General features: G+C 42.0%; 60 protein-coding genes and 5 pseudogenes (2 of these 65 running past the window's edge). 20 read left to right on the forward strand and 45 right to left on the reverse strand.

Translation table 11 applies throughout. The features are described 5' to 3' along the window. Window positions 1-422, forward strand: partial view of an FAD-dependent oxidoreductase gene (locus BQ5796_RS12610; RefSeq protein ID WP_071460544.1) — the 3' portion only. The gene continues 739 nt to the left of window position 1, outside the view; 422 of the gene's 1,161 nt are visible here — the last part of the coding sequence; its start codon lies beyond the left edge, outside the window; its stop codon occupies window positions 420-422. Window positions 423-492: 70 nt separating this feature from the next. Then, window positions 493-618, forward strand: coding sequence for a hypothetical protein (locus tag BQ5796_RS18685; RefSeq protein WP_282956862.1), 126 nt, complete (start codon window positions 493-495; stop codon window positions 616-618). A 590-nt stretch (window positions 619-1,208) separates the two neighbouring features. Here BQ5796_RS18685 and BQ5796_RS12615 read toward each other — a convergent pair. Then, on the reverse strand, window positions 1,209-1,589 hold the full coding sequence (locus BQ5796_RS12615) for a hotdog fold thioesterase (RefSeq protein ID WP_071460545.1): 381 nt from the start codon (window positions 1,587-1,589) through the stop codon (window positions 1,209-1,211). Between the two features lie 108 nt (window positions 1,590-1,697). Between BQ5796_RS12615 and BQ5796_RS12620 the strand changes: the two genes are divergently transcribed. After that, entirely contained in the window at window positions 1,698-1,874 is a 177-nt protein-coding gene (locus BQ5796_RS12620; RefSeq protein WP_071460546.1) for an asparagine synthase, read from the forward strand. A 31-nt stretch (window positions 1,875-1,905) separates the two neighbouring features. Here BQ5796_RS12620 and BQ5796_RS12625 read toward each other — a convergent pair whose 3' ends face one another. Further along, window positions 1,906-2,514, reverse strand: a complete 609-nt coding sequence (locus BQ5796_RS12625) for a DedA family protein (protein ID WP_071460547.1) — start codon at window positions 2,512-2,514, stop codon at window positions 1,906-1,908. 175 nt (window positions 2,515-2,689) lie between these two features. On the opposite strand from BQ5796_RS12625, the gene BQ5796_RS12630 reads away from it, so the two are divergent. After that, window positions 2,690-3,040 carry a YuzC family spore coat inner layer protein gene (locus BQ5796_RS12630; RefSeq protein ID WP_071460548.1) on the forward strand — a complete coding sequence of 117 codons (351 nt, stop codon included), beginning with the start codon at window positions 2,690-2,692 and terminating at the stop codon, window positions 3,038-3,040. 341 nt (window positions 3,041-3,381) lie between these two features. Here BQ5796_RS12630 and BQ5796_RS12640 read toward each other — a convergent pair whose 3' ends face one another. The 3 genes from BQ5796_RS12640 to BQ5796_RS12650 form a co-directional block, all read right to left on the reverse strand. Beyond that, window positions 3,382-4,695 carry a Na+/H+ antiporter family protein gene (locus tag BQ5796_RS12640; RefSeq protein WP_071460550.1) on the reverse strand — a complete coding sequence of 438 codons (1,314 nt, stop codon included), beginning with the start codon at window positions 4,693-4,695 and terminating at the stop codon, window positions 3,382-3,384. A 162-nt stretch (window positions 4,696-4,857) separates the two neighbouring features. After that, a complete protein-coding gene (locus BQ5796_RS12645) occupies window positions 4,858-6,360 on the reverse strand; it encodes a leucyl aminopeptidase (RefSeq protein ID WP_071460551.1) in 1,503 nt (500 codons plus the stop codon). 59 nt (window positions 6,361-6,419) lie between these two features. Next, entirely contained in the window at window positions 6,420-6,800 is a 381-nt protein-coding gene (locus BQ5796_RS12650; RefSeq protein WP_071460552.1) for a DUF309 domain-containing protein, read from the reverse strand. 78 nt (window positions 6,801-6,878) lie between these two features. Here BQ5796_RS12650 and BQ5796_RS12655 point away from each other — a divergent pair, with 78 nt between their 5' ends. Together BQ5796_RS12655 and BQ5796_RS12660 are read left to right on the forward strand one after the other, a co-directional pair. After that, window positions 6,879-7,352: a divergent PAP2 family protein gene (locus BQ5796_RS12655; RefSeq protein WP_071460553.1), complete on the forward strand. Its 474-nt coding sequence runs from the start codon at window positions 6,879-6,881 to the stop codon at window positions 7,350-7,352. A 15-nt stretch (window positions 7,353-7,367) separates the two neighbouring features. Continuing rightward, window positions 7,368-8,150 (forward strand): cobalamin-binding protein, encoded by a 783-nt coding sequence (locus tag BQ5796_RS12660; RefSeq protein WP_071460554.1) that lies wholly within the window; start codon window positions 7,368-7,370, stop codon window positions 8,148-8,150. Window positions 8,151-8,177: 27 nt separating this feature from the next. On the opposite strand, the gene BQ5796_RS12665 is transcribed toward BQ5796_RS12660, so the two are convergent. The 5 genes from BQ5796_RS12665 to BQ5796_RS12680 all read right to left on the reverse strand — a co-directional run bounded on the left by BQ5796_RS12665 (window position 8,178) and on the right by BQ5796_RS12680 (window position 11,473). Further along, on the reverse strand, window positions 8,178-8,825 hold the full coding sequence (locus tag BQ5796_RS12665; RefSeq protein WP_071460555.1) for a 3D domain-containing protein: 648 nt from the start codon (window positions 8,823-8,825) through the stop codon (window positions 8,178-8,180). A gap of 170 nt (window positions 8,826-8,995) precedes the next feature. Then, the gene (locus tag BQ5796_RS12670; protein ID WP_428839320.1) at window positions 8,996-9,286 is read right to left on the reverse strand and encodes a YuiB family protein; all 291 of its coding nucleotides are present in this window, start codon (window positions 9,284-9,286) and stop codon (window positions 8,996-8,998) included. A gap of 142 nt (window positions 9,287-9,428) precedes the next feature. Beyond that, entirely contained in the window at window positions 9,429-9,530 is a 102-nt protein-coding gene (locus BQ5796_RS18435; protein ID WP_234969391.1) for a YuiA family protein, read from the reverse strand. 171 nt (window positions 9,531-9,701) lie between these two features. Continuing rightward, window positions 9,702-10,181 (reverse strand): NUDIX domain-containing protein, encoded by a 480-nt coding sequence (locus BQ5796_RS12675; RefSeq protein WP_071460557.1) that lies wholly within the window; start codon window positions 10,179-10,181, stop codon window positions 9,702-9,704. Window positions 10,182-10,246: 65 nt separating this feature from the next. After that, a complete protein-coding gene (locus BQ5796_RS12680; protein WP_071461294.1) occupies window positions 10,247-11,473 on the reverse strand; it encodes an NAD(P)/FAD-dependent oxidoreductase in 1,227 nt (408 codons plus the stop codon). Window positions 11,474-11,868: 395 nt separating this feature from the next. On the opposite strand from BQ5796_RS12680, the gene BQ5796_RS12685 reads away from it, so the two are divergent. Then, window positions 11,869-12,864 (forward strand): NAD(P)/FAD-dependent oxidoreductase, encoded by a 996-nt coding sequence (locus BQ5796_RS12685; protein WP_071460558.1) that lies wholly within the window; start codon window positions 11,869-11,871, stop codon window positions 12,862-12,864. A 451-nt stretch (window positions 12,865-13,315) separates the two neighbouring features. Here the strand turns inward: BQ5796_RS12685 and BQ5796_RS12690 are convergent, their stop codons facing one another. The 5 genes from BQ5796_RS12690 to BQ5796_RS12715 form a co-directional block, all read right to left on the reverse strand. Continuing rightward, complete coding sequence (locus tag BQ5796_RS12690) at window positions 13,316-13,510, reverse strand: hypothetical protein (RefSeq protein ID WP_071460559.1); 195 nt, start codon at window positions 13,508-13,510, stop codon at window positions 13,316-13,318. 161 nt (window positions 13,511-13,671) lie between these two features. Further along, on the reverse strand, window positions 13,672-13,866 hold the full coding sequence (locus tag BQ5796_RS12700; RefSeq protein WP_071460561.1) for a hypothetical protein: 195 nt from the start codon (window positions 13,864-13,866) through the stop codon (window positions 13,672-13,674). A 36-nt stretch (window positions 13,867-13,902) separates the two neighbouring features. After that, the gene (locus tag BQ5796_RS12705) at window positions 13,903-14,097 is read right to left on the reverse strand and encodes a hypothetical protein (RefSeq protein WP_071460562.1); all 195 of its coding nucleotides are present in this window, start codon (window positions 14,095-14,097) and stop codon (window positions 13,903-13,905) included. 228 nt (window positions 14,098-14,325) lie between these two features. After that, entirely contained in the window at window positions 14,326-14,925 is a 600-nt protein-coding gene (locus BQ5796_RS12710; RefSeq protein WP_083413112.1) for a cupin domain-containing protein, read from the reverse strand. A 497-nt stretch (window positions 14,926-15,422) separates the two neighbouring features. Further along, entirely contained in the window at window positions 15,423-15,785 is a 363-nt protein-coding gene (locus BQ5796_RS12715; RefSeq protein WP_074033963.1) for a HesB/IscA family protein, read from the reverse strand. Window positions 15,786-15,960: 175 nt separating this feature from the next. Here BQ5796_RS12715 and BQ5796_RS12720 point away from each other — a divergent pair, with 175 nt between their 5' ends. Continuing rightward, window positions 15,961-16,656 (forward strand): DUF2225 domain-containing protein, encoded by a 696-nt coding sequence (locus tag BQ5796_RS12720; protein WP_071460563.1) that lies wholly within the window; start codon window positions 15,961-15,963, stop codon window positions 16,654-16,656. A gap of 53 nt (window positions 16,657-16,709) precedes the next feature. On the opposite strand, the gene BQ5796_RS12725 is transcribed toward BQ5796_RS12720, so the two are convergent. Next, window positions 16,710-16,949 (reverse strand): YuzB family protein, encoded by a 240-nt coding sequence (locus tag BQ5796_RS12725; protein WP_071460564.1) that lies wholly within the window; start codon window positions 16,947-16,949, stop codon window positions 16,710-16,712. 240 nt (window positions 16,950-17,189) lie between these two features. Here BQ5796_RS12725 and BQ5796_RS12730 point away from each other — a divergent pair, with 240 nt between their 5' ends. Beyond that, window positions 17,190-18,254: an NAD(P)/FAD-dependent oxidoreductase gene (locus BQ5796_RS12730; protein ID WP_071460565.1), complete on the forward strand. Its 1,065-nt coding sequence runs from the start codon at window positions 17,190-17,192 to the stop codon at window positions 18,252-18,254. A gap of 583 nt (window positions 18,255-18,837) precedes the next feature. Here the strand turns inward: BQ5796_RS12730 and BQ5796_RS12735 are convergent. Next, window positions 18,838-19,164: a YuzD family protein gene (locus tag BQ5796_RS12735; protein WP_071460566.1), complete on the reverse strand. Its 327-nt coding sequence runs from the start codon at window positions 19,162-19,164 to the stop codon at window positions 18,838-18,840. A gap of 168 nt (window positions 19,165-19,332) precedes the next feature. On the opposite strand from BQ5796_RS12735, the pseudogene BQ5796_RS12740 reads away from it, so the two are divergent. Beyond that, window positions 19,333-19,554, forward strand: a pseudogene (locus BQ5796_RS12740) (NifU family protein); the annotation flags it as partial. A 63-nt stretch (window positions 19,555-19,617) separates the two neighbouring features. Here the strand turns inward: BQ5796_RS12740 and thrB are convergent. From thrB to yutH, 5 genes are all read right to left on the reverse strand, one after another. Next, window positions 19,618-20,547 (reverse strand): homoserine kinase, encoded by a 930-nt coding sequence (gene thrB, locus BQ5796_RS12745; protein WP_071460568.1) that lies wholly within the window; start codon window positions 20,545-20,547, stop codon window positions 19,618-19,620. Beyond that, window positions 20,544-21,605 carry a threonine synthase gene (thrC, locus tag BQ5796_RS12750; RefSeq protein ID WP_071460569.1) on the reverse strand — a complete coding sequence of 354 codons (1,062 nt, stop codon included), beginning with the start codon at window positions 21,603-21,605 and terminating at the stop codon, window positions 20,544-20,546. The genes thrB and thrC overlap by 4 nt, the downstream gene beginning before the upstream one ends. Further along, window positions 21,602-22,900: a homoserine dehydrogenase gene (locus BQ5796_RS12755; protein ID WP_071460570.1), complete on the reverse strand. Its 1,299-nt coding sequence runs from the start codon at window positions 22,898-22,900 to the stop codon at window positions 21,602-21,604. The genes thrC and BQ5796_RS12755 overlap by 4 nt, the downstream gene beginning before the upstream one ends. 308 nt (window positions 22,901-23,208) lie before the next feature. Beyond that, on the reverse strand, window positions 23,209-24,183 hold the full coding sequence (locus BQ5796_RS12760; protein WP_071461296.1) for a 2-hydroxyacid dehydrogenase: 975 nt from the start codon (window positions 24,181-24,183) through the stop codon (window positions 23,209-23,211). Between the two features lie 56 nt (window positions 24,184-24,239). Beyond that, the gene (yutH, locus tag BQ5796_RS12765) at window positions 24,240-25,256 is read right to left on the reverse strand and encodes a spore coat putative kinase YutH (RefSeq protein WP_071460571.1); all 1,017 of its coding nucleotides are present in this window, start codon (window positions 25,254-25,256) and stop codon (window positions 24,240-24,242) included. A gap of 165 nt (window positions 25,257-25,421) precedes the next feature. On the opposite strand from yutH, the gene BQ5796_RS12770 reads away from it, so the two are divergent. Beyond that, window positions 25,422-25,925, forward strand: a complete 504-nt coding sequence (locus tag BQ5796_RS12770) for a phosphatidylglycerophosphatase A family protein (RefSeq protein ID WP_071460572.1) — start codon at window positions 25,422-25,424, stop codon at window positions 25,923-25,925. Between the two features lie 36 nt (window positions 25,926-25,961). Here the strand turns inward: BQ5796_RS12770 and BQ5796_RS12775 are convergent, their stop codons facing one another. Together BQ5796_RS12775 and BQ5796_RS12780 are read right to left on the reverse strand one after the other, a co-directional pair. Then, a complete protein-coding gene (locus tag BQ5796_RS12775) occupies window positions 25,962-26,726 on the reverse strand; it encodes a TIGR01457 family HAD-type hydrolase (protein WP_071460573.1) in 765 nt (254 codons plus the stop codon). 61 nt (window positions 26,727-26,787) lie between these two features. Continuing rightward, window positions 26,788-27,225: a DUF86 domain-containing protein gene (locus BQ5796_RS12780; RefSeq protein WP_071460574.1), complete on the reverse strand. Its 438-nt coding sequence runs from the start codon at window positions 27,223-27,225 to the stop codon at window positions 26,788-26,790. Window positions 27,226-27,418: 193 nt separating this feature from the next. On the opposite strand from BQ5796_RS12780, the gene BQ5796_RS12785 reads away from it, so the two are divergent. Together BQ5796_RS12785 and BQ5796_RS12790 are read left to right on the forward strand one after the other, a co-directional pair. Next, complete coding sequence (locus tag BQ5796_RS12785) at window positions 27,419-27,685, forward strand: DUF3055 domain-containing protein (protein ID WP_071460575.1); 267 nt, start codon at window positions 27,419-27,421, stop codon at window positions 27,683-27,685. A gap of 75 nt (window positions 27,686-27,760) precedes the next feature. Further along, on the forward strand, window positions 27,761-28,042 hold the full coding sequence (locus BQ5796_RS12790; RefSeq protein ID WP_071460576.1) for a cytosolic protein: 282 nt from the start codon (window positions 27,761-27,763) through the stop codon (window positions 28,040-28,042). A 44-nt stretch (window positions 28,043-28,086) separates the two neighbouring features. Here BQ5796_RS12790 and BQ5796_RS12795 read toward each other — a convergent pair whose 3' ends face one another. Beyond that, window positions 28,087-28,362, reverse strand: coding sequence for a YutD family protein (locus BQ5796_RS12795; protein WP_071460577.1), 276 nt, complete (start codon window positions 28,360-28,362; stop codon window positions 28,087-28,089). 136 nt (window positions 28,363-28,498) lie between these two features. Between BQ5796_RS12795 and BQ5796_RS12800 the strand changes: the two genes are divergently transcribed. After that, on the forward strand, window positions 28,499-29,185 hold the full coding sequence (locus BQ5796_RS12800; RefSeq protein ID WP_071460578.1) for a YhcN/YlaJ family sporulation lipoprotein: 687 nt from the start codon (window positions 28,499-28,501) through the stop codon (window positions 29,183-29,185). Between the two features lie 47 nt (window positions 29,186-29,232). On the opposite strand, the gene lipA is transcribed toward BQ5796_RS12800, so the two are convergent. Then, window positions 29,233-30,165 carry a lipoyl synthase gene (gene lipA / locus BQ5796_RS12805; protein WP_428839301.1) on the reverse strand — a complete coding sequence of 311 codons (933 nt, stop codon included), beginning with the start codon at window positions 30,163-30,165 and terminating at the stop codon, window positions 29,233-29,235. 214 nt (window positions 30,166-30,379) lie between these two features. Here lipA and BQ5796_RS12810 point away from each other — a divergent pair, with 214 nt between their 5' ends. Then, window positions 30,380-31,369, forward strand: coding sequence for a M23 family metallopeptidase (locus BQ5796_RS12810; protein WP_071460579.1), 990 nt, complete (start codon window positions 30,380-30,382; stop codon window positions 31,367-31,369). A gap of 32 nt (window positions 31,370-31,401) precedes the next feature. Here BQ5796_RS12810 and BQ5796_RS17420 read toward each other — a convergent pair whose 3' ends face one another. The 6 genes from BQ5796_RS17420 to BQ5796_RS12835 all read right to left on the reverse strand — a co-directional run bounded on the left by BQ5796_RS17420 (window position 31,402) and on the right by BQ5796_RS12835 (window position 37,508). Next, window positions 31,402-31,506, reverse strand: a complete 105-nt coding sequence (locus tag BQ5796_RS17420) for a methionine/alanine import family NSS transporter small subunit (protein WP_074033965.1) — start codon at window positions 31,504-31,506, stop codon at window positions 31,402-31,404. Window position 31,507: 1 nt separating this feature from the next. Beyond that, window positions 31,508-33,016 carry a sodium-dependent transporter gene (locus BQ5796_RS12815; RefSeq protein ID WP_071460580.1) on the reverse strand — a complete coding sequence of 503 codons (1,509 nt, stop codon included), beginning with the start codon at window positions 33,014-33,016 and terminating at the stop codon, window positions 31,508-31,510. 313 nt (window positions 33,017-33,329) lie between these two features. Continuing rightward, a complete protein-coding gene (locus BQ5796_RS12820) occupies window positions 33,330-34,433 on the reverse strand; it encodes an HD-GYP domain-containing protein (protein ID WP_071460581.1) in 1,104 nt (367 codons plus the stop codon). A gap of 152 nt (window positions 34,434-34,585) precedes the next feature. Beyond that, window positions 34,586-34,888: a YunC family protein gene (locus tag BQ5796_RS12825; RefSeq protein ID WP_071460582.1), complete on the reverse strand. Its 303-nt coding sequence runs from the start codon at window positions 34,886-34,888 to the stop codon at window positions 34,586-34,588. A gap of 66 nt (window positions 34,889-34,954) precedes the next feature. Beyond that, window positions 34,955-36,304, reverse strand: coding sequence for a bifunctional metallophosphatase/5'-nucleotidase (locus BQ5796_RS12830; protein ID WP_071460583.1), 1,350 nt, complete (start codon window positions 36,302-36,304; stop codon window positions 34,955-34,957). A gap of 313 nt (window positions 36,305-36,617) precedes the next feature. Continuing rightward, complete coding sequence (locus BQ5796_RS12835) at window positions 36,618-37,508, reverse strand: LysR family transcriptional regulator (protein WP_071460584.1); 891 nt, start codon at window positions 37,506-37,508, stop codon at window positions 36,618-36,620. Between the two features lie 180 nt (window positions 37,509-37,688). On the opposite strand from BQ5796_RS12835, the gene BQ5796_RS12840 reads away from it, so the two are divergent. After that, a complete protein-coding gene (locus tag BQ5796_RS12840) occupies window positions 37,689-39,170 on the forward strand; it encodes an SLC13 family permease (protein ID WP_071460585.1) in 1,482 nt (493 codons plus the stop codon). 19 nt (window positions 39,171-39,189) lie between these two features. Beyond that, window positions 39,190-40,431 (forward strand): 2,3-bisphosphoglycerate-independent phosphoglycerate mutase, encoded by a 1,242-nt coding sequence (locus BQ5796_RS12845; RefSeq protein ID WP_071460586.1) that lies wholly within the window; start codon window positions 39,190-39,192, stop codon window positions 40,429-40,431. Between the two features lie 112 nt (window positions 40,432-40,543). Here the strand turns inward: BQ5796_RS12845 and BQ5796_RS12850 are convergent, their stop codons facing one another. Further along, window positions 40,544-41,773, reverse strand: a complete 1,230-nt coding sequence (locus tag BQ5796_RS12850; RefSeq protein WP_071460587.1) for an erythromycin esterase family protein — start codon at window positions 41,771-41,773, stop codon at window positions 40,544-40,546. A gap of 418 nt (window positions 41,774-42,191) precedes the next feature. On the opposite strand from BQ5796_RS12850, the gene BQ5796_RS12855 reads away from it, so the two are divergent. From BQ5796_RS12855 to BQ5796_RS12860, 3 genes and pseudogenes are all read left to right on the forward strand, one after another. Continuing rightward, window positions 42,192-42,866 (forward strand): hypothetical protein, encoded by a 675-nt coding sequence (locus BQ5796_RS12855; RefSeq protein ID WP_071460588.1) that lies wholly within the window; start codon window positions 42,192-42,194, stop codon window positions 42,864-42,866. Between the two features lie 13 nt (window positions 42,867-42,879). Next, a pseudogene (locus BQ5796_RS18440) lies at window positions 42,880-43,035 on the forward strand (M14 family zinc carboxypeptidase); the annotation flags it as partial. A gap of 441 nt (window positions 43,036-43,476) precedes the next feature. Further along, window positions 43,477-46,515 carry an efflux RND transporter permease subunit gene (locus tag BQ5796_RS12860; protein WP_071460589.1) on the forward strand — a complete coding sequence of 1,013 codons (3,039 nt, stop codon included), beginning with the start codon at window positions 43,477-43,479 and terminating at the stop codon, window positions 46,513-46,515. Window positions 46,516-46,663: 148 nt separating this feature from the next. Here BQ5796_RS12860 and BQ5796_RS12865 read toward each other — a convergent pair. From BQ5796_RS12865 to BQ5796_RS12915, 12 genes and pseudogenes are all read right to left on the reverse strand, one after another. Continuing rightward, window positions 46,664-47,143 (reverse strand): annotated as a pseudogene (locus tag BQ5796_RS12865) (recombinase family protein); the annotation flags it as partial. Between the two features lie 686 nt (window positions 47,144-47,829). Next, window positions 47,830-48,294 carry a hypothetical protein gene (locus BQ5796_RS12870; protein ID WP_071460590.1) on the reverse strand — a complete coding sequence of 155 codons (465 nt, stop codon included), beginning with the start codon at window positions 48,292-48,294 and terminating at the stop codon, window positions 47,830-47,832. 2 nt (window positions 48,295-48,296) lie between these two features. Next, entirely contained in the window at window positions 48,297-50,135 is a 1,839-nt protein-coding gene (locus BQ5796_RS18445; RefSeq protein ID WP_234969339.1) for a hypothetical protein, read from the reverse strand. 95 nt (window positions 50,136-50,230) lie between these two features. Continuing rightward, window positions 50,231-50,338 (reverse strand): annotated as a pseudogene (locus tag BQ5796_RS17425) (T6SS immunity protein Tdi1 domain-containing protein); the annotation flags it as partial. Between the two features lie 64 nt (window positions 50,339-50,402). Further along, on the reverse strand, window positions 50,403-51,131 hold the full coding sequence (istB, locus tag BQ5796_RS12880; protein ID WP_071458437.1) for an IS21-like element helper ATPase IstB: 729 nt from the start codon (window positions 51,129-51,131) through the stop codon (window positions 50,403-50,405). Further along, window positions 51,128-52,543, reverse strand: coding sequence for an IS21 family transposase (gene istA, locus BQ5796_RS12885; protein WP_346190295.1), 1,416 nt, complete (start codon window positions 52,541-52,543; stop codon window positions 51,128-51,130). The genes istB and istA overlap by 4 nt, the downstream gene beginning before the upstream one ends. A gap of 93 nt (window positions 52,544-52,636) precedes the next feature. Continuing rightward, on the reverse strand, window positions 52,637-53,158 hold the full coding sequence (locus BQ5796_RS12890) for a GAD-like domain-containing protein (RefSeq protein ID WP_071460592.1): 522 nt from the start codon (window positions 53,156-53,158) through the stop codon (window positions 52,637-52,639). A gap of 14 nt (window positions 53,159-53,172) precedes the next feature. Then, a complete protein-coding gene (locus tag BQ5796_RS12895) occupies window positions 53,173-53,643 on the reverse strand; it encodes a polymorphic toxin type 15 domain-containing protein (protein WP_071461299.1) in 471 nt (156 codons plus the stop codon). A 679-nt stretch (window positions 53,644-54,322) separates the two neighbouring features. Then, entirely contained in the window at window positions 54,323-54,841 is a 519-nt protein-coding gene (locus tag BQ5796_RS12900; RefSeq protein ID WP_200792916.1) for a SecY-interacting protein Syd, read from the reverse strand. Between the two features lie 23 nt (window positions 54,842-54,864). After that, a pseudogene (locus BQ5796_RS18760) lies at window positions 54,865-56,517 on the reverse strand (hypothetical protein). An 80-nt stretch (window positions 56,518-56,597) separates the two neighbouring features. Then, window positions 56,598-56,906 carry a hypothetical protein gene (locus BQ5796_RS12910; RefSeq protein ID WP_074034014.1) on the reverse strand — a complete coding sequence of 103 codons (309 nt, stop codon included), beginning with the start codon at window positions 56,904-56,906 and terminating at the stop codon, window positions 56,598-56,600. A 46-nt stretch (window positions 56,907-56,952) separates the two neighbouring features. Further along, window positions 56,953-57,053, reverse strand: the 3' end of a protein-coding gene (locus BQ5796_RS12915; protein WP_071460594.1) for a hypothetical protein. The gene runs 109 nt beyond the window's last position; only the last 101 of its 210 coding nucleotides appear in the window; its start codon lies off the right edge, out of view; the stop codon is at window positions 56,953-56,955.

Below are 57,053 nucleotides of genomic sequence, written 5' to 3' on the forward strand. Positions count from 1 at the left end.
TTCAGCAAATCCTCGAGAGAACAAAAGACAATGAAATCATTCACCATGATATTTTTGAATCGAAATCGCCTGGAATTCTTTTTTTCGGTTGTATCCTGCTGCTAGGGGATGCTGCCCACTCCCCCCTCCTTAATATGGGACAGGGGGCATCGTTGGCAATAGAGGACGCAGTGACGCTTGCTGCTTCCATAGCATCCGAGGAATCGACCAATAAGGGTTTTACACAATACTCCAAAAGTCATGCAAGGCGAGCAAGGAAGGTTTCGTCACACATTAGAAAGTTCGATTGGATTGCAAAGATGGAGCTTCCATTCCTATGTTCCATGAGAAATTGCTTTCTTAGCTTGGCCCCATCATCCTTTCATGGAAAGAGGCTTGGGGATTTGTTCGATATCACCCCATGGGATCTTTCATCAGGATAAGAAATGCCGTGTACCACGGCACGATCAGAGGACAGGTGAGCCGCTAAGTCCGTGTTAGTCGGCGGGACAAATGGGAATCGAGCGAGTTAAAAACAGCCGACCTGAAAACAAACTGGAATCTGCTGTAGATATTTTTGCGCTTACCGTTGATAACTTATCCAGGACGCTTCAGGGAGAGCTTCACAATCGTGTGTAACCGGTTCCAAAAGCACGCTTTTTCAAAAAAACAATTCCACATCACCAAAAACTCCTCGCCTAAACCTCAAAAAACAAAGCAAAATGACAATTTTTTAGGGTTTGGGAGCGCAGTGGAACGCGGATCATTTTACAAAAATTATCTAATATGGATCCTGTTGTATAGCTACTGTAGATAAATGATAGATTACCGTTGATAAACGGTGATTTACCGTTGATAAATTGTCCATTACCGTTGATAAATGAACAGTTACCGTTGATAACTTATCCAGAACGCTTCAGGGAGAGCTACACAATTGTGTGTAATCGGTCCCAAAAGCACGCTTTTTCAAAAAACAATTCCACATCACCAAAAACTCCTCGCCTAAACCTCAAAAAAAAAGCAAAATGACAATTTTTTAGGGTTTGGGAGCGGAATAGAATATCGTGGACAAACCGGCAGTATCGTGTAACACAACATCGAAAAAAACCATATTGAAAGTGCAACTAGCAAAGCACGTGATACCGATTCAAGCTTTTTCAAAAGCCCGAAATCACTCGCTTTGCGGATTCGAACTAACTTTTTCTTGACACAATGAAACCGCCCTGCGTTCACTTTTGAATAACTGCTATCGTACATCTTGAAATACAGATCAGCTTGTCTTCTTCATCTTCTATCTTAACTTCCCAGACCATTGTCTTCCTTCCGTGATGCAACACTTCTGCGGTTGCTGTCACCATTCCTTCCCTTTTGGAACGAAGGTGATTCGCATTTATTTCAAGCCCTACAACTGCTTCGGTTTCCTTGTTTGATAATTCATAAGCACCAATGCTTGCTACTGTTTCTGCAAGCGCAACCGATGCACCTCCATGCAGCAGCCCAAAAGGCTGGCGCGTCCGATGATCTACAGGCATCATCGCAGTGACAAGACCTTTTTCCACTCGAGTAATCTCAATCCCAAGCGAATGCATGAGCGTTTGGCTAAAGTCCATTATGTACCTCCATCATCAAGCGTGATAATCTGATAAATGTTAAGGAGAACGGGGATGCTAACAATGTCCTGTTGGACAAATAATGACCATAATCCGAGGTGGATAAGCATGAATAATGTACGAGAAGGTTTGATTCCTGCAGTGCTTGGAACTGCCGTAACAGCAGCAGGTTATGCGCTGTCTCAAAGCAACAGAGTCAACAACAGACTTTCAAATACTGTAGTCGGCTTCGGCCTTGCTCATATCGTCCTTGGAGCAATCGATTTATTTGAACACAGGCAGTAATTTGAGATTGGCGGGAAATATTCCCGCCAATCTACCTATCGAGCACTCTTTCCCTGTTTCTACGCCTTTTTCTGTGAATCACTACGGTTAATGTTACAAGTGAGACAAGGAGAAAAGCAGCCCCATACTCACTTCCAAGCTTTATTATATCATCCATATTGTCTCCAAATAAAAAACCTGCAGTAAAAGTAAGAGACAGCCAAGCAAGCGCTCCAGGATACGCATATAAAGCAAATGTACGATAATTGAGTCCTCCTGCTCCATAGAGAAATGGGATAACACTCCTCACCCCAGGAATAAAATAGCTGAAAGAAAGTGAGAAAGCGTGGTATTTCGCCATTATTCTAATAGATGATTCCACGGATAGAGTGAATCGCTTAGATTTTCGAAAGAAACTTAGCAAACGTTTACCCAATATCCGCCCCATCAGATAGCTTGTTGTTAGCGCAAAGATTAGGCCAGCATACGCCGTCAAAAATGCGGATAAAGGATGGAGGATTCCAGTAGATGATACAAAACCTACTCCCATGATCAGGACCTCATTAGGAAGCGGAATTCCAAAAATCCCCAACCATAACCAGATGAATAAACCGATATATCCGTTTCCTTCCATCATTTCCAAGACGAGGTCCACATTCATCCAGGTTCCTCCCTACTGCTTACTTCAGAAAAATTTTCTAAATAATTAAATATATGACTAAGAAATTCTACTCTTTCCAAATAATATCCTCTTTTTTTCATCCGAAACTCATAGCCTAATAAAGTGATCCCTTACATATATATGAGGGATACAAGTTTATGTAAGGAGGGATAGATTGAAAAGCTTCCAATTTTGGGATAATACAGCCAACCGTAAGCAAGAATACTTAGGCATGAGACCTTATCCACCAGTCGATTCTTCGAAATTTCGCCAATCTGCAGGCTTATCATTAGCATTTTTTAAGGACGCGAGGAGTCTACTTGAAAAGATTTCCGCATCACCTTCCTTCTCCACCAAAATTATGAAAGCAGCTCAGGAATCAAAAACTCAGGCAGTAGAAAGACTTATCCTGTCAACAGGAATTAGAAATAAACCAATGTTGCTTTTTAACCCTGATAATCTAATGCTTCGTTTTTTAGATGAAAAAGGGGATGCCGAAGTGATTGTCAAACTCAAGTGGCGCTAAAAAAAACAGCCCTCCCAAGAGCTGTTTTTCTTCATTAGCGGTAATATGGAAACCCACCGTAAGGATACACGGGGTATGGGGGAAACGGGGGATATACCGGGTAAGGCTGGATAAACGGTCTCGGTCCGATCAAAGCGCCGCCAACAAGTCCTCCCAGCAAGCCTCCCAAGAAAGGGGCTCCCCAAATAAACCGGCTGTCCCCACGGAATCCGGGATAAAAATTCCTCATACGACAAAACCTCCTCCTCAATCTTTCTGCCTACACTATTTCATATGCCAGGTTATTGGAAAAGGAGTGGGCATTTGTCCGATGGAATTAGATTTTTGCCTAGCTTGCTCATCTATAAAACCATTGCGGCTATCCAGCCGAATAGAATGAGGGGAATATTATAATGAGTGAATGTCGGGATGCACGTGTCCCATATATGATTATGCTGCCCATCCGCGTTTAAGCCTGAAGTTGGTCCCAGCGTGCTGTCAGATGCAGGCGAACCCGCATCCCCAAGAGCAGCTGAAGTCCCAATAATGGCAATGGTCGCCATTGGACTAAAACCAAGCTGAAGGCAAAGAGGAACAAAAATGGTAGCAATTACGGGAATGGTCGAAAAGGATGACCCGATACCTAAGGTGACTAGCAGGCCAACTATCAGCATAATAAAGGCACCTGCTGGTTTGCTGTTCCCTATCAAGTTGGAGGAAATCTGTACAAGACTATTTACATCTCCTGTTTCTTTCAAAACATCTGCAAACCCAAATGCAGCTAGCATGACAAACCCGATGGAGGCCATCATCTTCATCCCGCCGGTAAGCAAACTGTCGGTCTCTTTCCATTGTACGGCACCGCTGAAGTAAATGACTATAATTCCTGCAAGGGCCCCAAAAATCATCGACTTAAATGCGATTTGAACCGCTAATGCAGCAATGATGGCAATGACGGAAAAGAGCAATTTTCTTTTAGAAAAATCAATACTTTGCTGTTTGAACGCTTCATAATCGGTATAATTTCTTGGCTTTCGATAGCTAATAATAACTGCGATTAACAACCCTGCAATCATGCCAACTGCCGGAAGCAGCATCGCTTGAGGAATATCCTCCACTTTAACAACAAGACCGCTGTTCGCCATATTTTTCTGCAGAATTTCATGAAAAATTTTCCCGAACCCTGCTGGAAGGAACATATATGGCGTAATTAAGCCAAAAGTAATCACTGCTGCAACAAGCCTTCTGTCTAATTTAAGTTTGTTAAAAATCGCTAGCAGCGGCGGAATAAAGATTGGGATGAATGCGATATGAATAGGAATAAGGTTTTGTGAAAAAATGGCCATCAAGAGAATCAGAGAAACAATTAATATTTTAGAATAAACCTTTCCTTTTTCTTCCCCCATCCTTCCGATTACTTTTAGCATCATATCTACAAGCGCATCAGGAAGGCCTGTGCTCGACACAGCCATGGCAAACCCGCCTAATAGGGCATAGCTGAGAGCGACAGGCGCACTCCCTCCGAGCCCGTTCGTAAAAACCTCCATTGTTTCCTGTAGTCCTAATCCGCCTGTCAAACCTCCAATAATCGAAGCAACAATAAGTGAAATAACAACATTGACCCGCAATAAACTCAGTATGAGCATAGCTAGGACGGCAATAATTACTGCATTCATGATGTGACGCTGTCCCCTTTCTAAGGATGCTTTATTACGATAAATTGGTAGAGTGTTAAAATGTAATTATTAAATTATCATAGCATTATTTAATTGTCAAACCATTTTTCTGAAATAATACTCCAACAAAAAAAACCTGGCCAAAGCCAGGTAATGGGATGCTTAAATTGTCTCGAATCTTTCCACCAAAAGCGCCAAGGTTCTTGCCATGACTCCTGTAGCACCTTGTGGACCAAGGTCATGCTCCTTGCTGGTAGTTGCCGTTCCTGCAATGTCTAAATGAACCCATGGTGTTCCCTCTGCAAACTCGCCTACAAAGGCGCCGCCCATGATTGCGTGGCCTTCCCGTCCAGGCGAATTATTCAAATCAGCAATTTTACTGCCACGGACCCTCTCAATATCTTTTTCGGTAAGCGGTAGTCTCCAAATCGGCTCGCCTGCTTCATGCGATGCTTGAAGTACTTGCTCATACCAGTTTTCATTATTTGTAAGCGCTCCGCTTATCTCCGTTCCCAGTGCAACAACGACGCCCCCCGTAAGCGTCGCGACGTCGACGAGATAATCGGCTCCGTGATGTTTTGCATAGGTAATGGCATCAGCCAGTACGAGACGGCCTTCCGCATCCGTGTTCAGCACTTCAATCGTTTTCCCGTTCATGGAGGTAATCACATCGTCGGGTTTAAAGGCCCCGCCGCTGATCATATTATCCGTTGACGGAATGACCGCCACAACATTTTGCTCTGGTTTTAGTTCTCCGATAATCTCCATCGCGCCAAAAACGGCTGCGGCACCGCCCATATCTGTTTTCATCCCGACAATGCCATCCTTTGGCTTGATAGAATATCCACCTGTATCAAAAGTGATTCCTTTCCCGACAAGCCCGATGACATCCTTCCATTCCTCTTTTCCCTGGTACTTCATGACAATCATTTTCGGCGGCTCGAGCGAACCTTGGCTTACCGCGAGGAATGCACCCATTCCTAATTTCTCCATGTCTTCCCTATCAAGAATTTCCGTTTGGAACCCATACTTTTCAGCAAGTTTTATAGCGTAGGAAGCCATGCCTGATGCCGTCAACATATTCCCAGGCAGATTGACAAGCGTCCTGGAGGAATTTGTCGCTTTGCCGAAAATATAACCTACCTCCAGTGCCGCCCGAACTTCTTCCTTTTCCAGTGCAGTTGAAAAGACCGTTACATTTTCAAGCGTAACGTCAGGCTCATTTGACTTTTGCCTATACCCTTCAAACTCATATGTTGCTAGAGCAAGCGCTTCACCAAGTTCGTGTGCTGCATCAAGCGCATCAATCTTTTCTGTTGTGAAAGTATCGAGCAGGATGGCTGCTTCTTTCCACTTATCCTTTTTGGCGGTTTTGAACAGCCTGCCAAAACTTTCTTTAAGCCCTTCAGAATTAAGTTCTTTTTCTTTCCCCATTCCCAAGAAGTAGAGCCGTTTTGCTCCAATTTTTCCGAACGTATGTATTTTAGATACCGCTTTCTTTTTTGTACGAATATCCCCGCTCTTGACCAGTTCAAAGAGAGCACCTTCAAATAGTGCATCCGCTTCTCTCAGGAGACCTTCCAATTGACCTACCCGTTTCGTTATACCTATCGCAAGAACTTCAGTTGGCAAAGAAAACTCAAAACGATCCTTAACAGTAAACAACGCAAACACCTCCATAATATACCTACATTATATCCGAACATCGAGAATATTTCGATTCCCTAATCTTCATCTAGATATAAAAAAATTTCTGGCAATCTAGGGAGGCTCCCAATTGCTGAATAAGGCACAGTATCCACCTTATCTGGTATAATGGAGAGGCACTCTTCTATAAAACTAATCACTGTTTCAAGATTAAGCCCCCAATGTTTCGGCCTGTAAGGCAAAAGATATTCCTTGGCAACAGCCATCATGATTCTTGTCCCTTTTACATTGCCGTAACTGTAATGATATAGCGCTACACTTAGCTGGAGAAGCCCTTTTAAGAACAGGTTGCCTTTCTCTTCCATCCACATATCTTCAAGCAAGTCATGACAAGAATAGTACTCACCTTGATTGAAAGAGATAAAAAAATCGTAGTATTCCATCGGATATTCCGCCATTTCATCACCTCACGCCTGTACACCTACAGCATAACATGTTTCGTTTAACAGGAAAAAACACGAAGGAGGTAAAACAGAATGGAACTTTTGAGTAATTTTCCGCTTTGGGCATCCCTAGCTGCCATCTTCTTTGCCCAATTTGTAAAAGTGCCTATTACTTTTGTAGCGACGAGGAAGTGGAACTGGTCTTTGCTGACAAGTACAGGCGGAATGCCGAGTTCTCATTCAGCAGCTGTCACTGCTCTATCCACAGGTATTGCACTTGAATCTGGACTAGATTCCAATCTGTTTGCACTTGCAGCCATCTTTAGTGTCATTACGATGTTTGACGCAACAGGTGTTCGGCGCCAGGCAGGAGAGCAGGCAACGGTACTGAACCAGCTTGTCAGCGATTTCAACAGATTCGTCGAAGAAGCAAAAAACTGGCCGAATAAACCGGAGACCGAAAAGCGGAAAGAATTGAAGGAATTGCTAGGGCATAAGCCCATCGAAGTTTTCTTTGGAGGACTGACAGGAATCTTTCTTACTTTTGCCCTCCATTATTTTCTTTAAGAAAGGAATGCGTATATGAGACTAGTTTCGCTTTGCCCGAGTAATACAGAGCTTCTTGAGTATATGGGACTATCAAATCAGCTTGTTGGAATTGATGATTACTCTGACTGGCCAGAAAGTGTTCAGCACCTTCCACGCCTTGGACCTGACCTTTCCATTAACATCGATCTTGTCGAAGAACTTCAGCCTGATCTCGTATTGGCATCACTAAGTGTTCCAGGAATGGAAAAAAATATTGCTGCCTTGCAAGATCGGGGCATTCCACATATCGTCCTCAATCCTCAATCACTAGAAGATATCGAGAAGGACCTCATTCTTACGGGAAAAGCAATAGGAGAACAGCAACGAGGACAGATGGCTGCAGAGATATTCCGAAACAGGCTGAAAGAACTGCAGAAAGAAGGAGAAAGACTCATTACCGGACAGCCTCGATTGTACTGGGAATGGTGGCCGAAACCGGTATTTACGCCTGGAAGGATCAACTGGCTCTCAGAGATTTCTCTTGCGGCCGGAGCGAAAAACCTGTTTGACGAAGTGGAGCTTGCGAGCGTTAGTACGAACTGGGAAGATGTTTTATCACGCTGCCCTGATTATATTTGTATCGCATGGGTTGGTGTTAGGAAGAATAAAATTAAACGCTCGCAAATTACGAAAAGGCCCGGCTGGCAAAACCTCGAAGCGGTTCAAAAAAACAGGATATTCATTCTCGAGGAAGAGCTGTTTTGCAGACCTTCCCCCAGGCTTCTCGATGGCCTGGAAAAGCTCATTGCCCTTTTAAAAGAAGATCAGCATACATAAAAAATAGCAGGATAGCCTGCTATTTTTTTATTTCTTAATATATTGTTGCCTAAATACCTGCATTGCTTTATCTTCATTCAGCATTTTCAATTCATCTTCTGTCAATTTCCCGTTGCCCACTTTAATGATGGAGGCTTCCACCGTCTTTTTCCCCCATTGTTGGTAGACATCATCCACTGTTTCATAATAGAGGTCGATTTTGTTTCCTTTAATTGCGCCTCCCTTGTCCGCAACCACTCCATAGCCATAGCCTGGAATGAAGAGGATGGTACCGATCGGATACACACTTAAATCTGCTGCAATGGTGGAGTACAGATCTCTTTTCACCTTAACGCCTGAATAGGTAATGCCATACCCAGGATGACCAGGGTGTTTACCGGTTGACTCCACCCCTGCAGTATAACCTGTTGCGGAAATAGTAGTCTTTTTAAACTGGGACCAGTCAATAGCTGACTCTAAATCCGGCTGGGGTTTAGCTGATGTCTTGCTCGATGAAATTTTTGTAGCTGGAGACGAAACATGGCCTAGAACCTTTTTTGATATGCCCAACGTTTTTTTTCCGTGTGTATGATATGTAGATTCGTCCTTGTACAAATATGTAGCTAGGGAAATCGCGCTAACTCCCGATACGGATTGATAAGTGGACAACAATGCTGCAACAAACAGAATGGTCATAGCCGTCCGCCTTGATAATGACAGAAAGAAATTCTTCAATATTTCTCACTCCTCTCAAAGCTATTTCTTTCCCGACTGAAAAGAAAATATGCAATAAAAGAGTAAAAACAAAGCGGAAGACCTATTTTTTTCCCTAAATAAAGAAAAAACAGCCCCCGTTTCGAAGCTGCTTAAAACATTTGATATCCTTTTTTTCGAAGCTGTTTGATTGTGAATCCTGCCACAAGCGCTCCTGCAAATCCGCTTCCAAGAATCAAGATATCAGCAGGCGCCAAGTTCGAAAACTTTTGCCCTAGCTCCCCGAATGCATTGCGACTATCAGTAAAGTATTCCACAAATCGAACCTTATCGATGATGAAAATGGTTACAATAGGATAGATTACAGCCATCACCCAAGACATTCTTAGTAACATATTGAGCAAGAACCCTATACCAAAAAATAAAACAAAGAATAACAACATTGAAATAATCAGTGTAACAACAGTCAGTTCCACAAAAAACTCCTCCTATAAGCAATCATCCCTAGTGTACTGAAAGCTTAATACTCCGTCAATTATTACATCTCCATAAAAAAACCCTGTCGCAACAGGGGCTGTAAAATTCTTATTTTTCTTTTCCTGAACCGCCGCAGCAAGTGCAGGTTTCCGAACCTCCAAGTAAAAGCTGAACATATCCTTTTCCGGAACAATAAGGGCACTCTTTCATTTCATTCTTTTGATGGTTCAAGCTATCGACTCCTTTGAATTGAATTTTCTGATAATATACCAAAGATTCCATTTGAAAGGAAACCGCATTTTTGCTGAAAAAAGTGTAATGAAAACGTATACAGTTTTGATTTGCTTTTTATATCTCTTTTATTCTTAAGATTTCAGAAAATTATAAAAATAATTTGTATGCCGTGTATTCAAACTGGTCTCCTGGATTTATTCCGTTTATTTCAGGCTTCATTGTATCTGATGTGATTTCCGTTAAATGATGAAGCATAACAGAAACATCGCTTTTGCCGTAAAGAAATTTAGGGTGGATGAAACATGCTTCCGCTATCTCACTTTCTTGAATTTTAAGCTTTCCTCCAACAGGTTCCATTAAGAAGATGAGCAAATTATCGCTTACCATTTCACGGATTACGCCTGACCGTAAACCAATTAGGCCTTTAACTTGGCAAACGATACCTGTTTCTTCTAAAACCTCACGTGCTGCTGCTTCATCTGCTGTCTCTCCTTTATTCACAAAACCTGCAGGGAGAGACCACATATCTTTTAAACCACCATACGTTTTTTTCACAACAAGCCACTCTCCATTTTCCGAAACAACAAGACCCGCAGCCCCCAGCCAAACTTTGTCTCTTTTCCCCAAATTTCTCTCCGCCTTATCGTCATATTGAAAAACAGGCCGGGAAATCCCGGCCTGAATGTTTGTTATTAAAAAATATTGAACTTACCTTTTTTCATTACAAGGGAAGGTCCGCCAATCATATAAAGAGCGCGGTTGTCGACCATTTTTTTCATGAAGGAAGCCTTACCCCCTACCACTTTCTTGCCGAATACCACACCGATTGCATCGTCTTCTCCAAGGGAACAAACCGTTCCTTTAATATCCGGCTTAAAGGTCTCCATTTCATTCTTGCCGCGTGCAAGTGAAGCTAAGTTTCTCGCACACACTTCCCCTTGCTGCATCGCAATTTGAGCAGTTGGTGGGAATGGTCGATTAATTTCTTCGTTAATAATTAATGCACAATCGCCTACAACAAAAATATCATCATGGCCAGGTGCCCTTAAATCTGGCTGCACCTTGATTCGGCCGCGCATTGCTTCCAAACCTGATTTCTCAATGACAGAGCTGCCACGGACACCTGCAGCCCAAACAATGGTGCCTGCCTTGATTTCTTCTACTTCTTCATCACCCTTGCCCACAATGATGCTGTCAGGCGTTGCTTGTTTGATTGCTGTTCCAATCCTGAATTCTACACCCTTTTTCTCCAGCTGAGAAACTGCATAGTTGACGAGTTCTGGATCGAAGCCAGGGAGAACCATTGGTGCTGCTTCCACACAAATAATTTTCACTTTGTGGAAGTCAATATCATATTCACGGCACAGTTCTGGTATCCTGTTTGTCAGTTCACCGAGGAATTCTATCCCTGTAAAACCTGCTCCGCCAACCACGATAGCAAGGCGTTCATCTTTTTTCTCTGCCTCAGTATTATATGTCGCAAATTGGTACTCAATATGTTCTCTAATTTGGCGTGCTGCATTCACATTGACAATGGAGAAAGCGTATTCTTTCAAACCTTGAATGCCAAAAGTTTCAGGCTCTGCACCGAGACCTATTACAAGGTAATCGTATGCAAGTTCGCCTTTCTCAAGGATTACCCTTTTTTCAGCTGTCTTAATTTCCTCGACTGTATCTTGGATAAATTCAATTTTGTTCCGGTCGATAACATCACGGATATCATATCTGACGCGGTCATGATGAAGCGTGCCTGCAGATGCTTCGTGCAGCCATGTTGTTTCATAATGATAGTCGTTTTTGTTGACAAGTTTGATGTCTGCTTCATTTACCCCTAGGTTTTTTTGCAGTCTGGAGGCTGTCATTAGTCCGCCATATCCTGCTCCCAAAATTACGATTTTCGGCTTTCTCACAGTGATCACTTCCACCTTTTCTAATTTTTTTCTTTCCCCACTTTTTCTCATCCTCTGCGAAGCGAATACCATTTTTCAGTAATATCAAGAAAAAGAATGTGATTATCTTCACTATATGTGACAAGAAAATGTACTGTTTTTGTCACAAAATATTAACATAATTGTCTATCTATCATGATATTCTACTTCTTTGTCTTTTTCAAGCAAATAAATTTTATGCTGAAACTTCGAAATATTTAGATTAAATTGTTGTTTTTAAATAGAATTTGTCGAGTGAACTCCATGCTTCTACCACACCTTGTTAATGATTTCTGTGAGGAATAACAGTTATTCTTCCATTAGTTTATGTTATTATTAAAAATAGAGTGATTATTGATTTTTCCATTAGGTTAGGGGGATACAGTGTGAAAGAAGATCAGAAGGTTTATGACATTACGATAATTGGCGGCGGCCCCGCAGGTTTGTTCACTGCATTTTACGGTGGAATGAGACAGGCATCCGTCAAAATTATTGAGAGCCTTCCGCAGCTTGGCGGGCAGCTTAGTGCCCTTTACCCTGAGAAATATATATACGATGTTGCAGGGTTTCCTAAAGTTCGCGCACAGGAGCTTGTCGACAATCTGAAAGAGCAAATGGCCAAATTTGACCCTGTCATTGTCCTCGAACAATCCGTAGAAAAGCTCGAGAAAATGGAAGACGGCAGCTTTAAGCTGACAACTGACAAAGAAACTCATTATTCTAAAACTATCATTATTACTGCAGGTAATGGTGCATTCCAACCTCGTCGTCTCGAGCTAGAAAATGCTGCCGAGTATGAAGGCAAAAACCTTCATTACTTCATTGATGATCTCAATAAATTTGCTGGCCAAAAAGTGGCAGTCTTGGGCGGCGGCGATTCCGCGGTTGACTGGGCGCTTATGCTTGAGCCAATCGCAAGCCAGGTAACCATCGTGCATCGCCGTGATAAGTTCCGGGCACACGAGCATAGTGTAGAAAACCTGCAAAATTCAAAAGTAGATATCAAAACTCCTTATGTACCGGAAAGCATTGTCTGCGATGATGAAAAAATCTCCGGACTTATACTGAAGGAAGCAAACGGCGAAAATACAGTGACATTGGATGTAGATGCTGTCATCTGTAACTTTGGATTCGTTTCATCACTTGGACCAATTAAAGAGTGGGGACTTGAGATCGAAAAGAACTCTATTGTCGTCAACTCTCGTATGGAAACGAATATACCAGGTATCTATGCAGCAGGCGACATTTGCACATACGAAGGAAAAGTAAAGCTAATCGCTTGCGGATTTGGTGAAGCTCCTACAGCAGTAAACAACGCAAAAGCATTCATCGATCCAAAAGCGAAGCTCCAACCGCTGCACAGCTCCTCTATGTTTAAATAAGTAGAAAAGCGGAAGCGCCCCGTTCAGCGCTGTACGGCCTGGAGGGTTTCGATTGAGATATAGGAAACACGATGAGCGGAGCGAATCGATGTTGACTTATCGTAGGGAGAAAGCCGAAGGACGATAAGCGCTGGGCGCTGTAGCTAGACAGTGAAAAGCGGAAGCGCCCCGTTCAGCGCTGTACGGCCTGGAGGGTTTCGATTGAGATAAAGGAAACACGATGAGCGGAGCGAATCGATGTTGACTTATCGTAGGGAGAAAGCCGAAGGACAATAAGCGCTGGGCGCTGTAGCTAGACAGTGAAAAGCGGAAGCGCCCCGTTCAGCGCTGTACGGCCTGGAGGATTTCGATTGAGATATAGGAAACACGATGAGCGGAGCGAATCGATGTTGACTTATCGTAGGGAGGAATGAAACCCGGCAGGCATCAGCCTGCCGGGTTTTTGTGTTGGTTACCTTCTGTGTTTTTTGCAATGGCATCTTCTGTTATCATTCTCGTTGTCTTGAGCTCCAGCAACCAAAAGGTCGTTAATTACGCAACGGCGAACCGCCCTGCAGAAGTCAGCTCCATCAATATAGCCGTGGAATTTAACCTTAAAATTATTATTAGCAACACCGCCGACTTCTTCTCTTCTATATCTACCCATTTTCTCTCCCCCTTTCCATCCCTTTTTCTTCCTTACACTTTATCTTATGCATTGAAGGACAGGACGTAGAGGCGTTTGTCCCACCCTTTCTTGAAATGTGTGAATGACCAAATAAGGCCCCGGAATTCATCCGGGACCTTCCTCTTACTAGCAGCTTCTCATTACCTGCTGTGCCTGCAATGGCAATGTTCATCACGATCTTCCTCGTCGTTTGCACCAGCGACAAGAAGATCTCTAATCAAGCAGCGGCGGACAGCACGGCAGAAATCTTCTCCGTCAATATGGCCATGAAACCTCACCTTAAAGTTGTTCTCGAATGCTCCAGCAACCTCTTCTTCTCTTCTACGATAACCCATCTTTTTTCCTCCTTCTATTGTTTATTATTTTTTTCATTACCGGCTAGATCTCTTGTGATGGTGATCTTCATCACGATCTTCTTCATTTGCACCAGCAACAAGGAGATCGTTGATCAAGCAGCGGCGGACAGCACGGCAAAAGTCTTCTCCGTCAATATGGCCATGGAACCTTACTTTAAAGTTGTTGTCGAAAACTCCGGCAACCTCTTCTTCCCTCCTACGGTAACCCATTTTTTCTCCTCCTTTCTCTCTTGTTGTTCCTTACGCTGTATCCTATGCATAACTCAGTTAGAGAGAGGGGGCTGTTGTCCAAGAAGCGACGTAAATGTGCCAATGACCTGAATAAAAATAGGTTGAAAGATTTGTTGGCTTCAAGAATTAACATGAGGCAACTAAAAAAAGAGGACAGCCAACATTGTTGGATGTCCTAACATAGTCTGTATAAAGATAAGCCTTGTATCACCAAACATTCTGTGTCGCATATTCGTTCGCGGTGTTCCAGCCTATCACTCCATTGCCGTTGTTTCCTCCTTGAACATAACGCTGTCCCGCTTCTGCAGCCATGGCCTCTGCTTTTGTTCGATGAACCGTTCCAAATGGATGGTTCGGCGGGGCATAAATCGAGTAGAGTTTCAACGGAACATTCCCGGTGTTGATTAAATTATGCCACGTTCCAGCAGGTATAATAATCGCAGAATCATCTTGAACATTTCTTTGGAAGTTTAAGTTTCTCCTGCTTTTCCCCATCCTTACGATTCCCCGTCCTTGCTCGATTCGCAGAAATTGATCAAGGTTCGGATGTCTTTCCAAACCAATGTCTTCACCAGGGTTAAGGCTCATTAAGGTAACCTGCAAATGCCGTCCAGTCCACAGAGCAGTTCGGAATGTACTATTCCGCTTCGAAGCTTCATTAATATCAATAACAAACGGGTTGGGCCCAAAATCTCTTAATGAAGTATTTTGCTCTCGTTGATCGTACTTCGGATATAAAGCTGGGTTATTATAATTGGAAAAAGGTTGATAAAAATGATTCTGATACCCATATAGAGAGTTATTCATCGATACTCATTCCCTTCACAACTTATCGAAATATCCTATGCAGTAAATGGAGGGAAGGTACATATGCCGTTATGTAACGTTGGCAAGGGGGCGTATCTCGGCCTCTCCGGAAATAAGAAAAATGGTGGCCGATCGTAAATTTCTGATAAAATCCATAGAGAATAAAAAAGCTAATCCTATGGTTTTTATAGGATTAGCTTTTTTGCCATAATTGTCGCCCTGTCTACTCCTTAACAACGACTTTATTAATTTAATTAATTTTATTATTCTCTTTTTTCATCTATTCGCCGACGAAATACTAAAGTCGAGACAGTGAATATAACAAAAGCTTCTGTTGAAGCAGCAGTAACCATTTTCACCACATTTCCTGCCACTGCTATTACACCCATCGGTTGAGTTCCAGGGTCAACCGGTTCTTCCGCAAGCATTCTTTATCTGCGATCCAATAAACCCCATAACCTTCAGCTATCGAGAAGGCTTAGAATTCATAACCTATGTTAACATTCCTCTGGCGTTCCAGCTTCCGTTGCTGTACGGAACGATGAACCGCAGCCGCAGGATGCGATTGCGTTCGGGTTATCAATGGTGAACCCACCGCCCATCATGGATTGCTTATAATCGATTTTCGTTCCTTTTAATGCAGGAGCACTGTCCTTATCGATGAGAACCTTAATTCCATGCTGTTCAAATTCTCTGTCGCCTGCTTCTACCTCATGGGCAAATCCCATACCATAAGACAGGCCACTGCAGCCGCCACCTTTGATGGCAACACGCAGGAACGCTCCTTCTTCTTCATTTTGCTTCATCATATCTTTAATCTGCAAGGCTGCAGCTTCTGTAATCGTTACGATTTGATCCAAAGTTGTTCCCTCCTTCAATGGATTTCCTTCTTAATTATAGTATATACATGGTAAGAATGTTACACAACCTTCTTGAACTGGCATTCTGTAACACGATAGACAAACAAGTAAAAACAATTCTTGCTATAATAATAGGATAGAAATCTCTCCATTAGTTTTGTAAGAAGGTGTAGAAATGACAGAAATTAAACCGTTATACGATAAGCAATGCACATGCCTTTTATGTAACAAAGCATTTACCACCAAAAAACTTCGCACCCGTTTTGTCCGTCAGGTAAATATGGATACCGACTTTTGTCCAGAATATCGCGACCCGCAAAACAACCCAGCTCTTTACCATGTACATGTATGCCCATATTGCGGCTTTTCTTTTACCGAAGAGTCATCACCCTTTTTCCCTCCAGGAACAAAAGACGAACTGAAGGATAAAGTGTGCAGTCACTGGAAGCCGCACGATTATAGCGGCGAAAGAAATGTACTTCAAGGTGTTCAGACCTTAAAGCTTGGTGCCTACTGCGCCGTGCTTAAAAAAGAAAAGCATGTTCTCATTGCAGGTCTCTATCTTCGTACAGCTTGGCTGTATCGCCACAATATTCAGCTTGAGGAAGAGCGACGCTTCCTTCATCTCGCTGCACAGGAATATAGTCGTTCTTACAGCGAGGGTGACTTTATAGGAAGCAATGTTTCCGAATACAGACTGCTCTATTTAATTGGAGAGCTGTCCCACCGGTTAGGCCAACACGAAGAATCAGTCCGCTACTTTTCTAAAGTAATTGAAAAGCAAAGACAATCAACTGAACCGAATGTTATCCGTATGGCAAAAGAACGCTGGCAAGAGATTAGAAATCTCAAAACAAATACACCATCGTAATGTTAAAAGAGCCCATAATCTCTATAAAAATAAGATTACAGGCTCTTTTTCTATTAGAACATTGGGTTTTCGTCCAAATACTGATAAATCTTTTCCACAAGTTCATCCGGTGTCTCGGCACTGACAGGTTCACCGTTGACGAGTGCATACGGCGAGCGGTCACATTTTCCGCAATAACCCAGACAGCCGTATTCTATTACATCAAGGTCCGGGTCTCTTTCAAGCTGTTCTTTCGCTTTTTGTGACCCATTAGCCAGATTGCTGATGCAAAATTCAATAATTGGCTGAATCATCTTTCCCACCCCTCTACTAAAAATATCCTACCTTTTTTTTACGATAGAGTCAATTTCCCCAACCAGAACTAGCTATGTATAAGTGTTGTTATTTTGTCACATTTTCTATATAATTTTATTGATGGATAATATTCCATGACTTGTTTATTATCGTGAAATAACTACTGTCGTTAATTGAACGGCGGCCTCTGAAAAAAACGGAAACCACCGTTCCTCAATAGAAGGCGAAGGGGAATTCATATGAAAAAGCTAGTTATCCTTGGCGGTGGCTACGGGGGAATGAGAATCCTTCAAAAGGTTCTTCCCGAGTTACCTGAAGATGTATCTGTTATTCTAGTAGATCGTGTACCGTATCACTGTTTGAAAACGGAATATTACGCGCTTGCCGCAGGAACTATTTCCGACCAGCATGTCCGCGTCTCGTTTCCAGAGCATCCGAAGCTTTCCATCATTTATGATGAAGTAAAGAGTGTGGATTTGGAAAAGAATCTTGTCCTCTTGGGTGACGAAAAAGAATTATCTTATCATGATTTAATCATTGGCCTAGGGTGCGAAGATAAGTACCACAATGTTCCAGGTGCAGATCAATATACCTGCAGCATCCAGTCCATTGAAAATTCACGCTCCACGTACCAGAAGCTCAATAACCTCTCACCAGGATCAACTGTCGCGATTGTCGGTGCCGGTCTTAGCGGTGTCGAGCTTGCGAGTGAGCTTAGCGAAAGCCGAAAAGATTTGAACATTAAGCTCTTTGATAGAGGAAACCATATCCTCTCCTCATTTCCAGAACGTCTTAGCACGTATGTGGAAAACTGGTTTGATACCCATCAAGTCGAAATTATCAACAATGCAAACATCACAAGAGTAGAAGAAAACACCATATATAATCATGATGAACCTGTCGCTGCAGATGTCATTGTGTGGACAGCAGGAATTCAGGCAAGCAAGATTGTCCGCGATCTCCCTGGAGAGCATGACGGTATGGGCCGAGCTATTATTTCCGAAAGACATCACCTTCCACAATACGAAAATGTCTTCATACTAGGAGATTGTGCAAGCCTCCCTCACGCCCCAAGCGCGCAGCTTGCAGAAGGACAAGCGGAACAAATTGTCCAAGTTCTGGTATGCCGTTGGAAAGGTCAGGAACCACCTGTATCCTTCCCGCAAATCAAATTAAAAGGTATTCTTGGCTCTCTTGGCAAGAAGCACGGCTTTGGGCTCTTGGCAGACCGCGCAATCACCGGCAGGGTCGCACGCCTATTGAAATCTGGAATTCTCTGGATGTATAAGTACCATAACGGATGATATAGTGACACCTCAAGGCGAAAAAAAAGGCGGAAATTCCGTCTTTTTTTTGTTCATCCCTTTTGATCGAAGCGGAATGAGCGGGAGAACGTTGAGCCTTGGAATGGAAATCACCAGACCACCATAGTAAAAATAAACTCCCATCATTACAAAACGAAAAGGGTCCCCCTTTTTAAAAATTGTCATTTTGATTGATTTTGCGAGGAAAAAGTGCGAGTTTTTAAGGATGGAACAGTATTTTTTGAACAGGAGAGGCTCCGTAACCGGTTACAAACTCCATTTTGCTACGGTGGAATACTGCTGTAATTAGGGTATCTACGGTAACGCTCTATTTATCTACGGTAAACAGCTAGTTATCTACGGTAATACCCAATTTATCTACGGTAAACTGCAAAATATCTACAGTAGGTTCCAGAGAACTCCCATTTTATCTTTAATCTGTAAACAAGCTAACCGCATGCTCCCGGGCAAAGAGACTTGCCAACCGAATCTTTAGCAGAAACATCGTGCCCCGACTCCCCATGAAAAAAGCGGAAGCGAATCATTTTCGATTCGCTTCCGCTTTTTCAAAATACAGATAAGATTAAGCAGACTTGTATCCGTGCTTTTCCATTTCTGTATAAATGTTTTTCAGTCTTGGACTTCCTTCTCCAACAATAATCTCATCGATGACCACAACAGGATAAAACATATCCTCCTCTAGCACTCTTCGAGAGAATTCCATTTTAACCGGCTCTTTCGGCGGATTGAATATATCGACAAACGTGATCGTAAAAGGCTGGTCAGGATATTTCCTTCCTACTGCCGCCTTAAGCCATTCGTACGTTTCTGTTGATGAAGGCTGGCCAACGCAGCTCGCGCAAATCTGGTCTGCACCGTATACAACGATCTCTACCTCTCTTGTCCCCATGTTCCGATACCCCTTCGGTTTTTAATTTCATTGTACTATACTTCTCCTTACAAGCAAGAAATTTACAATGGATAAGTCGTTTTTTGGTCTTATTCAATAGATTTTTCTTATATATGTGATTATAATAAAGACTAGGAAAGGAGTCGATTTTACATGGCTGAACAAAATATTATTGAACAAGTACAGGAAGTTCTTGATAAATTGCGTCCATTTCTCCTACGTGACGGTGGAGACTGTGAACTTGTCGATGTAGAAGATGGAGTTGTAAAGCTTCGCCTTCTTGGCGCATGCGGAAGCTGCCCCAGCTCAACGATTACGTTAAAAGCAGGGATTGAACGCGCCCTCCTCGAAGAAGTTCCTGGAATTGTAGAAGTGGAGCAAGTATTCTAAGCCGCTAACAGTCAACGGTTACTCTATAAAAAACAGCGTTTCGCACGTAGCGAAACGCTGTTTTTATTTGCATGCATTTCTTTCCTCCGCCTTTACTTCTACTGTCATCAGTCCTGTACGGTCAATCGCTAGATGAAGCACTTTCAACTGCGGGAAAGCTCCTTTTAGAACATTCGCAAGCATGTTCGCTTTTCTCGGTTCAGCTAGGCAAAGAAGCGTTGGTCCAGCTCCGCTTAGCGCCATGCCGAAAGCACCTGAATGTAACGCAAGTCGTTCTACATCATCCCACCAAGGAATCAATTCTTTCCTGTAAGGTTGGTGAAACAAGTCCGAAGACATCATTCTCCCTGCAAGCTTCCAATCTTCAGTGAAGAATGCTGCTAGCAGCTGATTGGCCGCAGCACTCGATTTGACTGCAGCAGAGTACTTCATACTTGACGGGAGCACTCCCCTTGATGCTTCTGTCAAAAGCTCTTCCTCGGGAATCAAGACAACAGCCTCTACTGCAAGCTGCTTCATTGCAGTTAGCTGCACTTCCTCGTCAGTTTGACTCCCAACAACGAGCCCCCCATAAAGGGATGCTCCCACATTGTCAGGATGTCCTTCAAACTTTGTGCAGGCAGCTAGCTTCTCCTCCAGCGAGAGTCCCAGTCCGCACATCTTATCAGCCAATTCCACACCAGCAACAATGGCAGCTCCGCTTGAACCTAGTCCTCGTGCAAGCGGAATGCTTGTTTTCACCCTTAGCCTGCAAGGTGGCATTTCCCGGCCATACATAGCAGCAACTTTAGAAGCGATCAAGCATATATAATTCTTCTCATCAGCCGGAAACTTTTCAAGCGCATCGGTCTCAGGAATGACTTCCCAGCTAGAGCTTCTCTCTGCCATGACCTCTAGGTAAAGTGTTAATGCAAGCCCGATTGAATCAAAGCCCGGGCCAAGATTAGCTGAACTTGCAGGAACCCTGATTGTTAACATGTCTCCTTCTTTCATTGATGGACAACTCCCTTGATGTAGGCGCTGACCTCCGCTTCATCATCCGGGAGGGTGACCGGCCTAATTTCATGACAATCAATAGCAGTCGATGGATCCTTTAACCCGTTCCCTGTAAGTACAGCAACTACCTTTGATTGACAAGGCACCTTTCCCTGTACAAGTGCTTTATAAAGTCCTGCGATAGAAGCACAGGAAGCAGGTTCTGCAAAAATCCCTTCCAATGCTGCAAGCTGCCGGTAAGCGTCCAAAATCTCGCTATCGGATACATCGTCGATAATGCCGCCTGACTCTTCACGAGCTTCTACAGCCAAGTTCCAGCTTGCCGGATTGCCAATTCGTATTGCCGTTGCCACTGTTTCAGGTTCCTCGAATACCCGATTATGAACAATGGCCGCCGCTCCTTCGGCCTCAAAGCCAAACATCTTCGGAAGACCTGTGTTCTTCACCTTATCGTACTCCTTGAAACCTTTCCAGTAGGCGCTTATATTCCCCGCGTTTCCAACAGGTATCGCAAGGATATCCGGTGCGCTCCCAAGAGCATCACATATTTCAAACGTAGCCGTTTTCTGCCCTTCCAACCTATATGGATTGACGGAATTGACAAGTGTCACAGGTTCATTTTCACTAATGTTTCGAACCATTGTCAATGCCCTGTCAAAATTGCCCTTGATCGAAATGATTTCCGCTCCGTACATGACTGCTTGTGCTAGCTTCCCCATAGCTATTTTTCCTTCCGGTATTACGATGATGGAGCGCATACCCGCCCTTGCTGCATATGCTGCAGCAGAAGCGGAAGTATTGCCTGTCGATGCACAAATAACAGTATCACTTCCCTCTTCTTTCGCTTTTGCGACCGCCATGACCATTCCTCTGTCCTTAAAAGAACCGGTAGGGTTTGTTCCTTCTGTTTTTACGTAAAGGTCGATGCCCCACATTGCCGATATTTTGTCTAATCGGATCAGTGGAGTGTTTCCTTCATGCAGCGTCAACAGAGGTGTATCTTCTGTCATAGGCAAAAACTCGCGGTATTCTTGTAACAGCCCTTTCCAACTCATGCGCCGGCACTCTCCTCTGCTTTGTACGAACTTTTTATATCCTTAACAGCAGGCAACTTCTCCAATTGTGCCATGATAGTTTCATAGTCTCGAAGCGATGCCTTATGCGTGACGATGACAATTTCACTGCAAGCCATTTGTTTGATCGGCTGCTGAATGATTTTTTCAAAACTCACTCCATTATTGGAGAAAATGGAAGTGATTTCAGCAAGAACACCAATTTCATCTTTCACATGAATCCTTAAAAAGTATTTCGAATACATTTCTTCTGGTCCTTTCAACTTTTTCGGGAATTGGGGAATAGCTGCACTATTGCCGTTAACTCCTAATCTCATATTCTTCACGACGCCAACGAGGTCAGAAACAATCGCTGTCGCGGTTGGAAGGCTCCCTGCCCCTGGTCCATAAAACATTGTTTCTCCAACGGCCTTGCCATATACATAAACGGCGTTATACTCATTTTGCACCGATGCGAGCGGATGTTTGTTAGGAAGCAAGGTTGGCTGTACGCTTACCTCAACCTTATCTCCATCATCATGCGCAATGCCAAGGAGCTTCATCGTATAGCCAAGCTGTTTTGCGTATTGAAGATCCTCCTCGGTTACCTCTGTGATTCCTTGTACCCTGACATCCTCCAAATCAATTTTCATCGAGAAGCCGAGCGTCGCAAGAATGGCCATCTTCCTTGCGGCATCAAGCCCCTCTACATCTGAAGCCGGATTCGCTTCTGCAAAGCCGAGTTCCTGTGCACTCTTTAAAACATCCTCGTAAGCCAAGCCTTCCTGATCCATCTTTGTAAGGATATAATTTGTCGTTCCATTCACAATTCCCATCATTTTTGTGATTCGATCAGAAGCAAGGCCATCGACAAGCCCCCTTAAAATCGGAATGCCGCCAGCGACACTCGCTTCGTAAAATAGATCACAGCCATTCTCAGAAGCGGCTGTAAGAAGCTCGGAGCCATGAAGCGCCATTAGGTCTTTATTTGCCGTTACAATATGCTTTTTATTTCTGATTGCCTGCAAAACATAATTTTTCGCTGTTTCGATACCGCCCATCACCTCGATGACAACATCGATATCCGGGTTATCGATGATGTCGGCGGCATCCGTCGTCAGCAATGCTGGATTTATTTTAACAACCCTTTCCTTCGCAATATCCTGTACAAGCACTTTATCCACTTTAATTGGACAGCCAACCTGGTGCATTAACGTGTCCTGATGGTTTTCCACAATCCGGACCACACCACTGCCAACCGTACCTAAACCTAGAAGACCAATCGAAATTGCTTTCATCCCGTTTCCCCTCGCATTCTGTTCATTCTGGAAGAACAACTGTATTTGTATAGTAGACATTATAAATACTGGCAAACATATTTACAAGGGTTATTTATCCTACTAAGAGATGTAAGCGATTGCTTTTCAAAAAAGTCAAAAAAGTGGCTCGTTATAAACCCTGATGTATTGCTATTTGCATTAAAAAATCTTTTGAATGAAAAAAATCGCCGCAATTTTTGCATGCGGCGATTGAACTGTAAACAAATGTATGAATACTACCGTGATTCTTTAATCAGCATCTTCCTCCTCAACAAACCTTAAAAACATTATTCACTTTTCCATATTTCATGATTAACAATTGTTTTCGGTTTCATCCCTAGCAGTGCGCGTTCAATATTTTCAGCACAAAGAGAAATCATCCTTGACCTCGTTTCTACTGTAGCACTTCCAACATGAGGCAACACAGTAACGTTTGGCAGCTGCAACAGCGGATGATTGCAGTTGATTGGCTCTTTTTCAAACACATCAAGGCCCGCCCCGGCAATATCTCCTTCTTTAATGGCTTCGTATAACGCGCTTTCGTCCACGAGGGCTCCTCTTGAAGCATTGATAAAAATCGCTGAGTCTTTCATCTTCTTGAAAGTTCCTGCATGAAAAACGTATCTTGTTTCATTTGTGAGCGGTGCGAGGCAGACGACATAATCGGAAAGAGCGAGCAGTTCATCAAAACTGCAATAGCGGCCAATCTCCTCTTCCTCCACTTTCCTTCGGTTATGATAAAGTACTTCCATGCCAAAACCTGCCGCTCGCCTTGCAACAGCGGTTCCGATTTTCCCCATACCAAAGATGCCAAGCGTTCTGTGATGTACATCATGACCTGCAAGCAAAAATGGACTCCACGAATTCCACCTTCCCTCCCTAAGAAAAGTACTCGCCTCAGTAAGCCTGCGGGCTGAAGCAAGGAGCAATGCAAACGCTAAATCAGCAGTTGTCTCTGTGAGGACATCAGGTGTATTGCAGACAATTACTCCATTTTCCGTAGCAGCATCAACATCGATATTATCAAAGCCTACCGCCATGTTTGCGATTACCTTCAGTCTTGGAGAGGCTTCAAGCAGCTCTCTTGTTACAACATCCGTCAACACTGTAAGGATGGCATCTGCTTTTGCCGCGTGTTCGAGCAGCACCTCCTCCGGCACAGGAACCGTTTCTTTTTCCCACATTTCAACAGTAAAGTGTTCGTGTAAACCTGCAAGCAGCCTTTCCGGAAGCCTTCTCGTTACATATACATATCGTTTCATTCCACCAATCCTTTCCAAGGGATAGCTTGTGAAACCATTTTACCATAGGCTGCCCCCTATAATGGCTGCAGTATGAGCCAGCTTGGCATCGGCAGGTTCATGGTTCTCACCGGAGCTTCTGCCAGCTGAAAGAAAGCTGAAAGGAATCTTTCGTGTTCAGTTGCTTGTTTTAAGAATTTCGTCATTTTTTCTTCAAGCTCGTGCCGCTGCTGATCAGACTGCGCATCATAATAATTTTCGACCGTCTCGAAATAATGCAGCGGGAACAGGAGCCGTGCGTATAAAAGTCTCCACGAGAAAGGGGTCAAGCGCCCCACCGACTGGTATTCCAGTAAGAAAGTGCGGATTTTCTGCTGAGAAACTTGGGTATTACGAAAGTATTGGCCACGTACCCATTCGGCAAGATCTCTGCTTTGGTGGTCGAACACCCAATCGAAAGGATTTTTGATAATATGTTTTGTGCCCCACACTGTCGCTGAAAACCTTTCGTGGCAAACGGTTCCGCTGTCGCTTTCTCCCGGCTGCATATCGAGCTCCGTGTCGACAAGATATTGAATGGCGTTTTCCGCTAAACACATATAATAGGGATAAGAGTCAATGAAATCACGTTCAAAATTATTTTCAGGATCTTGAAAAAGCTTTTCATTCCATACGGCTTCCATTTGATCAACCCGCTGCTCCCATAGTTGTTTCCATTGGCCTATCCGGTTGATACTATTGACATGGAAAGGAATCATCCTTCCTCTCATATGGAACCTTGCAAGCTTTTTAGCTGTCTTCGCAGGTTTTAAAAGCGCTGGCTCCGCACAGTGCAGGACGCTGTAACGATTGTCTTCCCATTCACAGTATTCCATGTTAGTATTGGTCCGCAGAAATTCGGGAACATCCTTGTCTCCAAATTCCTTTAATTGGCTTGCTATCTGGGAAAGCTCGCTTATTTCTTGCTCTTTCAACTGGTTTGCCTTCATAATTAAGTATAGAGAGTTTTCTTTCTTGAAGGCACGGTATCCTTCCAAATCGATTTCCGTTCCTGCCTTGAGTCCGTAATGCTCTTTCAGCATCTTCTCAAACATTCCAACACCCGCTTTCAACTTGTTCTTCATCAATGTATATGACGTTGCATCAAGTTTCTTGTTAGGGAATCACTGCAGGGTGCACTGCACGGATTTCATAGAATGGAATAACTTAGGGTAAAAAAGGTTAGAAAGAGTACTAATGACAAAAGAAAGGTGAATTACATGGCTGAAAACAAAAAAGCGATACACATGACAGAAGAGACAGCACGGAAATGGCTTCTAGAAAGGGGCGTTGAGATTGAGGATATTGCCAAGCTTGTATTTTACCTTCAGGAAAAATACCATCCGGCACTCAGCATGGATGTTTGCAGGGAGAACGTAGAGCGAGTCCTCTCCAAACGGGAAGTCCAGAATGCCATTCTGACAGGCATCCAGCTCGATATCCTTGCGGAAAAAGGAATGCTTGGAGAACCCCTCCAATCCATTATTTCCACAGATGAAGGGTTGTACGGGGTAGATGAAATATTGGCATTCTCGATAGTGAACATATATGGATCCATCGGATTTACAAACTATGGTTATATTGATAAGCAAAAGCCAGGGATACTTGAGAAACTGAATGACAAATCAAGCGGTCAATGCCATACTTTCCTCGATGATCTCGTCGGAGCAATTGCAGCCGCAGCTTCAAGCCGTCTCGCGCATCGGGCAGCTAATGTAGAATAAAGAGAGGTGTACGCATAAAAAATGCGTACACCCTTTTTATACTTTCCAGTCGTCGAGCGAGTCGATAGTATGGGTTGGCATCGAATCATATCCTGCTAGAAGTTCTTTTGTCGTGACACCAGTATGGACGAGGAGCGTGTCCATCCCTGCATTCATGCCTGCAAGAATATCGGTATCGTAATAGTCCCCTACCATGAGCGTATCTTCTTTAGGTGTTCCAAGCACTTTTAACGCTTGGTTCATGATAACAGATTCCGGTTTGCCGATAAAAATGGGCCGTGTTTGCGTTGATACGGTGATAACAGATGTCAGTGAACCGTTCCCAGGCAGCAGTCCTCGCTCCGTTGGTATGGCAATGTCTCCGTTTGTGGAAATGAAGGTTGCACCATTCCGGACAGCAAGACAAGCTACGGCAAGCTTTTCATAAGAAATGGAGCGGTCAATACCGACAACAACGAAATCAGCCTGTTCTCCGCCTTCTTTGAACCCTTTTTCTGCTAGTGCTTCCCTGATGCCTTCTTCCCCAATCACATAAACAGATGCGTCTTGTTTCTTTTCATATATAAAATTGGCAGTTGCTTGGCTTGTAGTAAACACTTGATCTTCTTGTGCCGGTATATCGAAATCCCGAAGCTTCGCAGCAACTTGTGATGGTGTTCTGGAAGAATTATTCGTCACAAAGAGATAAGGAATCTCTTTTTCAACAAGTCTCTTCACGAAATCCGACGCTGCTTCGATCCTTTCTGACCCTTTGTACATCGTGCCGTCAAGATCGATTAAATATCCCTTATATTGCTTCAAATTATATTTCCTCCTTCAGCATGAAAAAAGAGGCCGCGCCTTGGTGGCCTCGAAATCGAAATTATTTCTTGAATGCAGAAACTGGTCCTAGCTCGGTTGCAAGATAATGACGGATGGATGCAGGGAATACCTCTAACGCCTCCAGCTCGTTCGTAAAAATCTTTTCCAGATTTTTATGATGAAGATCGGTGTATTCCTGGACAACGGCTTTCCGCTGGCCGATAACGACTTTTAAGCTCCTGCCTGTTTCTTCCGACACCACTTTTTCATCAATGAGTATTTCGACGATATCCTCATAGCTTCCAGGGTCGCGCATGATGAAGCCGTCAATTATCATGTTTCCTGCATCAAGCACTGATTCAATCATCGTATGGACAATTCTTTCGAGCGCTGCCTTTTCTATTTCCGTTCCCCATTGCTGCTGCTCCTTGAAAAGCACAATCTGCTTTTCGAGGAAGACGAGTGTTTCTTCAATTTTTTCCCTATCAACAAAAAACACTTCTGATACACCTCCGAAGTTCTTAAAAAGATGGTTAAAACTAATTTAACCCCTTCTGCCTGTCCAACCAATCCTTTTGTCCAGTTATATTATATACGAAAAAGCAGGGAACTTCGATAATTCTCCAAAACCCTCTTCGTCCATTCGTTTTTCTGGTATCATGGAAACATGATAGAACAAAGGGGCGAAAAAAATGACAGACCGATTTTTCCTTTATGACGACAAAGCGGACACGAAAACAAGATTCGTCAGCTTTATGGGAGAGAATCAGCGCTTTGACTTAGCGATTATGCAAACAGACCGCTACTATGGCAAACAGATTGTACTCGACATCCAGGGAAGCCGTTTCGCAATTATCGGCCATGATGACTTAGATGAAGAGGGATATATTGAGCATGCGTTTCAATTGAACGAAGCGGAAGCAGATGAACTGCGCGCCTTCCTTCGCGAAAGCATGTAAAGCCTGCTTTTCCTAACCAATAGTATTATTCGCTTAAAGGAGCAATACTATTGACATAAAGTTAGGAGGGATTAGATGGGTGACAAGAAAGACAGATATGATGATATATCTAATGCTGAAAAAAGCGATAATTACCTGACAGTAGAAGAGTTTCCAGAAGGTCCATACGGATCAGCCCAGGGCAAAGACAGACCTGTCGAGAACAAAAGCACGGAGTGGGAGGATGGCCAGCGCTATTATAGTGCCTTTAACTATGAAAAGAAATCCTTCCACCAAGATACCGAACGGCAGGAAGAAGGAGCCCATCCTGTTCATGATGACCCGGAGCAGACAAGCCAAAAACCATATCAATTATGAAACCACCGCGCACAAAAACTTGTGCGCGGTGGTTTCTTTCTAGCCTATTTTTTCAATTTTTTCACCACAAAGTAGGCACAGCCGAAATTACAGAATTCGTATATGTATTCGCTGACTGTGCTGATTCTTGTATCGAAGGTCGCCCGCTGGCTTTGATCTTCGAAAAAGCCTCTAAGCCTTAGCTGCCCATAGCCCCAGTCACCAACAATATAGTCATACTTTGTCAATATCTCGCTGTAGCGTGCACGGAATGCCTCTTCATTGAAGCCATCCCGGAAATCTTCCACTATTTCGTAACAGTGGTTATTGATGCAGATCATTCCATCACCTCTTTACTTAATGCGGTGCTTTATACCCTTATTGTTTCTCCATACTTTAAATTATAACTGATTCCCCATCAATTACTAAGCAAAAAAAGGATGCTTCTGGCTATTCTAATCTTTAGGAGGTGTTAAGATGAAGAAAGGAATACTTGTTTCAGCAGCCATTTCGGGAATATTACTCGCCGGCTGTGCCGCGGATGACTCTGCCAAAGATCGTGATGGCAATAACGGAATCTTCGAAGAAAGCGGCAACACCATTAATAAAAACGATGGTCGTGCTGATATATTAAACCGTGACGATAAAGCCATGAATGACAAAGGAAAAAACTTTGGTTATGTTCGCCATCAAAAGAGCGGAATCCTTGGCGATGACCAGCTTGATGCCGACACAGCAATTGACAGGGAAAAGACAGCAGATACTATTTCAAAGTTCTGTCTTCAAACCCCTGATGTCGATGATGTATCAACACTTGTAACCGATGAGGAAGTACTTATCGTCTATAAGACTGATTCGAAAGACAGAAACGAAACGGCGGACCAAGTGAAAAAAATGGCCATGTCTGTCATCCCCCGATGGTACCACGTTTATGTAACAGATGATCCTAGTTTGCGGAAAGATGTAGAGAATTTCGCAAGTCTCAATACGAATAGCCGCGATGTAGAAATTCTTGTCGATGGTGTCGTGAAACAAATGCTGAAATCCCCACAAGGTGAAAAAATGAGTACTGGCGAAAATGAAAATGGCGAGGCACAAGGCGAAATGAACGAAAAAATGGACAAAGACGACATTGGAGAAGAAACGAGAAAGAAACAGCAGTAAAACAAACGAGAGTCCAGCATTGATGCTGAACTCTTTTTTGTATTGAATTATGCGTTTGTCGTTCCTTGTACTCCAGCTTCCTGGCGGTGCTTTGCCGCTGCATTCACCTGTTCATCTGCATGGTAGGAAGACCGGACAAGCGGACCAGCTTCACAGTGAGAGAAGCCTTTTGAAAGAGCGATATCCTTCAGTTCCTGGAACTCATCAGGATGATAATATTTTACAACAGGCATGTGCTTTTTCGTTGGCTGAAGGTATTGGCCAAGCGTAAGGATGTCCACATTATTCTCACGCAAATCATCCATTGCTTCCAACAGCTCTTCCTTTGTCTCTCCAAGTCCCACCATTATGCTGGACTTAGTCGGGATATCAGGTTGCATCTCCTTTGCCCGCTTTAGGAATTCTAGGGAGCGCTCATATGTAGCCCTCGCCCTGACTCTTGGTGTCAGGCTCCTGACCGTCTCGATATTATGGTTCAAGATATCTGGTTTAGCATCCATCAACATCTTCAGGTTCTCGTAGACACCACCCATGTCTGACGGCAGTACTTCAATGCTTGTGAGTGGGCTTTTTCTCCGTACAGCACGCACAGTTTCTGCAAATACCGCAGCGCCACCGTCCTTCAGATCATCGCGTGCAACAGCAGTAATAACAGCATGCTTTAAGTTCATTAGCGCAACAGAGTCTGCAACCCTTTCCGGCTCTTGCCAGTCAAGCTCTGTCGGCAAACCTGTCTTTACTGCACAGAAGCGGCAAGCACGCGTACAGACATCGCCAAGAATCATAAATGTCGCTGTCCTTCTAACAGCCCAGCATTCATGGATGTTCGGGCATCTGGCTTCTTCACATACAGTATGAAGGCTTTTTTCCCGCATCATCTTTTTTAGCCCTGTGTAATTATCATTTGTATTCAACTTTATTTTGAGCCATTCCGGCTTCCTCAATGGTTGTTCTTTTATACTCACTGTCTTCAGCTCCATCCTAAGCTTCCAGCAGGAGTATCCTGCTGCTGGAAATAGTGATTTTCATGGTAATTCTATGAGGTATTAATATCGGTCTCTTCTTTGACACTTTATCATATTGAAAAAAGTACGACAAGCGTGAATGCTTGCCATTACCAGCAATTCCCCATTATGATAAAAGCATTTTCCCGCAAACTATTATAGGAATCAAAAAATAGAAGGGAGGATTCCTGTGAGGTTTCTTTTGGCATTCATTATCGTTTTTTCTCTCTTCGCTTCCAACCTTTCGGGTGTTAAGGCTGAAAGTAAACGGGAAGATCCATACAGGAAGCGTATGGAGCTGTACAGGCAAGTGGAAGCAGCAACTCAAATACCATGGTACTATATCGCGGCTGTAGACCAATACGAACGAAATATCAGGGAGGCCCGAAGAGATTTGCCAGATCCTTCTGGGGTTTCAGGAATTTATTTCAATCCGGAGGTTTGGGCAGGACCAACCAACCCTAATATCGATGACACAAACCCTGCCTCCATCCAATTTTTCAATGGAGTTGGTTATGATGGTAATATCGATGGAAAAGCTGACAGACATAATGATGCGGACGTTCTGCATGCATTTGCCCAGCAATTGCTTCAATACGGGACAAACAGTGATCATATCAGAATTGCTCTCTGGCATTACTATCATCGAGACAAAACCGTTGGGATTATCATGGGAAAAGCGAAGGTATACAAGCACTTTGGCAGGCTGGACCTCGACTCGCATGCTTTTCCCGTTCCCCTGAGAAGCAATCATAGCTATAAAAACACTTGGGGAGATGCTCGCGGCTGGGGAGGACGACGAATCCATGAAGGCACAGATATTTTCGCGGGATATGGTGTTCCAGTCAGGGCGACAGGGTACGGCATTGTGGAAATGAAAGGCTGGAATCGTTATGGGGGCTGGAGGATCGGTATTCGCGATATCAATAATAACTACCATTATTATGCGCATCTAAGCGGTTTTGCCAAAGATTTGAAGATAGGTCAAGTAGTGGAACCAGGCCAAGTAATCGGTGGCGTGGGAAGCTCAGGCTACGGACCGCCTGGCACCTCTGGAAAATTCCCACCGCATCTACACTATGGCATTTACAAAGATAATGGTGCAACCGAATGGTCATTCGATCCATACCCCCATCTCCGCCTCTGGGAAAGGCAGGAACGGATTGGAACAAAAAAGTAAGAGCGGCATTTCGCCGCTCTTTACCTTTTCTATTAGGAGTTTTTCGCCTTGCTGACAGCCATTGCAACGCTTGCTGCAAGACCTCCCCATATGATGACAATACCGACAACCATCATCGCGATTGCGCTAGTTGACATGTTAGGACGCCTCCTTTTTTGAAGGGAATTGGAGCATTTCCCTATCCCATTTCACCACCATCAGCACAAACCCTACAAGCAATGCAGTCACGGCAACACCCCACCCTGCAACAAGCAGGAATTCTGTTGGATATCCCTCGTAATTGCTCTTAATATTCGTAATGATGTTCTGGACCATCATATAGCCAAGGACAACCGGAGTAATTGCTCCAAGGAACACCCGCCACCAGCTGCCAATCATAATATCAGAAATGGTATTAGCATGCGTTTGAAGACCTTTTAGCTCCTTCACAAACCAAGCGATTACTACGACTTCCACAAGCCCTGCGAGTGCGACTCCAAACTGGTTGATGAAGTAATCCGCAGCATCCAGATAATAAAGGCCGCCTTTTGTCGCAAACAGAATGGAGAGCAGCGCGGAAGTACCACCGCCGATAAGCACTGCTTTTTTCCTAGAAAACTTAAACTTCTCTTGTGCTGCCGCTACGTACGTTTCCACAATAGAAATAAGTGATGTCAACCCAGCAAGCGTAAGACAAAGGAAGAACGCTACTCCGAACAGACCATTGAATGCTGGGAACTCACTGATGATTTGCGGGAAGACAACGAATGCCAAACCAACACCAGCAGATACTACCTCGCTGACCGGTACTCCTTGCTGTGCTGCCATAAAACCGAGTGCTGAGAAAACGCCAATACCGGCAAGAAGTTCAAAGCCAGAGTTCGCAAAGCCCGTAATGAACGCACTATTGGTCAAGTCCGTTTTCTTAGGCAAATAGCTCGAGTACGTAATCATAATGGCAAAGCCGATGGATAAGCTGAAAAAGATTTGCCCATATGCTGCCACCCAAACTTTCGGGTTGGCAACGGAAGCCCAGTCCGGCTTAAAGAAAGCATCGAGCCCCTGTGCTGCACCATCGAGCGTGATCGCCCTGAATACGATAATGAGGAACAAACCGACAAGCGTTGGAATCATAATTTTGTTTGCAAGCTCAATCCCTCGCTTTACACCCTTCAACAATACTCCAAGCGTGATAAGCCAAACTAGAACGAGTGGAATGAACACTCCTGGAACAATTCCGCCAGGCGCTCCTGCAGTTGCTGGAAGCTGAAGATAATCTCCAAAGAGGAAATCCTTTGGGTTGTCACCCCATTTTTGATTGATGGAAAAAATGGTAAAAGACATTGCCCAAGCAATAATGACAGCATAATAAGTAGAAATGACAAAGGAGATAGCTACTTGCCACCAACCAAGCCATTCGAATTTTTTATTTAGCCTTGCAAACGTTAGCGGAGCAGAACCTCTGAATTTATGGCCTAGTGAAAACTCAAGAATGAGCAGCGGAATTCCCGCAGTCAGCAATGCAAACAAATACGGGATAAAAAATGCTCCTCCTCCATTTTCATAAGCGACAGCTGGAAAACGCCAAATATTCCCTAACCCTACTGCCGAGCCGATTGCCGCTAGAATAAATCCAGCTCTCGTTCCCCACTGTGGACGATTTTCCATTCAATAAACCCCCTGTTTTCCCATCATCTTTTTTTGAAAAAAACTAAAGACTTGGAAAGTTTTATATTTTCTGACTTCTTAAGAGATAGTATATCTCGACTCATCTCCTTTGTCAAAACGTATTTGTAAAATAGTATTGGAATATGTAGAAAAGTATTTTCCATCAAGAACTAATAGCTTGAACGTGACTCGGAGAAATAGACAAAAACAAGAAAAGCCGGTTCAATTCTTAAAACGGAATTGAACCGACTCTTATTCAGGACCTCAAAAAAGTTTAAAAATCAGCATATTTTCAATGCATGATGCAGGCAATTCACTGTTCATTTTTTCCCATAGCTGTTGCATCGCAACCTGTAATAAGTATGGAGGCATGCTGCCGTAAGTCCAGTTCATATGGCTGTACCCTTCGCCCATTCTCCTGAAGAATACGCACAACTGGGCGGCCGTTTGAGCCTTTATGCTGAGACGAAACTACGCCAGAGCAGCCGTTGTTCAGTTCCACTGAAAGTCCTGCCGGATAGATGACTACCGCCCTTTTAAAAGCATCGATAACATGTGAGTCATACTTCGTCCCATATCCTGCATAGAGAACCTCAAGCCCTTCATGCGGCAGCATCGCAGCCCTATATACACGATTTGATGTAACAGCGTCAAAAACATCGGCCACGCCTAGAATTCTTCCAAATAAATGGATTTCCTGCCCCTTCAACCCTCGAGGATATCCGGTACCATCCAGTCGTTCGTGATGCTGGAAGGCGCAATGGGCGGCAAGGAGTGGCAAGCCCTCGACGTTCCGTAAAATTTCAAAGCCTTTCTCAGCATGTTCCTGGATGACCTTAAACTCGTCTTCCGTCAATCTTCCTGGTTTCATCAGGACTTCGTGAGGAATGTTCATCTTTCCAACATCATGAAGCATTGCTCCAACGCCAAGTACTTCTAGATCACGCTCAGAGAGCTTCATTTCAAGACCGATGGCAAGCGTATATAGAGTCACATTCAGAGAGTGTGTGAAAATATAGTTGTCATGTATAATAATGTCGGATAAAAGGTTCAAGAGCTCCTTGCTTCCTGTAAGTTCCTTAATGAGCGAACGGATAAGGAGTTTGAACTCTTTCGCACTGTTTTCCAGTACGATAGCAGGGGAAACGTTAAAATTTCCTTCAAGCTGTTGGAAGGTAGTTTGAATGGTATTGTATGCTGCGACTCTCAATTCTTCGGAAACTGGATTGGCTGAAATAATATCTGCAGTATCTGGATCTTCGATATAAATATAATCAATCCCGAATCCGATAAGCCTGGCAATAATGCCTGCTGTCAATGCTGCTCCCTTGTTCAGCAGAATTTGCCCATTGTCATTGTAAATAGCTTTTCCGAGTGTTGAACCGAGATTTGCCTCCGATGTCGCAATAAGTCTCATTGAAGATTCCCACTTTAACTATGTATTGTGAACTCTATCCTGCGATTGGATTCCCCATCTATTCTATCATAAGACAGTATCATTACCCGCCTAATTTCGACAAATTCTTAAACTTTCAAGCTGCATGAAAAAAACAGCCCTATTGAGCTGTTTTACAGCATTTTTACTAAAGCTGTTTTACCTTGCATACCTGCAGTAATTCCGAGACGCTCTGCTTCAATCGTTACAGATTCCAGGGGTGCGTCAAGCAGTTCTTCCAATGTACGCACTCCTACCGCGCGCCCGGCAATGATTTTCCTTCCTGCAAGCCTTTCATTCAGCAGGGCAACATCCAGCGCTCCGCACATGATATAACCTTTGTCAGCCGTTACTGCAAGCAGGTTAGTTTTGGGCAGCTTAACAGTCACACCGATAAAAGTTTGTTCTCCGACTGTAATTGGCAGCATTTCAATCACGCTTAAAGCCCTCCTTTCCATCACTAGTACCACTTTATGATTGTTGATGGAAATGGGTGAATGCAGCTACTCCAGTTTGAGGATTGCATTTCGAAGCAGATCCCTCATGAAATCCGGCAAGAAATATTGCTTCTTTGTGCATCGATATATTTCCGGAAAGAATCGTCCGAAAGTAAACATATCAGGAATTGCCACCGTATATTCTGCTTTATATTCCAGTGATCTTCCATTTATTACGAACATTCCCTCACTTTTCGTTACTCCCGAGAACACCATTTTTCCCATGACGGTTCCTCTGAATCCCAGCCCTCTGATCTGCATGCTTGTCCATTTATCTGTCATCGCTTGGAGTAACACTTCCTTCAATTCTGCACCTGTGAGAATAACAGTACATGGGTTGATAGGATGCGGACATACAGATAAAAGGTCGTATTCCGTGACGGTATTTTGGAGCCCGCCCAAGAGCAGCCCGGCATTTAGGAATGCGACATCGCCACCCGTGAATTGTTTTAATTCGTCGCACAGCAGTTCAGGTAATCCTTGTGTAGCCATAGCATCACCAGGTATGGGTTTTTCTAACGTTTTTACAGGAGTCTGGAGGAGTTGTTTTCCTGTATGATATAATATTTCCGCTTCCGTATCATCCACGCTGCTTTGTTCCGTCATATCATATAAAAAGGCTTTTTTCGCCGATGGTCTTATTTCTACCTCATTCAGCTCTATTGTAATATGGCCAATAAATTGCCCGTACTTTCCAGCACCACAAATGAGAGTATCTCCCACCATTTTTCCTTCATGAAGGATATGATGAGTATGGCCGCCAATAATCACATCAATCTCTGGGAACAGCTCGGCAATTTTCTCATCCTCATGAAGACCAAGATGGGATAGCAATAGGAAGACATCCGCTTTTCCCGCTAGTTCTCGCAAAGCCTTTTCCAATTCATCATATGGATCGGTTACTTTCCAGCCCAGAAGGTCATAGAAGTGGGTGTAATTGACGGTAAGCCCAATAGCGGCAATCCTTTTTCCAGATTTACTATGATAAATCTGATAGGGATTCGCCCATGCTGGACGTTCTCCATCTTCATTATAAAGATTGGCTGCAAGCACATGAAAGGCTCTCTCGTCATACATTTCATCAAGGTTCTCATAGGAAAGAGTGATTCCCTCATTATTTCCTATCGTAATTGCATCATAGCCTGCTTCATTCAAAAGCTGGCAGTTACCTTTCCCTCTTGTAGCATCTGAATAAGGGTGCCACCTGTCCATATGGTCGCCAATATCAAAAACAAATACATCGTCGCCTTCCTGTTCATGCCAAGCTCTCCTGTCTTGCAGCAATTGTCTGATGCTCTCCCAATGCTCAAAATGACTATGTAAATCATTGCTATGATAAATATGAATCGTTTCCATCGTCCCTCATCCCTTTTAGAACAAATCAAGCTGACTTGGTGCCAGCCCTCAGTTTATCACGTGGCGAAACCTTTTCATTATAAATGGGAATCATGGTCCCCCAACCTGTCAAACCAATAGAAACCATGATCGATCCCTCCTACCTCCACATAATATCATATCCGCAAACCATACTAGTGTCTTCCAGCTCTTCTTCTCCACTGAAAAGGATAATAATCCTTCTTTAACGGAAAAATCCACCTAATTTTCCCAATCAGGCGGATTTGGTTCGTGTACGTTTATTCTCTATTCGTTAAAAAATTACCTATGCAAGTCATACAGACTTTTCATCCAGCAATGAAATTAATTGCGTAATTGCCGGTGATAAGTGGATCCCTCGATGATGCACATAGTTTATCCCTCTGAGAAATTTTACCCCTTCTATAGGAACCTTTACTAATAGTTTATGTTTAATCTCATGCTTAATAGCTAAACTTGAGACGATGGATACACCAAGCCCATGGATCACACTTTGTTTGATAGCCTCTAAACTGCTAATTTCCATATATTCAGAAGAGCTGAACCCGTATTTTGCAAATTCCCCTTCTAAATAAGTACGGGTTGCGGATTTATTAGGTTTCAATATCATCGTTTCATGAACTAAATCCTCTAATGTACATCCTCCTTTTCGGGCAAGGTGGTGTTGGTTATTAACAATCAGTACAAGTTCATCTTGAAAAAAGGTTTTGGCTTGAAAGCGAGACTCATCTATTGGTATTCGATTAGAAAGAACCAATAATTCTACCTTGTTAGACTCCAACATATTAAGCAAATGCCTCGAATTGGTAATTTTCATATTAATTTTGATTCCTGGGAATTTCTTGTTAAAGCTGCTAAGGATAGCGGGAAGAAGGTAGACTCCAACAAAATTGCTTGCACCGAAAGATAGCGTTCCGTAAGATAAATTGTCAAACTGTTTAATGTGTTCAATCGATGTCGAAAAAAGATTAATCATTTGCTCCGCATAGGGTTTGAAGTGCTCCCCTTGTTTGGTAAGATATAGTTTTTTTCCGATTCGATCAAATAGCGGAAATCCTAAATCCCTCTCCATACTTTGAATTTGCATACTGACAGCAGGTTGTGAACAATACAGCAGTTCTGCTGCCTCTGTGAAATTTAAGCACTCCGATAGAGTAATAAAGGTTTGCAGTTTCGTTAAATTCATATTGAAACATCCCTTCTTCTTCTTGCATAAAACCATTTGCTATTTTTTCCATATATCCAGTTCTATGCTTAAGAAACTATAAGGTTTTATTATGGTAATATAAAATAAATCAAATTGTATTATAACATGAGATTAAATATACTGAAAGCGAATACAAGGCAAGCACAAGGAGGGTTTAAGATGACATTGAAAAATGTAAAAACGAGTGAAAAAGAACCGTCGGGCAAGCAGAAAGGACGTTTTGAGGCTGGCATGAAAAAATGGGGAATTCCCATCGCTATTATTGTTGTTTTTTCATTACTGTTTATGCCTGCTCCAGAAGGATTAGAGCCAGCTGCCCAAAAATCAATCGCAATCTTCGCTGGTGCATTGGTTCTTTGGATAACAACACCAATTCCAATCTACCTGACATCGTTGATTGCCATTTTATTGCTGCCATTAGTGGGAGCGGTCGAAGATCAAGAAGTAGCTTTTGGAACATTAGGATTTGACGTTATTTGGTTAATGGTTTCTGCATTTGTCTTAACCTCGGCTATGATGAAGTCTAATTTAGGTAGAAGATTCTCTCTATGGATGGTCACGAAGTTTGGAAAAACACCTACTCGAACGTTAATCGTTTTGGTCATTATTAATTTTGTTTTAGCGTTTTTCGTTCCATCGACAACAGCACGTGCAACACTTATGTTACCTATTTGCTTAATTTTATTGGAAGTCTACAAAGCTATTCCTGGAAAGAGTAGACTTGGTAAAGTGATGATGCTTCAAGGGCTTCAAGCAGATGCCCTTGCAACTTCGGGTGTCATGACTGCTACGTCAGGTAATATCATTGCAGTAGGTTTCATTAACGAGCAAGCAGGTGGAAACCTCGGTTATATGGATTGGCTTTTTGCCTCTATGCCTGCTTCTATCATCACGATGACTATCACCTTTATCATTGGGTTAAAGCTATTCTCCATTAAAGAAGAAGGTAACTTTGAAAATGTAATGGAGACGTTAAAGGGCGAGCTGGCGAAATTAGGTTCCTTCTCCGTAGCAGAGAAGAAAGCATCAGCTATTTTCATTCTGACCGTACTATTGTGGGCTACAGGAGACTATCACGATGCTTGGTTCGGTTTTGAAATTAGCACTGAGCAAACTGCGGTTATTGCGGCACTCCTCTGTTTACTTCCAAAAGTCGGAATGCTTGAGTGGAAAGATGCAAACATCAAATGGGAACTTATGATTTTCGCAGCAGGTGCCTATGCTGCAGGAAATGCATTGGATGAATCTGGTGGCGCTGTATACCTTATCGGTAAGGTAGTGGACGGTCTAGGAATTGACCAGATGAGTCATGTTATGGTAGCAATAGTAGTCATATTCCTCAGTATGTACAGCCATCTCATCTTTACGAGTAAAACGGTGAGAGTTACGATTTTGATACCAGCATTCATTGCATTGGCTAAAACATTAGGTATGGATCCTGTACCTCTTGCACTCGCAGCCGCAATGACGATGACATTTACGATTACACTTCCGCCACACTCAAAAGTGAATACCATTTATTTTTCATCGGATTACTTTACCATCGTGGATCAAGTAAAATATGCCGTTATCACTTGTTTTATTGGTGCATCCGTTATTTGTTTCGCCTATTTCACTTGGTTTGGCTTATTGGGACTATAAGGTTTAGGAGGAGAATATCTTGTTGAACAGAAAAGTTATCATGGCGATTGCCGATGGACTTGGTGATCGACCACATCCTTTGTTAGGTGGTAAAACACCATTGGAATATGCCCGAACACCAAACCTGGATCGTATCGCTTCAGAGGGAATTAATGGTATGATGGATTTGATTGCTCCTGGTATTCCAGTAGGAACAGACATGGGACATCTCATTTTATTTGGCTATCAGCCGCATCATTATCCTGGGCGAGGACCCATTGAGGCTCTTGGAATCGGAATGAACGTTAAACCTGGCGATATTATCTTCCGCTGTAATTTTGCCACAGTGAATGAAAACGGGATTGTAGTCGATCGCCGTGCCGGAAGAATACGCGAGAAAACGGATGAATTAGCACAAGCGATTAGTGGTTTAGAAGTTGAAGGCGGGGTAGAAATTGAATTTATGCCGGCAACAGAACATCGTGCCGTGCTCATTTTGCGAGGACCTGGGTTAAGCGATAAAGTGAGTGACTCAGATCCTAAAGCTCCTAATGACGGTAAACCTTATCATAAAGTAGAACCTTTGGATTCCTCTGAGGAAGCTAGGAGAACTGCCAATATTTTGAACTTGGTTCTTGAAACGGCACACTCCATATTATCATCTCACCCCGTTAACGCGGAACGTATAGCAAATGGAAAGCTGCCAGCTAATTTTATCCTTACAAGGGGAGCTGGCCAGATGGTAGACATAGTTCCTGTCGCTCAAAAGCTTAAGATAAATGTAAGCTGTATTGCAGGTGAAAGTACGGTTTTAGGCGTGGCAAAACTAGCAGGTTATAAGACTTTCACAGATAGTAGCATGACTGGAAATATTGATACTGATATTGAATTAAAAGCAAGGTTGGCTATTGAGGAAATAGCTGATAATGACTTCGTTTACGTCCATATGAAGGCACCGGATGTGAAAGGCCACGATAATGAGCCCCATGAGAAAGTAAGATCGATCGAGTTATTCGATCATATGGTTGGTCTCATTTGCCAGCAGTTACCTGAAAATGTGTATATCGCATTGGCGGCCGATCATTCGACACCTTGTGAAGTCGGGGAACATACAGGTGAACCGGTTCCAATCGCTATTGCTGGTCCGAGTATACGAAGAGATCGAATTTTGCAATACAATGAAATCGATTGTGCTGAGGGTGGACTAGGTAATATATCCGGCAGTGACTTTGTCAGAACCTTACACGGGTTATTGGGATTTGTTAAGAAGCAAGGGAATTAGGGTGTTTTCGAGTGGCGGTAACGGTTACCGCCACTTTTTAATGTAAGTTCCGAATAACATATAGGCTGCCTTTATTGGTATCCCCCAGCCCAGTCACCGTTTAAGCCAGTTTTCACTCCATTTCTTCTTCATTTACATTACGAGTGAAATAAAGAGGAGGGTGGACATCCTTAAAAAAGAGCAGTGCATCATAGTGATCATTTGGATAGATAATTTTTGGCGCCAATCCCATCAACCCGGATTCCAGCAACCACCATTTCCGGTTAAACCATATATTTTTTTCCGCTGCTTCACCGGTTAGATTCAATGGTAGAAATATGTTTTGTTTTGTGGCTTCATTTAGTAATGACTCTAAGTGATTCTTTTTTTCAGCATCTATCTCTAATTCAACCCGTAACTGGGTTGCAAATGTTCCGCTACCCGCATAAAAGCCTATTGAATAAAAATCATTGGGATAATTCTGCTGTAACCAATATCCAACTGATTTAATTCCAAATATTTTTGAAATGAATGTTTGTGTTTTTCTGATATGAAAGTTGTGGGCCCAGACAATAACTTTTTCACCCTTGTAATAGTTATTCATCAGCCATTCCAAGTTTTCGTACATTAACCTTCCCCTGAATATCCCTGAGGACAAGAATCCTTTAAGACTAACTTCCAGCCATTGTACTCTGTTCCTTATACCTTGGTGAATCACTTCGAACATCCTACTATCATTACTCCCCTGACCTTCTATTCGTTTTGAGTCGATAAGGTGCAAAATCTTGTGATATTCTTTCATTACTCCCTTCATCCTAGACTTTAAGTGCTTCGTTACTTTGAACATGATTTCTTTATCTAACTCCCAAAAAAGCAGTTCCACTTTTTTTAAGGAGTCATAAAGTTCGATATCTATATGATTCCTAATCCACTCCAGCATGTGTTCAGATATTAGGGGATATGTGGGTTGAATATCCATCCCACATATTTGCAAGTTTTCGGCCCAATTTTCAGTAAAAAATGGTTTCATTTCCTCATTATGATATATATCAAGGAAACAATTCTGTATCTTTTCCTTTGCAGAATAATTACTTAACAGAATCTTGCACATCGTCGCCTCAATTAGTCCGCTTTCGAAAACGACCACATTATATCCATGATTCTTATGTAAGTAACGGATTATATCAATTTTTGCAGAAAAATAATCTGCAACACCATGGCTGTTTTCCCCAAGAAGAATAATTCGCTTATCTTTTATATGGTGATCAATAAATGAGTAGTCTTCCTTTTCAATTATATTGCTAGCTTTTTTTTGGATTTGTTTTATCCAACTATTTCTGGTTTTCTTTCTAACAAAAAACATGAAACACCCTCATTCATATAACAAATTCAAATATGCTGGTTTTTTGGATGGCACTTTATATTCTTTAAAGACAAACTCTTTTATCAATAGTTTTCTGTTGGAGGTTCAAATGGCATTTGTTTCGACCCCCTTTTAAGAATATTACATTTATTTTAACATAGAGTTGTAAAAACATGGGGCTGTAGTGTTTCGCTCATCTAGTTTGACTATTAAAAAACAAAAAATGCTCAACGAAGTCATTTTATGCAAAGAAAAAGTCTTTTATAATAGATAAGTCAGGTAGTATCGCTATTTCTACTCAGTTGTTCCTTTTGAAAAGGGACATTTAATGTGAAAGCGAGGTCTCGATCTCAATATTAATCGACATTGGGATTAACCGTCTGACATAATATTCAGAAATATATGGAGGTGGAATGAAATTCGAAAAAAATTAGGGTGCTTACATGCCCATTATTCAAATATTGACTATTTAGAAAGTTCTTTTTCCCATTATGATATTGAATTAATACATTTTGTTGACCCCGCATTAATGTTACTTTTTACATCAGATGATAGTTTCCAGGAAACAGACGTTAAAAGTAAAGTTAAGGAGCAATTAGAATGGATTGCCCGATGTAATGTTGATGCTATTCTTATTACATGTACAAACTATATTGCAATTTTAAATGAAGACCAACCTTCAATATCAGTACCGATTATTAAAATTGATGAACCATTCTTTGATTATATTTGCAATATATATCAGCCTCAGATAATTTTATTTTCAAATCCTGCAACGGTTAATGGTACAATGGAACGTCTTAAATGTTTTGCATATAATCAGCAAAAGTCTTTGGATTTAGAGGTTATTGTAATAGAAAATTCTTTTGAATTGATCATGCAAGGATTAAAAGAAGAATATAATAATGTAATTTCCAACTACTTAAATCAGATCATTAAGGATGAAAATAAAGTTATTTCTGTAGCTCAATTATCTATGGTTGATGCTTCTCAGCAAGTTGAGAATAAAACATCTAAGACTATTATTAACCCATTATGTACCCTAGTAAATTCCGTTGTTAATCAACTAGACTTAAAAATAAAAATCAATTAGAACTACTTACCAAGCCAACCAATACCGCTTTGACTTCTCCAAGCAAATGAACCTTGCCGCCTATAATGCACTGTAGTCGATTGGCGGCAGCTCCCCGTTCAACAATATCACGCTTTATGACCAGAACGTTGACCTCCAAGGCACAGCCCTCGGCAGCTTTGCCTTGGACCTTCCTCCATCATATATCCTTACGGGCAACATCAAAAAGTTCGCAAGTTATTCGCAATTTGAAAGTTTAGAGGATTTCACCTAGCATGCGGAGCAGTGGTTAAGGGAGTGCAAAGCCACATTCACGAAGAGTGAACTTGTTGGGCTAAAGCAGCTGATTCGCTTCTCCTCAGAACTTCCCGGCGTTTGCAATTTCCGAATCAGCACGATATTGCAAACAATTGCTGATGAGCATTTCTGCTGCGGCATTTCTCGATAGGCTTAATTAAGGAGTGGGTCAACTCGGAATGGCTTACTTATTTACGAAAACTTCACCAAATTGTGATTTACTTCTATATAAAGAACGATTATAATTCATTTGGATTCAGTTAATCCTTTTTGTTACAGTTCAACTATATATTTGCAACGTACAAATTTTTCTACTTTAAAGGGGGAAATGGGAATGACGTGGCTTACAAAGTGGTCTTTCCGAAATAAGGCTGCTGTATTTCTTACGACCGTTCTGGCATTGGTTATCGGAGTTATAAGTTATTTTACATTGCCAATGGAATTCTTGCCGACTGCTGACAATCCACAGGTAACAGTCGTTGTTCTTGGTCAAGGTATGGATGTTGAGACAATGGCCGATACGGTAACGACGCCAATCGAGAAGTCCGTTGCTTCTGTAAAAGGAAAACGTGATGTATTCTCTACAACGGGAGACGGATTCTCCAAGGTGGATATTCACTTCGAAGCCGAGACAGATATGAAGCAAGCGAAGGATAATGTGCAAGAAGCATTGAATGGAGTCGAGCTTCCGGAAGCCACAAATAAACCCAATGTAGTCCAACTTAATACAGACATGATTCCAATTGCTGATATTTCAATGACATTCGAGGATGGACTCACAAAAGAAAATATTAAACTGGCAGATGAAAAAATACTTCCAGCTTTTAAGGAGATTAAGGGTGTTGGAAATGTATCCATGTTCGGGAAAGCCGTAGATGAAGTTTCGATTCATCTTGATCACGAGAAACTGAAGGAGTATAATCTTCCCGCTCAAGCGGTGCTTGGCGCCTTGAAGGACCAGAATATTGCTGCTTCCGTAGGCCAAAAAACCATTGACGGGAAAGCAAGCAATATTAAAGTGGTTGGCACACTCGACAGCCTGGATGACCTGAAGGATTTACCGGTACTATCAGGAGTGAAGCTTGGGGATGTAGCTACACTTCAAAAGGCGAATCAGGATGCAAATATTACTCGTATCAACGGGGAAGATGCCTTACTGGCCATTATAACAAAGGATAGCAATTCCAACGCAGTGGCAATCGTGAAAGAGGTGAAAAAACAAGCAAAGGATCTTTCAAAGAAATACGAGCATGCCAACGTAACTGTATTCTTTTCTACAGCTGATATGGTTGTCACCTCTGTAACCAGCATGGTGAAGGAAGTGCTGCTCGGGGCATTATTTGCGACTATTGTCATTTTATTCTTTTTACGGAACATTCGATCGACATTCATTACGATTGTCTCGATCCCGCTATCTTTATGCATGACATTGATTTTACTGGCACAATCAGGCATTACCTTAAATATTTTGACAATCGGTGGCGTGGCGGTAGCAGTCGGCCGGCTGGTAGATGATAGTATCGTAGTGATCGAGAATATATTCCGAAGAATGCAGCATGAGAAATTTTCAGTCCAGCTCGTCATAGAGGCTACAAAGGAGGTTGCCTCGGCAATCACATCTTCAACTCTTACAACTGTGGCCGTATTCCTGCCGCTTGGATTGGTTGGTGCGGGATTAAAGGATTTCTTATTGCCGTTTGCTTTAACGGTCACTTATTCTTTACTGTCCTCTTTACTTGTGGCCTTGACAGTTGTCCCAATCATGAGTGCGGGGTTGCTGAAAAATGCAAAGCTGCCTAAGCATCGTACGCCAAAGCGATATGTTTCCATGCTGCAATGGTCATTGAATCATAAATGGGTCATTTTGCTCGCATCTGCTTTTCTGTTCGTGGGGTCAATCGGGGCCTATCTTGGCATCCCTAAAGGTGCCGTGGATAGCTCGGATGCGGAACTTGTCAACGTTTCATTGGATTATCCAAATGAAACCCCAATGGAAGAAGTCCGTAAAAACACATTGAAATTAGAAGAATTTTTGATGGCCCAGGATGAACCTAAATCATTATATACACAACTGGGGAATAGTACGGATGCAGCTCAATTTGGGTCAGTAGAATCCCCAACGAAGGCTTCCTTTACCATTGTCATGAAGAAGGATGTCGATGCCCAGGAATTTATTGATATGGTAAATGAACAGAAAAATGATTATCCAAGAGCGGAATTGACAGCTAATTCAGGCTCCCTTACAGGCGGCAGTTCCACTGCGATTACAATCGATGTCGTAGGCGACCGAATGTCTGACATTGAGTCAACAGCCGCCAGCATTGAAAAAGAAATTAAAGATATTGAAGGTGTCGAGAAAGTAGAGACGAATCAAGAAGAGAAAAAACCTGTTTATACCTTTAATGTTGATTCAACAGTGGCTAAACCCGGTGAGGTCTCACAACAGCTGGGCATGCTGCTGAATCGCATTCCGGTCGGAAGTGTCACACTCGATGGAATCAATACACCGGTATTCATGGAACCTGTCCTGAACCCCGGATCGGAACAAGATCTGGAAGGAATCATGATTTCAGCCGGACAGGATTTAGTACCAATTACAACTGTTGCGAAGCTTAAGGCGGAAAATAAGTCAACACAAGTACTTCATAAAGATGGGGAGCCTTATTTACGGGTACAGGCAACCGTCGACCCAAAACAGCTATCGGACATCTCAAAAGAAATCAACAGCAAGATACATGGGACCAAACAAGAAGAAGGGATAGACGTACCTGATAATGTAGAAGTAATGGTAGGTGGTGCTTCCGTTCAGCAGGCGGATGATTTTACAGATTTATTTATCACAATGATTACATCCATCGGGATTGTCTATTTAATCATGGTCATTACGTTTAAAACTTTACGTGCGCCGCTTGCCATCCTGTTCTCCTTGCCACTGGCAGCCATTGGAGCCATTCTTGGCCTATTGGTAAGCCGGATTTCAGTTGATATTACAGCGCTTCTTGGCGCGTTGATGCTGATTGGAATCGTCGTTACAAATGCCATTGTGTTAATCGACCGTGTTAAGCAAAACGAAGAAAAGATGATCATGCGTGAGGCTATTCTGGAAGCAGCCGCTACCCGAATCCGGCCAATCTTAATGACTGCGATTGCCACCATCTGCGCGATGCTGCCATTATTATTTAAAAAAGCCGAAATGGGAAGCCTTGTATCACAAAGTCTTGCGATTGTCGTTATTGGTGGTTTAGCGGTCTCTACTCTATTGACATTGATCGTAGTTCCGGTCATTTATGAATTGTTCCACTTTAAAAAATCTAAAAAACAGAGAATCTCTCAAGTCATAGCACAACCTGGAGAGGAACATGTCTTGAGGTAAAGTTTAGAGAGGGGGAAGCCCTTGTGATATGGGTGCTTTCTCTTGTGTTTAAACATCCGATATAACTGAAAGCAATCAGGATGTGCTTTTAATCCGCGGCTATCTCCTAAAAAAGGGGATAGTCTTTTTTATGGTTCTATAATATTAGATAACCACCTTCCTTCGCCTTTTTATTTCTCCCCTTTGTTAGTTTGAGGGCAATTTCAAGCCGTTGTATTGGTCTAATAACTCCATTAAGCCATTACCAAAAAGTTGTTAGGATCTTTCTTATGGATACTGTAAAATGGCTGTTCAATGCTTTTAATGTCACATCCATATTTCTTTAACTCTCGTTGTATCAACACCTTTACAATATCTGACCGCCATAATCGGCCTGTGTTTAGCACCACCACATAATCAATTTGGACAGACGAAAGGTGAACCAACATCTCCTGTAAGCCCACCCTATCTATTTCCAATGCTTCCTCATTCAGTTTTGCACCACTAATTCCTTCATCTCTAAAAAAATGTATCAAGTTAAAACCCTGTTCTTCACAGTATGCTCTAATTTCTTCTTTTGATATTTAAAGCTATATCCATCTCTTCCCTACACTTGAGTTGAGACTCGTATATACCCAACAACGTTCAACTTTTCACCCTCCCGTTACATAAATTTTAATTTTCGTAACGCTTTTTAGCGAATAGCGAGTATTATACGACCGTCTCTTGTAAAAATACAACCCAAAATTTATATGCCAAAGCAGTATAAGAAACACTCTTATACGTTACCCATTGTTATCACCACGAGCTTTGTCATTCTCGTTAGTTTTTTAGCCAATCCATGTCATAACTACCCCTACCTTATAAAATGTCATCTCGCCTATTTATCCAACTTTTCTTACTATCCAAGTATTAAAACGATACTCCATGATGGTACAACCATCATGAGCTTTCGATTCTCAAACAAATCACATTCTTATTGTTTCACTCAAAATTTTCACTTTTTATTATTCATTATCTTTATGTATCCGTATCGTTACCACCTTTAGCATTACGAGCATTGTCATTGTCTTTAGTTTGTGGTTTTGCAGTATCATAAGTCCCCACACCATGTAAAATGTCAAATCACCCAATTCTCGTACTTTTCTTATTATTCCTATATAAAATAAAACTCCATGATGGCAGTACCTTCATGGAGTCTCTATTTTCAAACGTATCATTGCTCTTTTTGTCCAACTCAAATATTTTAATTGTATTTTAGTTCACTTGCTTTATGTGCCTATACGTAAAACCCTTTCGTATAACTAGTTTAGGCACTAGAGTGCTCTAAACACGTTACCTTTCCTCTTTGCACAAATGATTGTAATGACCAAATTCAGGAAATACATCCCAGTTTCTTTCAAGGGTATCGCTAGTTTTGCGCTCCTCGACTGAACCGGTCTTTAAATCTCTCTTTTCCATTGCTATATAGCCATCTTCTCGGAAGCCCAAAATCAAGCTACTTACTTCCGTGTCAGTTTCATCATCATATTCCCAATACATGGCTGTTCTTAAAAAAATCTTACCATCACTCATAACTTCAAAATCATAATTTAAATATTTACGAATCAGGTCATCATAAAACCCCACCGAAACCCATTCATTTGTAACATTTACAATATACTTAGGTTTCTCATCCTCTAATAATACCGCCGTATATGGTTCTTGTTTTTGATGGTATGTGTATGCAGTACGGTCATCAAGTATGTTCCAAGGCTTCTTTTTGATGTCCGACCATTCGTCACAATAATAAATTTTCATAGTCAATTATACACCTTCCCTTTAAAATCCCTAATAATAATCCTGTTTTTTGTTGCCTCATCAAGAATTGTTTGCGGAATTGGTTTATTTTGAACAGGTATTTCTAATATTAATTCACCTTTAAGTCGCCCTCCTTTGAGAGCGTTAGGATTAAAAGTACCATTTGATATTTTAGAACCCGAAGAATATTTTTTTGTGATTTCATTTAAGTAACTCTTAGCTGTCTTTTCTTGCACTTCACTAAGTTGAGTGAATTTTCTCGATACTATTTCCTTGTTGGGTGCATATGAGTCAACTACGTACTTTTTGCCCCCTACTTCTTTTGCTTCCAACTCTACCTCATTATAAGGGTAACGAGGACGATTTTCCTTATTAAAATTATTACCTGCTTCCCAACGCTCTTTAAACCAGTCTGGTACAGATTTCTTTTTAAGTGTAACATCATCCGTACCCTTAGTACTCCGATCCACAACCTTCGCAAACTGTGTGAACTGGTCGTTGATGGTTTTGGTTTTGAGGCCGTAGGTGGTGATGTTGTTGAAGCCGGTGGAGACGACTTGCTTTTCGATGCCGACTGGGATTTTCAAGCCTCCAAGGGCACGGCCGACTTGGGCTAGTTCACTTCTGGCTCTGGAAAGAGCACCTTGGACAAATTTGTTGCTGAATGGTGCCTTTACGGCCTTGGTGAATTGGCTTGCGGCGCTGCTGATTTGGCCTGAGACACGATTTTTGAATCCCGAAAATGCTTTGTTTCCGCCGATGAGATTATCTATATTTGCTTTTATATTACCAGAAAAGCCCTTGGTTTTTGAAACAGGAACCTTGCCGGCGACCTTTGCGACCTTTGCGACCTTTCCGAGTTTCCCGACAACCCCCGCGGCGGGGATAAATGATGGCGCAGCACTACCCACCAAGTAGGCAATGCCTTCTTTTTCATATGTGTCCGAGAATGACTGCCCAATCGCCTCAAATACGCCGCCTGGATCATCGATGACCTTCATGGCCGCACTTTTATATTTATCAATGGTGGCATCGGCTTCTTTTTTCAAGAAATCAGGTTCAACTGGATCTGGAATTTGGGAAGACACCGAAACGACAATGGCATCTTTCGCTAGGATGAGGACTCCGCCAATGAGACCAACCACCCCGATGAAAAGCCCCTTCAACAATCCCCATGAAACTTCTCCAACTACTTCAAATACGTCTCCAACGCCTTCCCAAAAGTTTGTATACTTATTTTTGAGATTGGCTGCTTTATCGCTAAAAGTATCATCCGTATTCTCAAATTCAATGACCTTCGTTTTATGAATTCGGTACAATTCATCCATTTCGTTATTAAAACGAGTCTGGGAAGACAGTATCCTTGAGCGAATTTTATCCAGCTTTAATTCATTGCTTTTACTCTTTTCCTTCTCTTCATCAGTTGGATTATCGATCATTGCGGCTAAGAAGGAAGGAGACCGGTGAGTAGCCATAAGCGCACCTTGCATATTCATTACGACAGAGTCTCTGATTTGATCAAGGTTATAGGCAATATCATTCCGGTCTACCCGCATCATCGCATTCCTTGACAGGGGGGCGATATGGGCAGTAGTTCGCTCTACATAATTCTCAAACAGATTGGTAAGATCTTTTACTTGCTTGCGATAATTTTTGATTTCCCTCTTAATTTTCTGCAACTGGTCTTCCCATGCCTCGACACTTTCTCCCTCGTTCAGGGAAATGAAAGCATTGATTTTTTCAAGGGAGGCTTCCATCTTGTCCAGCGCATTTTTATAGGTATGAAGTTGTTTAATAATGTTGTCGAGAATGCCATAATTAATCTGCAGGTCGCGCTTCATTTCGCTCCCCCCTTGATTAAAAAAACAAAAAACACCTATTGCCTATAATAAGCAATCAAGTGTTTAAAGTTAATTCTGTAATATAATTCTTATTGTTACTGAACTGGTCCCATAAATTCAGTAATAATAAGAATATGTTCCTTCAATTTGACCTTTTTAAGATTTTCTGCTTTATCTGCTCCACCTAAACCAAGTAGGGGTGTATTTTGCAAGGAAAAAGTGCAGAAGAATGCAAAGGAAAATGCACAACTTTGCCAGCCCTATCTATTACCTTCTTTTTGACAATGCATGAGATAGACGGTAACTCTCCCCATGGAATGAGATGATATGGGCATGGTGAATCAAACGATCCACCAAAGCGGCGGTTAACCTGGAATCGGTGAAAATCCTGTTCCATTGGCTGAATTCCAAGTTTGAGGTTATAATTAGACTTTTCTGCTCATAACACTCAGATATTAACTGGAACAATAACTCTGATCCCTCTTTTCCGAAGGGAAGATACCCCATTTCATCCAGAATCACTAAGTCTAGTTTCTGGATTCTTTTTCGGAAGGCGGATAACCGGTTCAACCTCAAGACGTTCTCTAACTCTTCTACCAAATGAGAAACTCGATAAAAACCTACTTCAAACCCCAATTCACATGCTTTTCTTCCTAGCCCTGTTGCTAAATGGGTTTTCCCGGTTCCAGGTGTTCCGACTAGAACTACGTTCTCTCTTTGTTCAATAAAATCCAGACTGTAAAGTCTCTCTTTTGTCATCTGACCAGGCAACCTCATTTGCTGTTCATGCCATTCAAATGTTTCAAGACTTTTCCGATCCAAGAATCCAGCCTTCTTTATTAAACGTGTTATTTTCGCTCTCTCCCTTAGCTTCAATTCCTCCTCAAATAAATCATTTACATACTGTTCAGGATTATCAAAAGGGATCTTGCCATAAATGTCTGGAATGTAGGCCAAACGAAGAGACTTGCACTTACTTCTGAGATCGAAAGTCATGACATAGCCTCCTTAGTTCCGGCCAAATTATCATATTTGGACCATTCCACATCAAAAGGATTGGCTTGTGTTCCAAGCTTTTCTTCCTCTATTAGTTCATAAAAATTCAAGTTAATTCCCTTCATATCATGTGTAACAAGCAGAGCTGCCAAAGCCTTCAGACGTTCCTGACGAATGGACAAATTATCCACCATTAAGTAATTTCGAATCCTTCCTGGTAAATATTCATGATAACGCGAGTAGGGAAGTGCTCGGGGTTTCTGAATCCATCCCTTTACAATGGACTGCCAAGGCAAGGCCTTTCTTTTATTCATGTAAGGACGAAAGTCCTCGAGCAGAATTTCGCCATCTGGTGTTACCACTTTAAAGGAGTCCCAAGTGCATTGAATATATAGAATGCCATAGTTTGCTGCTTTAGGGACATGTACCAAAGTCTGATCAAGCCTTATTTCATTATACTTATTCACCTTAACCTGTTCTTCTTTGAAAACGGGATAATCTTGCTCAGGGAGGGCCAAAAGATGCTTGGACTCTTCCTCCCATAAATCTATTATTCTGACCTGTTTTTCATAATGAACGCGATCCCTGTCTTCTGCTAATCTCTTTTCCAGTTTCGATGTGAGATCATCAAAGTCTTTCATAACGGGGGCCTTGCTAAAGAAGTTGTAGCGGATATATCCCACCTTATTTTCAACATTCCCTTTTTCATGGCCGCTTCTGGGATTACACACTTGAACATCAAACCCATAATGGTTTTGAAATTGTATAAATGCATCTGTCAGTTGCGCCTCTTCCACCTTTGAACGGGTCTTCTTCACTGCCGGAGTCAAATTATCGATTCGGATTTTAAGAGGTACTCCTCCGGATTGACGAAAGAGCTCTTTTAATCCATGAAGGAAGCATTCTTGATTTTCTGACGGCAAAGGTACGGAAAATCCAGCATTGCTGTGAGGGTAGGACATCACCAAAGCTCTGATATCAACAAGCTCTCCATCTTGTACAGCCTCCATCACGCCGAAGTCAACTTGGGCTTCAGCTGGAGGATGAGTCAGCCTTTCAAAGCCCCGATCCTTTTCATCCTGATGGGTATTCTCCCAATCTTCGATAAAGTAACAGACTGTTCTATAGGACCCTTTGAACCCGTGATTTTGTAATTCCTCAAACAACTGTTTCTTAGTCCTACGGGACTTTTTCTTTAGTTTGGAATCCTCCGATAACCAATCAGTAACCATCTCCCCCCATTGACCTTCATACATCATTCCTTTCCTTTCTCGTATTTTTGATGCAGGTAGTTGATCTCCATCTGCGTATTTTTTGGCTGTTCGCCAGTTGATTTTTAGTGTCTGTTTTATTTTGTTTACTGATAATCCTTTTTCGTTTCGTAATTTCTTGATACAATTAATATCGGACATTGTTAGCATCCCTTCTAAACCTCCACTAAATTGATTCGACACCAATTACAGTAGAGGGAAATTTGGGGACTGGCAAGTCCTTTTTTTATGCCACTAAATAAAGTGCAGGACTCTGCAGTTTCTCCTTGCAAAGTTCTGCACTTTTATTTTGCAATAAACAAGGGGTGTATAGCCGAAGCACTCATCGTACTCTGGTTCTTTATATTTTTCTCTTGCTTCTAGATAAGGCGACCAATCTAATGCCTTATTTTTAAATGCCTCTTCCTCTAAAAATCTAAGAAACAAAGAATATTTTGAAGCTACCACTTTTGTTTTACCTTTTCGGTAGTTAATCAATACAACATAAGACTCTTGGTTTTTATCTTTTTCAAATAGTATAATATCGCCCATAGATGTGGTGAAAATAGGGATTGTTCCTTCACTTCTTAAATAAGATTCTTTTACTAAGGGGCTAAAGTCATCAGGATTAATTGTTTTTAAATACCCATTCATACATGTACCATAACCATATGTCTTCCACGTTTCAATTAATTCTTCAGGAAGCAAACCTTTATATTTATTAATTGTACTTTCTTCCACTTCACTTATTTTCTTAAAGTCTTCAAATAAGTTCAATTTTTAAACCTCCTCTAATGTGTAAGCCTAACATTTAAAAACGTATTTTTCCTTTGCTCAGATGTCATTAATTTAGCTAGTTCGCCTATTTGTTCATCTACAATATCAATCCTATATTTCCACTGTGATCCAATTGAGGAGTTTATTCTCCTATCTCCCAAACCGCCAATATTTAGTGGTTTACCCCCAGCTATTTGATCTGGATTATGAAGTGCTGCTTGTGTTTTCAACCAACTATTTGCTTTTATCTCAGCTGCTTCCCAAGACATTCCACTTTCAAATAGCTCTTCTATTTTTTTATTTAATGCTTTTTCGCGAGCGGCTTGTTGAGCAGCATTTCCTTCTATCGCTCTACCCTCAGCAATATATCTTTCTCTATTCTTCAAGTATTCTTCGACTGTTAGTTGATTCATACCTTTTTCTTGATCCTTTAACTGCCTTGCAAATTCTTTTGAATCATATTTAGTTTTATAGTTAAAATTCACTTCAATTTCTTTAATTCTAGGAACATTACCTATAGCTTTATCTTTACCCGTTCCCCTAGCCTTACCCCCACTCCCCTCAACCTTATCAACAACCTTCGCAAACTGCGAAAATTGGTCGTTGATGGATTTGGTTTTGAGGCCGTAGGTGGTGATGTTATTGAAGCCTGTAGAGACGACTTGCTTCTCGATGCCTACAGGGATCTTCAAGCCTCCAAGGGAACGGCCGATTTGGGCTAGTTCACTTCGGGCTTTGGAAAGAGAGCTTTGGGCAAATTTGTTACTGAACGGCGCCTTAACGGCTTTTGTAAACTGGCTCGCAGCACTGCTAACTAGGCCAGAGACACGGTTTTTGAATCCCGGAAATGCTTTGTTGCCGTTGAAGAGATTATCTATATTTGCTAATGGAAAGCAATGTGTAATTTAAAGTGTAGAGAATGATTTACCTATTAATTCAAAGCACCTAATGGATCGGTGTATTGGTTTTTCTGCCATCTACTAAAAAAGCACTTGATACCTAAATAGGCATCAAGTACTTAGATTAACTAGCATTTTTATTTCTAATCTTTATAAAATGGTTTTGAAAAACCTATAAAGCTATCATGTTAATCGAATTAAAGATCTCTTATAGTCCAATACCATGACTGGCTACTCGCCATTAAGCAATTAGATTTTAGCAAAGTTATTTTTCCATTCTTAAACAAGAAATCAAATCATCTAAAGAATTTGAGATCAATTTAAATGTTCCGCGCTCAAAATCTTCTAATTCAACCTTTCCTGTAATATTATCTAAGACAACTATTAACCCATTTCCTTCTATTCCGATAGGAATTCTATCAATTTTATTATGGTGATTACTTTTATAACCTTCTAGATTACTTTCGAAAGAATTTAACTCAATATTTGGTAAAACAGATTCCAGCTTAATATAATGATTATCAATAAAACCATCTAAATCTGCAAACCAATATGAATTAAAATAACTGACAATAGAAAGATGAAAATTAATGTCAAACTTTTGTTCTATAGGCTGAAGATCACTTTTTACGTCTTTTTCAATAGGTTTCCATGAAATTTCTTCTTCCTCATCTACTTCACCATAGAAAATAAATGATTCAACATCTTCATTATAGAATGTTTTAAATAGGAAATCTAAACCTTTATCATAGTATTCTTTTCTTAAACTAAAATATTTTTTCATTGCATCTTTCATTTCCAATGAAATCACCTTCCATTTTCTAAGAATTTCTCTAATAGTTCGGCATACATTTTATCGTTCCCCCAAATTCCTGCTTCCTTCTCTGCATTATGAATTCCACCTAAACCAGGATGTAATTTAGAAGGAACCGCTACAGCCTGGCCACCACCGCCAATATGATGATGTATAAGAGTATCATTATACAATTCTTTTAAATCATATTAGGGAAAATATTTCCTAAATGTCGGATTATTGACAGGAGAGAAACCCAATTCAATCTTTTGTTTATTTGACTTATTAAATGCTTCTGGGTGTCTTTTTAACATATCTTTCCAATAAACGTCCTTATCACGCAACCAACCTTCAGCATTTGTATTTTTTTGACCTTTACCCACATACGGCATTTCAACAACTAAACGTGAATCAGCTGTATATTTAGCTTCTAGCTTGCTTATATCTGCACCACGGTATGTTCTAATAGGATCATCAATATTTTCTATCTTCTTATTAACTACTTGTCCTTCAGTTCTATTCCCCTCAACCCGATCCCCAACCTTCGCAAACTGCGAAAACTGGTCGTTGATGGTTTTGGTTTTGAAGCCGTAGGTGGTGATGTTGTTGAAGCCGGTGGAGACGACTTGCTTCTCTATGCCGACTGGGATTTTCAAGCCTCCTAGGGCGAATGCCTTGTTGCTTCCTACTTGATTACCTACATTTGCTTTTATTTTACCAGAAAAGCCCTTTGTTTTTGAAGCGGGAACCTTGCCGGCGACCTTTGCGACCTTTCCGAGTTTCCCGACAACCCCCGCGACAGGGATTAATGATGGCGCTGCAGCACCTGCTAGGTAGGCAATACCCTCTTTTTCATAGGTGTCGGAAAACGATTGGCCGATTGCCTCAAATACGCCCATCGGATCGTCGAAAGCGCTCACAACGGCATTTTCATATTTATTAATAGTGGCATTATATTCTTTTTTTAGAAAATCTGGTTCAATTGCATCCGGTATTCTGGTGGAATAGTAAATGACCATACCATCTTTGCCTAGGACATAAAGTCCCGCCCCAAGACCAACCAACCCTTTGAATAATCCCACTGAAAATCCGGATATATCATCCCAAGTATCTTCCCATGCATCTCCCATGCATTCCCAAAAGGTTGTATACTTATTTTTCACGCTTTGAGCTTTATGGCTAAAAGATTCGTCTGTTTCTTCAAATCGAACGACCTTCGTTTCATGGATGCGATGCAATTCATCGACTTTTCCATCAAGTCGCGCCTTTGTGGCCATCACCTTTGAGCGGATGCCATCCAGCTTCCATTTATTGCTTCTGCTCTTTTCCTTTTCTTCATCGGTTAAGCCTACACTAAAAGATAGAGACGAAGCAAAAATAGCCGCTTCTATTTGTTTTATATTCGTCCAAATGGAGAGTTCAATATGTTTAATGTTAGCGGCAATATCATTCCGGTCTACCCGCATCATCGCATTCCTTGAAAGCGGGGCAATATGGGCAGTTGTCCGCTGCACGTAGTTTTCAAACAGGTTGGTGAGATCTTTCACCTGTGTGCGATAGTTCTTGATATCCCGCTTGATTTTTTGCACCTGGTCTTCCCATGCCTCAACGCTTTCCCCCTCGTTCAGTGAAATGAAAGCATTGATTTTTTCAAGGGAGGCTTCCATTTTGTCCAGCGCATTCTTATATGAATGAAGCTGCTCGATAATGTTGTCGAGGATGCCGTAATTGATCTGCAGGTCGCTCTTCACTTTGCTCCCCCCTTGATTTTACTGCTGATTTTCTCATCTGTTTCCTTCATCTTCTTGACGAGCATGACGCCGGCATCATGGATCGCGTCTAGGTGCTCGAGCAGCTTCGTGCTGCTGTCGTCGTTCATATTATCAAGCAGATCATCCACTGCATCGACGAAGTCAGAATGAAAGCTTTTCAGCTGACTCCGTGTTCCTGAGCGGAAATTGGTTGTATAGCTCTTGAAATCTGAAATGGCATGATCCAGCGAACGCAATGCCGACTCTAGTTCACTAAGATTCAATTTTATTTGTTTACCCGCCAACTTGCCTACACCCCTTTGCTTCCCTGCTTCCTTATTCAAACTACCTTCACTTAAAATGCACTGCCATTATTTCCCCAATTAAATCATTGATTTCATTGGCCATTTCTCCTATGACCTCCCGCATCTCTTCCTTCGCATCGGCATTCT

This window comes from Bacillus massilinigeriensis (assembly GCF_900111815.1).
GTDB lineage: Bacteria > Bacillota > Bacilli > Bacillales > Cytobacillaceae > Mesobacillus_C > Mesobacillus_C mediterraneensis.

Coding starts and splice junctions, on each gene's coding strand:
- BQ5796_RS12870 (WP_071460590.1), bottom strand. CDS start 48,294: ATGAAAATTTATTATTGTGACGAATGGTCGGACATCAAAAAGAAGCCT.
- BQ5796_RS12785 (WP_071460575.1), top strand. CDS start 27,419: ATGACAGACCGATTTTTCCTTTATGACGACAAAGCGGACACGAAAACA.
- BQ5796_RS12620 (WP_071460546.1), top strand. CDS start 1,698: ATGAATAATGTACGAGAAGGTTTGATTCCTGCAGTGCTTGGAACTGCC.
- BQ5796_RS12625 (WP_071460547.1), bottom strand. CDS start 2,514: ATGAATGTGGACCTCGTCTTGGAAATGATGGAAGGAAACGGATATATC.
- istA (WP_346190295.1), bottom strand. CDS start 52,543: ATGTCCGATATTAATTGTATCAAGAAATTACGAAACGAAAAAGGATTA.
- BQ5796_RS12835 (WP_071460584.1), bottom strand. CDS start 37,508: ATGAATTTAACGAAACTGCAAACCTTTATTACTCTATCGGAGTGCTTA.
- BQ5796_RS12735 (WP_071460566.1), bottom strand. CDS start 19,164: ATGGGGACAAGAGAGGTAGAGATCGTTGTATACGGTGCAGACCAGATT.
- BQ5796_RS18445 (WP_234969339.1), bottom strand. CDS start 50,135: ATGAAGCGCGACCTGCAGATTAATTATGGCATTCTCGACAACATTATT.
- BQ5796_RS12660 (WP_071460554.1), top strand. CDS start 7,368: ATGAGACTAGTTTCGCTTTGCCCGAGTAATACAGAGCTTCTTGAGTAT.
- BQ5796_RS12725 (WP_071460564.1), bottom strand. CDS start 16,949: ATGATTCAGCCAATTATTGAATTTTGCATCAGCAATCTGGCTAATGGG.
- BQ5796_RS12760 (WP_071461296.1), bottom strand. CDS start 24,183: ATGAAACGATATGTATATGTAACGAGAAGGCTTCCGGAAAGGCTGCTT.
- BQ5796_RS12820 (WP_071460581.1), bottom strand. CDS start 34,433: ATGAGACTTATTGCGACATCGGAGGCAAATCTCGGTTCAACACTCGGA.
- BQ5796_RS12815 (WP_071460580.1), bottom strand. CDS start 33,016: ATGGAAAATCGTCCACAGTGGGGAACGAGAGCTGGATTTATTCTAGCG.
- BQ5796_RS12770 (WP_071460572.1), top strand. CDS start 25,422: ATGGCTGAAAACAAAAAAGCGATACACATGACAGAAGAGACAGCACGG.
- BQ5796_RS12850 (WP_071460587.1), bottom strand. CDS start 41,773: ATGTTTTTTGTTAGAAAGAAAACCAGAAATAGTTGGATAAAACAAATC.
- BQ5796_RS12665 (WP_071460555.1), bottom strand. CDS start 8,825: ATGACCATTCTGTTTGTTGCAGCATTGTTGTCCACTTATCAATCCGTA.
- lipA (WP_428839301.1), bottom strand. CDS start 30,165: ATGGAGCTGAAGACAGTGAGTATAAAAGAACAACCATTGAGGAAGCCG.
- BQ5796_RS12640 (WP_071460550.1), bottom strand. CDS start 4,695: ATGAATGCAGTAATTATTGCCGTCCTAGCTATGCTCATACTGAGTTTA.
- BQ5796_RS12900 (WP_200792916.1), bottom strand. CDS start 54,841: ATGAAAAAATATTTTAGTTTAAGAAAAGAATACTATGATAAAGGTTTA.
- BQ5796_RS12720 (WP_071460563.1), top strand. CDS start 15,961: ATGACAGAAATTAAACCGTTATACGATAAGCAATGCACATGCCTTTTA.
- BQ5796_RS12840 (WP_071460585.1), top strand. CDS start 37,689: ATGACATTGAAAAATGTAAAAACGAGTGAAAAAGAACCGTCGGGCAAG.
- thrC (WP_071460569.1), bottom strand. CDS start 21,605: ATGAGTTGGAAAGGGCTGTTACAAGAATACCGCGAGTTTTTGCCTATG.
- BQ5796_RS12690 (WP_071460559.1), bottom strand. CDS start 13,510: ATGGGTAGATATAGAAGAGAAGAAGTCGGCGGTGTTGCTAATAATAAT.
- BQ5796_RS12615 (WP_071460545.1), bottom strand. CDS start 1,589: ATGGACTTTAGCCAAACGCTCATGCATTCGCTTGGGATTGAGATTACT.
- BQ5796_RS12860 (WP_071460589.1), top strand. CDS start 43,477: ATGACGTGGCTTACAAAGTGGTCTTTCCGAAATAAGGCTGCTGTATTT.
- BQ5796_RS12710 (WP_083413112.1), bottom strand. CDS start 14,925: ATGAATAACTCTCTATATGGGTATCAGAATCATTTTTATCAACCTTTT.
- BQ5796_RS18685 (WP_282956862.1), top strand. CDS start 493: ATGGGAATCGAGCGAGTTAAAAACAGCCGACCTGAAAACAAACTGGAA.
- BQ5796_RS17420 (WP_074033965.1), bottom strand. CDS start 31,506: ATGTCAACTAGCGCAATCGCGATGATGGTTGTCGGTATTGTCATCATA.
- yutH (WP_071460571.1), bottom strand. CDS start 25,256: ATGTTTGAGAAGATGCTGAAAGAGCATTACGGACTCAAGGCAGGAACG.
- BQ5796_RS12830 (WP_071460583.1), bottom strand. CDS start 36,304: ATGGAAACGATTCATATTTATCATAGCAATGATTTACATAGTCATTTT.
- BQ5796_RS12800 (WP_071460578.1), top strand. CDS start 28,499: ATGAAGAAAGGAATACTTGTTTCAGCAGCCATTTCGGGAATATTACTC.
- thrB (WP_071460568.1), bottom strand. CDS start 20,547: ATGAAAGAAGGAGACATGTTAACAATCAGGGTTCCTGCAAGTTCAGCT.
- BQ5796_RS12650 (WP_071460552.1), bottom strand. CDS start 6,800: ATGGCGGAATATCCGATGGAATACTACGATTTTTTTATCTCTTTCAAT.
- BQ5796_RS12655 (WP_071460553.1), top strand. CDS start 6,879: ATGGAACTTTTGAGTAATTTTCCGCTTTGGGCATCCCTAGCTGCCATC.
- BQ5796_RS12790 (WP_071460576.1), top strand. CDS start 27,761: ATGGGTGACAAGAAAGACAGATATGATGATATATCTAATGCTGAAAAA.
- BQ5796_RS12730 (WP_071460565.1), top strand. CDS start 17,190: ATGAAAAAGCTAGTTATCCTTGGCGGTGGCTACGGGGGAATGAGAATC.
- BQ5796_RS12795 (WP_071460577.1), bottom strand. CDS start 28,362: ATGATCTGCATCAATAACCACTGTTACGAAATAGTGGAAGATTTCCGG.
- BQ5796_RS12755 (WP_071460570.1), bottom strand. CDS start 22,900: ATGAAAGCAATTTCGATTGGTCTTCTAGGTTTAGGTACGGTTGGCAGT.
- BQ5796_RS12700 (WP_071460561.1), bottom strand. CDS start 13,866: ATGGGTTATCGTAGAAGAGAAGAAGAGGTTGCTGGAGCATTCGAGAAC.
- BQ5796_RS18435 (WP_234969391.1), bottom strand. CDS start 9,530: ATGAAAGAGTGCCCTTATTGTTCCGGAAAAGGATATGTTCAGCTTTTA.
- BQ5796_RS12705 (WP_071460562.1), bottom strand. CDS start 14,097: ATGGGTTACCGTAGGAGGGAAGAAGAGGTTGCCGGAGTTTTCGACAAC.
- istB (WP_071458437.1), bottom strand. CDS start 51,131: ATGACTTTCGATCTCAGAAGTAAGTGCAAGTCTCTTCGTTTGGCCTAC.
- BQ5796_RS12670 (WP_428839320.1), bottom strand. CDS start 9,286: ATGTTGTTATTCTTTGTTTTATTTTTTGGTATAGGGTTCTTGCTCAAT.